The sequence below is a fragment of the Mycobacterium asiaticum DSM 44297 genome (genome assembly GCF_000613245.1).
In the GTDB taxonomy this organism is placed as follows: Bacteria; Actinomycetota; Actinomycetes; order Mycobacteriales; family Mycobacteriaceae; genus Mycobacterium; species Mycobacterium asiaticum.
The window spans coordinates 1,093,796-1,150,515 of record NZ_HG964937.1 but is presented as its reverse complement, the minus strand read 5'-3'; the positions used below and the strand labels follow the sequence as shown (position 1 = coordinate 1,150,515).

The window sequence follows — 56,720 nt, the reverse complement described above, 5'->3', positions numbered from 1 at the left end:
ACGAGACGAAGGTGTCCGCGATCCGCGCCATCTCGGCGATGTAGGGCCGCATTTCGGGCGCGCCCAAGGCGCAGTTGAGGCCGACCGCGATCGGCCTGGCGTGCCTGATCGAGTTCCAGAACGCCTCGGTGACCTGACCGGACAACGTCCGGCCGGACGCATCGGTGATGGTGCCGGAGATGATGATCGGCCAGCGGCGCCCACGGTCCTCGAACAGCGTCTCGACGGCGAACACCGCCGCCTTGGCGTTCAGCGAATCGAAGATCGTCTCGATGATGAGCAGGTCGGCACCGCCGTCGACCAGGCCGTTGGCGGCTTCGAGGTAGGCCGCGACCAGTTGGTCGTAGGAGACGTTGCGGGCTCCGGGATCATTGACGTCCGGTGAAATCGACGCGGTGCGCGTCGTCGGGCCGATGGCGCCGGCGACGTAGCGGGGCTTGTCCGGGGTGCTGAACTCATCGGCGGCCTTGCGGGCGAGGGCGGCGCCGGCGTAGTTGAGCTCGTAGGCCAGGTCCGCCATGTCGTAATCGGACAGGGAGATCGCGTTCGCGTTGAACGTGTTGGTCTCCAGGATGTCGGCGCCGGCCTCGAGGTACTCCCGGTGGATCCCCTCAATGATGTGGGGCTGCGTCAGGGTGAGGAGGTCGTTGTTGCCCTGCAGCGCGGTCGGCCACTCGGTGAATCGGTCGCCGCGGTAACCGGCCTCGTCCGGGCGGTCTCGCTGGATCGCCGTGCCCATCGCGCCGTCGATCACCACGATCCGCTCGCGCAGGGCTGCGGTCAGTTCGTCGGTGCAGTCGGGGCGGATGTTCGGCGCGAAGTCGGAAGACTCAGAGGCGTTCACGTACGTTCCTTCCATAGCGGAAGGCGTCCTTGACTCTGCCGAGCGTGGCGGCTACCGGCCTGGGCCGGATAACCGTTGCAACGCCTCTCGACCAGAAAAGTCTACGTCGTCATCCGACGTGTGGACGCCCAGCTCGACCCGACCCGCTCGCGGATCTCGTCGGCCATGTCGCAGTTAAGTCGTAGTTAACAAGGGTAACCAATTTGCGGCCGAGCGTATTTCGCCTGGCCTGCGGTGGGACCGAGGCCGCGGCTGGCAGCTGGATCCCCCTGTCGGCCACCCAATAAGGATAGTCGACCTATGCATATGCATCAGGCGTTATCGGATTCCGGTCGGGTGACCCCAGCTGCGCATCGGACCGGGCCGGCACGCCGTAGGCTGGCTGGGTGACTTTGCCGGACGGCGGGCCAGGCAACGACGACACGTGGCCCCAGCTGCAGAACACGGTGGTGGTGGCTGCGTTTGAAGGCTGGAACGACGCCGGTGACGCGGCCAGCGACGCGGTGACCCACCTGGCCGCCATCTGGGACGCCCTGCCGATCGTGGAGATCGACGACGAGGCGTACTACGACTACCAGGTCAACCGCCCGGTCATCCGTCAAGTGGACGGCGTCACCCGCGAGCTGGAATGGCCGGCCATGCGGATCTCGCACTGCCGGCCGCCGGACAGCGACCGCGACGTGGTGTTGATGCACGGCGTCGAGCCGAACATGCGCTGGCGCACGTTCTGCGACGAACTGCTGGCCGTCATCGACAAGCTCAATGTGGACACCGTGGTGATCCTGGGCGCGTTGCTGGCCGATACCCCCCATACCCGACCGGTGCCCGTGTCGGGCGCGGCCTACTCGTCGGAGTCGGCGCGGTTGTTCGGCCTCGAGGAAACCCGCTACGAGGGCCCGACCGGCATCGCGGGCGTCTTCCAATACGCGTGCGTGGCGGCCGGGATCCCTGCGGTGACCTTCTGGGCTGCGGTGCCGCACTATGTGTCGCACCCGCCCAACCCGAAGGCGACCGTGGCGTTGCTGCGCCGTGTCGAAGAGGTGCTCGATGTCGAGGTGCCGCTGGGCGAGCTGCCCACTCAGGCCGAGGCGTGGGAGCGGGAGATCTCCGAGATGGCCGCCGACGACGAGGAGCTGGCCGAGTACGTGCAGTCACTCGAGCAGCACGGTGACGCGGCGATCGACGTCAGCGAGGCGATGGGCAACATCGACGGCGATGCGCTGGCCGCGGAGTTCGAGCGCTACCTCAAACGCCGCCGCCCGGGCTTCGGGATCTAGTCACTGGTTTCCGGGGTGCCTCGGCGCAGCATCGCGACCACCGTGTTCGGCTCACCGCCCAGGGTTGTCGTGACGAACCGCTTGACCAGAGGGCGCCAGGTAAATCGCAACGAGACGGGACGCGACCGCCCAGGCAGCGTCCAGCACCCGATGTCGCGACTAATTTGCTGTTTCTCCTCGACCACCCACCGCCACAGCTTCTCGTAGAAGTCCAGCGCCCGCTCGACCGACGAAGTGGTGCGGAACTGTTCGGCCAGGACGTAAGCGCCTGCCACCGCGAGCGAAGCCGAGTGAGCGGCAAAGGGCGAAACCGCGGCGCCGGCGTCTCCGACCAGCACCACCCGGTCGCTGCTCCAGCGAGGCATGACGACCTGCGCGACCGCCTCGTAGTAGATGTCCTCGGACGGTGGGCATCGGTGCAGTATTTCGGGCACCAGCCAGCCCATGTCGGCGAACCGATCGCGGATTTCGGCACGAGGGTCCGCGGGGAGCTCGGCGTCGGGTACGCCGAACATTGCGAATACCGCGGCCCGACCATCCGGCAGAAAGAACACGTCGAGGTGTCGATCGATGGTGTCGGTCACGGCGAACTGCTCGATTTCGGATTCGCGAGCAATGTCGGAAGCGTCGACCACAAATGCGGCGCAGTGGAATCCGAGGTAGCGAAGATCCGCCGTCTCGGTTCCGAACACGAGTTTCCGGACGACCGACCGGATGCCGTCGGCCCCTACCAGCAGGTCAGCTTCGACGGTCTCGCCGCCGTCCAGGGTCACCGTCACCCCGTCCGCACGGCTGTCGACGCCGGTCACAGTGGCGCTGAACCGCAGCTCGACCTCCTCGGGCAGGTTGGCCCGCAAGGTCTTTTCCAGGTCGGGGCGCATGAGACTGCACATCCGGCCGTCGAGGGCCTTGGCGATCTGGTCGTACGGTAGGTCGCCGCGTCGGCGACCCTGTTCGTCCACCAGAGTCGCCTCGTCGATCCGATAGGACGCGTCTTTGAGGGCCGGCAAGGCGCCAATCGCTTCGGCGGCTTCGTAACCGGCGCCGTAGAAGTCGATCAGGTGGCCGCGCGGGTCGGGTGCCGGTGCGCGTTCGAGCACCACCACCTGGGCCCCGAGGGCCGCCATGCGTTCGGCCACGGCTAGCCCGGCGATCCCGGCGCCGCACACGGCGACCTTCAGCGTCACGAAGGCGGCGGCTTCTCGAGGCCGTGTGAGTAGGCGCTCATGTACCGCCCGAGCTCGGCGACCTGGGCGTCCATCTTCGGCACCGCTTCGGCTGCGGCCTTGGCGACCACTCGCTCGGCGATCCGGCTGGCCAGCACCGGCTTGAGCCAGCGGAACAGCACCACCCAGTCCGGGCAGTACACCTGCGACTTGCGGCCCTCGATGCCCTTGACCAGCGCGGTCGCACACTTGGTTACCGAGGTGGTCTTGCTCAACGGCCAGGGCAGCTTGGCAAGCAGTTCGCCGAAGGCGGGCAGGTCGCCCTTGGTGTCGCGGACCAGTGCCGTGTCGATCCAGGACATGTGCGCCGAGCCGACGCTGACGCCCAGATGAGCAACCTCCAGCCGCAGTGCGTTGGCCAGATGTTCGTTGCCCGCCTTGGTCATGTCGTAGGCGGCCATGCCCGGAGCCGCGGCGAAGGCCGCCAGCGAGGAGACGACGAGCACGTAGCCGCGGCGCTCGATGATCGAGGGCAAGGCGGCCCGCACGGTGTGGAAGACGCCGAGCAGATTCACTTCGAGGACACGCTTGAAGGCCTTGGGGTCGACGTTGAGCACCGACCCGTAGCTGGCGATCCCGGCGTTGGCCACCACGACGTCGATGCCGCCGAACTTCTCGATGGCGAGGTCGGCGGCGGCCTGCATGGCGGCCAGATCGCAGACGTCGGCCACAGCGGTCAGCACCCGGTGGTCGCCGCCGAGTTCGGCGGCGATCGTCTTCAGCTCGCCGTCACCCACATCGGTGAGCACCAGCTTGGCGCCGCGGTTGTGCAGCCGGCGCGCGACCTCCGCACCGATTCCTCGCCCTGCACCCGTGATCAGAACGACTTTGCCTTGCACCGACGTCATGGCCGAAACGTACCATCGCGCGCTAAAGCGCGATGCCCAGCAGCGCATCGACAGCGGTGGCGACCAGCCGGGGCGCTGCATCGTCGTGGCCGCCGTACTCGATCGCGTCGGTGGTCCAACCGTCAAGGGCGGCAATCGCTTTGGGTGTGTCAAGATCGTCGGCCAGGTAGCGGCGAACCCGGCCGATGACATCGGCCGCGTCCGGCCCGGCGGGCAGGGTGGTCGCGGTGCGCCAACGCTGCAGGCGCCGCTGGGCTTCGTCGAGCACCTGTTGGCTCCAGAACCGGTCGGCACGGTAATGCCCGGCGAGCAGGCCCAGCCGCACCGCCGCCGGATCGATGCCCTCGCCACGCAGTTTCGACACCAGCACCAGGTTGCCGCGGCTCTTGGACATCTTGTGCCCGTCCCAGCCGATCATGCCGGCGTGCACGTAGTGGCGGGCGAATCTGCGTTCGCCACTGACACACTCAGCATGCGCCGCGGTGAACTCGTGGTGCGGGAAGATCAGGTCGCTGCCCCCGCCCTGGATGTCGAGGTTAGTGCCGATGCGGCTGAGCGCGATCGCCGCACACTCGACATGCCAGCCGGGCCGGCCGGGCCCGAACGGGGACGGCCAACTCGGCTCGCCAGGCCTGTTGACCCGCCACAGCAGCGCGTCGAGTTCATCGGTTTTGCCGGGCCGGCGTGGGTCCCCGCCGCGCTCTTCGAACAACTGCAGCATGGTGTCGCGGTCGTAGCCGGACTCGTAGCCGAACTGCAGGGTGGCGTCGGCGCGGTAGTACACGTCGGGATATTCACCGACCTCCGGGTCGACCACATAAGCGGCGCCGGAGGCGACCATCTTCTCGACCAGCTCGATCATTTCGGCGACGGCCTCGGTGGCCCCGACGTATTCCTGCGGCGGCAGCACCCGCAGCGCGGTCATGTCCTGACGGAACAGCTCGGTCTGATCGTCGGCGAGATCGCGCCAGTCAACGCCGTCGCGGTCCGCGCGCTCGAACAGCGGATCGTCGACGTCGGTGACGTTCTGTACGTAGTGCACCTCATGGCCGAGGTCCAGCCACAGCCGGTGAATCAGGTCAAACGTGAGGTAGGTGGCGGCGTGACCGAGATGCGTTGCGTCATAGGGTGTGATGCCGCAGACGTACATAGTGGCCTTGCTGCCGGGTGCGGTGGCGGCGGCGACCGGGCGCACCTGCCGGTCGGCGGTGTCGTAGAGCCGCAATTGCGGGCCGCGTCCGGGTAACGCCGGGACCGGCGGAGAAGACCACGACCGCATGCGTCGACTTTAGGCGATCAGCTTTTGCCGCTGTCAGTACCAGGACCGCCGGATGGCGTCCAACAGGATCGGCGCGACGTCGGTCCGGCACATCACGAAGTCGGGCAGGTAGGGGTCCAGCTGGTTGTAGAGCAGCGGCGAGCCGTCCAGCCGCGAGGCGTGCATGCCGGCGGCCAGCACCACTCCGGCCGGCGCGGCCGAGTCCCACTCCCACTGTCCGCCGGCGTGCAGGTACGCGTCGGCGACGCCGTCGATCACCGCCATGGCTTTGGCCCCGGCGGACCCGATCCGCACCAGTTCCATATCCACGAATTGCCGCATCCGGTACAGGATCGCCGGCGGCCGGGTGGCGCTGACGGCGATCCGGATGACTTCGGGGACGCCGACGCGCGCGTTGTCGGCGGTGACGGTGTCGCTGCGGTAGACGATGTTGCCGCGGGCCGGCAGGGACACCGCGGCGTCGGTGATCTGCGGTCTGCCGTTGGCCGACCGCTGCCACAGCGCGATGTGCACCGCCCAGTCGTCGCGGCCGGCTATGGAGAACTCCCGGGTTCCGTCCAGGGGGTCGACGATCCAGACCCGGTCGGAGCGCAGCCGGACCAGGTCGTCGTGGGCTTCCTCGCTGAGCACCGCGTCGCCCGGCCGTTCGGCCCGCAAGCGGCGCAGGATCAGCGAGTTCGCCCGCCGGTCACCGGCATCGCCGAGCTCCCACGGATAGTCAAAACCGATCTCCTCGCGCACCGCGAGCAACAACTCTCCCGCGTCGGCTGCGAGCTCGGCGGCCAGCGCGGCGTCCGTCAGGTCACGCACCGCCGGATTCACCGACCCAGTATCGCCGACGAGCTGGGGTCACTTAGAACGCCGGCCACGGGATGGGACGGTGCCGATTCGGGCTGGGCATCACCGGATCGTCCAGCAACGCGTGCGCGCGCCGGCTCAGCGCCGCGATTTCGGCGCTGGTGATGCAGCCCTTGAGGTCCTCGGCCAGTGGACCTCGCAACGCGTCGATCAACCTCTCCACTGCCTGCAAAGTCTTGCGGTCGATCGGATCACCGGCCCAGCCCCACAGCACGGTGCGCAGCTTGTCCTGCACGTGCAGGCTCACCCCGTGATCGACGCCGTAGACGTTGCCGTCGAGGTCCACCAGAATGTGGCCGCCCTTGCGGTCGGCGTTGTTGACCAGCACGTCGAACACCGCCATCCGCCACAACCGGATGTCGTCGGCATGCATCAGCAAAACCTCGTCACCGGCGTAGTCATAGGCGTGCAGCACCGGCAGGTAGCCGGGCTGCGGCTTGCGGGCGGGAAACAGGTCGACCAGGTCCGGACCTTCGCGCGGATCGGAGTCGACCGCGTCGCCGGGCTGCTGCACCCATAGCTGCAGCATTCCGGGTCCGGCTGGACCGTTGCGAATGATGGTGTACGGCACGATGTTCCAGCCCAGATACGTCGACACCAGGTAGGCGCCCAGCTCCCGACCGGCCAGCGTCCCGTCGGGGAAATCCCACAACGGCTGCTCCCCGGAGACCGGCTTGTAGACGCAGTGCACACTCGTCGAGCCCAGCGATGCCTCGCATAGGAAGGTGGCGTTGCTCGCCGAGCGGATCCGTCCCAGGACCGTCAGCTCGCCGTCGCGCAACACCTCACGTTCGTCATTCCTCGGCGTCATCGCTAGACCCGAAGAGCGCGTCACGCCGGTAGCCGTTAGTGCGTGCGCAAATGTGGCCTTCCGGGTCCAGCGGCTCGTCGCACAACGGGCACGGCGGCCGGCCGGCCGAGATGACCCGGTTGGACCGGGTGGCGAATTGGCGCGCCGATTCCGGGGTCAGAAACACCCGTACTGCGTCGGGCCCTTCGTCGGTGTCGTCGAGCACGACGGAGGCATCGAACTCCGCGTCGGTGACGGCAAGCAGCTCCACGACGACGGTCTGCGCCTCGGAATCCCAGCCCAAACCCATCGTGCCGACGCGGAATTCGGCGTCCACCGGCATGATCAGCGGATTGAGGTCGTCGACCTCCGTGGGCTCGGGCGGTACCGGGGTCCCGAACCGGCGGTTGACCTCGAGCAGCAACGCGCCGATCCGCTCGGCCAGCACGGCTACCTGCTGCTTTTCCAGAACGACTGAGACCACCCGGGAGTCGTGCACCGCCTGGATGTAGAACGTCCGATTTCCAGGCTGACCGACGGTCCCGGCCACGAAGCGGTCGGGTGTGCGGAATACGTGGATAGCGCGGGCCATGGCAATTCCAAAATACCGTGCAGACGCCGGCGCTGTGCGACTCGCACTCCCCCGAATGCCGCCCGAGGGTGCGCAGTTGCGCGCCAACTCCGGCGTGTCGCCGTACCGGAGTGCACATTCGCGGGCAGCGGTCAGTCGGTCGAACCGCCGACCACCGCGTCGCCGGCGGGCACCTCTCCGTCCGGCGAATCCGCCTGCTTGGACTCAGGCTTGGGCTCTTGCTTGGGATCGGCAGGCGGCGGCGCGGCCCGCAGCCCCGCGGACAACCGCGCCCCGGTGTGGTTGACGTGCAACACGAATGGCCGCAGCGGGGTGTAACGAATCACACTCACCGACGCCGGGTCGGCGTTGACGCGCTGGAAGCTGTCCAGGTGCATGCCGTACGCGTCGGCGATCAGCGCCTTGATCACGTCGCCGTGCGTGCAGGCCACCCACAGCACGTCCGCGCCGTGCTCGTCGGACAGGCGCCGGTCGTGCTCGCGCACCGCGGCGACGGCGCGCGCCTGCACCTGCGCTAGCCCCTCGCCGCCGGGAAACACCGCCGCGCTCGGGTGCGCCTGCACCACCCGCCACAGCGGTTCGTTGGCCAGTTCGCTGAGCTTGCGACCGGTCCATTCGCCGTAGTCGACCTCGGCGAGGCGATCCTCGATCTGCGGCGTCAAGCACAGCGCCTCGGCCAGCGGTTCGACGGTACGGCGGCAGCGCAAAAGCGGCGAGGACACCACCGCCCGGATCGACAGGTCACCAATGCGGTCGATCAGCCCCGCGGCCTGCTCCCGGCCCTTGTCGTCGAGATCGACGCCCTCGGAGCGGCCGGCCAGCACCCCAGCCGTGTTCGACGTGGAGCGGCCGTGGCGCAGCAGCAGGACCGTCATGTCGCGGCCACCGTCCCGGTCGCCAGCAGGACCAGGACCGCGCAACCGACGGCCACCCGGTAACCCACGAACCAATACATGTTGTGGCGCACCAGGAAACGCAGGAACCAGGCCACCGCGGCCAGGCCGATGACGAAGGCGATCACGGTCGATGCCAGGAGCTGCGGGCCGGTGGCGCTCATGCCCTCGGTGACCGGGTGGAAGGCGTCGGGCAGCGAGAACAGACCAGAAGCGAACACCGCCGGTATCGCCAGCAGGAAACCGAAGCGGGCGGCCAGTTCGCGTTCCAGCCCGAGGAACAGCCCCGCGCTGATGGTTGAACCCGAGCGCGACACACCCGGCACCAGCGCCAGGCACTGCGCCGCACCCACGGCGACCGCGTCGCGCCAGTTCAACTGCTCGACGTCCCGGCTCTGCCGGCCCAAGTACTCGGCCAATGCGATCACCGCCGAGAACACCACCAGTGCCGTCGCCACCACCCACAGGTTGCGGACACCAGAGCGGATCGCGTCCTTGAACAGCAGCCCCAGCACACAGATCGGGATGGTCCCGATGATGACGAACCAGCCCAGCCGGTAGTCGGCGTCGCGCTGCGACTTCACCACCAGGCCGCTGAACCAGGACCGCAGGATGCGCACGATGTCGCGGGCGAAGTAGACCAGCACCGCCGCTTCGGTGCCTAGCTGGCTGACCGCCGTGAAGGACGCGCCGGCGTCACCGCTGAAGAAGACCCGCGACACGATGGCCAGGTGGCCCGACGACGAGACCGGCAGGAACTCGGTCAGGCCCTGGACCACGGACAGAACGACGACCTGGCCCCAGGACATCGGCACAACCGCAGACACGACGACGACCGTACCTGGTGCGGGTGGCCGCTCGGCGGATTCGACAGGTCAGCGGGCAACGGGTACCGCGTGGGCGACGGAGTCGCGCACGGCAGCGGCTACGCTGCGCTCATCGGTGAGGTCGATGTCGCGGATGCCGCGGACGGCACGGGCGACGACGTCTTCGGCCTGGGGAACCGGGCCCGCCAAGCGCGGCCGGTAAATTTCGACGACGAGCGAGCGGTGCTCTACGTGAAAGGAAAAACTCCGCCCATCTCCGACTTGGCCGTATCCACTGGCATAGATCCCCGCAGTCATGTCTTCCACAGCAAACTCGTGGTCTGCGGTATGCCGGTCAGCGGTGACGGTCATGTCGTGAGAATACCTCCGCCGCACGGGTTTACACGTCCAAGACGGGAGAATTGGGCGCGTTAACGTTCCTTAGAATTTGCTATGCGTCGTTTGCAGTCGGGAGATGACGGTTGCTGTTTGCGGTTAGAAAGGCAGTCCATCAGGGGATTGTCGTTTCAGTGGTTTTGCTGACCGCGGTCACGGGCTGTTCGTCGAATCCGCTCGATTCCAGCCCCCGCACCATCGAACCCGCTCAACCGGCGCTCTCGCCGCCCGCGGCGAATCCCGCCGGCGCGGTACGACCACTCGGTGGGCACCCGCTGGCCGCCCTGTTCGACGGCGGCTCGCACCACCTGGCGGTCCTGTCCCCCGGCGCCGACCCGGCCGGTCCGGCCAGCATCGCCGTGTGGGCGGCCGGCCAGGCAGACCCGACCCGGGTCGTCGACCTACCGGGACCGGCGAACGCCATGGCCGACGACGGGCGCGGCACCGTCTATCTGGCCGGACGCGGGGCCTACCTGACGGTGGACCTGAACACCGGCCGGACCACCACATCGGCCGTTGCCGACGCCCAGGGCGCCGACTTCACCGCGATCGCGTTAGGCGCCGACGGCAAATTGGTGCTGGGCAGCGCCGATGGCGCCGTCTACACGCTGGGCGGCGACGGCTCGGTGACCAACCGCCTCAAGATGTTCGCCCGGGTCGATGCGCTTGCGACGCAGGGAAGCACCACCGTCGTGCTAGACCGGGGCCAGACGTCGGTGACCGCGATCGGCGCCGACGGGCATGCCGCGCAGGCGCTGCGCGCCGGTGAGGGCGCGACCACGCTGGCGGCCGATCCGCAGGGCCGGGTGCTGGTCGCCGACACCCGCGGCGGTCAGCTGCTGGTTTACGGGGTGGACCCGCTGATCCTGCGGCAGGCCTTCCCGGTGCGCCACGCCCCCTATGGCCTGGTGGGGTCGCGCGAGCTGGCCTGGGTGTCCCAGACGGCATCCAACACCGTCATTGGTTACGATCTCAGCACCGGAATACCCGTCGAGAAGGTGCGTTACCCAACCGTGCAGCAACCCAACTCGCTGGCCTATGACGAGTCGGCAGACACCTTGTACGTCGTGTCGGGGTCGGGCGCCGGGGTGCAGATCATCGAGCACGCGGCGGGCAGGCCGTGAGCGCCGCGCCGGCCCCGCGGTGGAGTCGGCTGCCCGCGGGCTGGGAGGCGGACATGTCCGACGAGTACGAGTGGGCGCCGTTGCGGCTCCCACCGGACGTCACCCGGCTCAGCGCGTCCACCCGGTTGTCCATCGAGGCCGAGTATCGCGGCTGGGAGTTGACCCGGGTGCGCCTTTACACCGACGGTAGCAGGCGAGTGTTGTTGCGTCGCAAGAAATCTCGATTCGACAACCGGTTGTCCGACCAGCCGGAACCGTGACGGTGACCGAAGCGGGGCATCGCCTGTACGGGTTGTTGCGGGGCCTGCTGTTCACGGTGCCCGCCGAACGTGTGCACACGCTGGTGTTCGCCACGCTGCGCGGTGCCACCGCCGGTGCGCCGGTGCGCCGGGCGTTGCGCCGCCGGCTGGCGCCGACGGACCCGGTGCTGGCCAGCACCGTGTTCGGGGCGCGCTTCCCCGGGCCGCTTGGCCTGGCGGCCGGGTTCGACAAGGACGGTCTCGGGCTATCCACCTGGGGCGCTTTGGGTTTCGGACACGCCGAGATCGGCACCGTCACCGCGCACGCCCAGCCGGGCAACCCGCAGCCGCGGTTGTTCCGGCTGCCTGACGACCGGGCCCTGCTCAACCGGATGGGGTTCAACAATCACGGCGCCGGTGCGCTCGCGGCGCGGTTGGCGCAGCACATCCCCGACATTCCGCTCGGCATCAACATCGGCAAGACCAAGAAGACTCCCGCCGACGCCGCCGTCGAGGATTACCGGGCCAGTGCCCGGCTGCTGGCGCCCCTGGCTTCCTATCTCGTGGTCAACGTCAGCTCGCCGAACACCCCCGGGCTGCGCGATCTGCAGGCGGTGGAGTCGCTGCGCCCCATCCTGGTGGCGGTATTGGCCGAGGCCGCGACGACCCCGGTGCTGGTGAAGATCGCGCCGGACCTGGCCGACCCCGAGATCGACGACATCGCGGACCTGGCCGTGGAATTGGGGCTGGCCGGCATCGTGGCGACCAACACGACGATTTCGCGGGAAGGGCTGCGCACCCCCGGGGTGGCGGCGCTGGGCGTCGGCGGCATCTCCGGTCCTCCGGTGGCGCGGCGCGCCGTCGAGGTGCTGCGGCGGCTCTACCATCGGGTCGGCGATCGGCTGGTTCTGATCAGCGTGGGCGGAATCGAGACTCCCGATCAGGCATGGGAGCGCATCACCGCGGGCGCCTCGCTGCTGCAGGGCTATACCGGCTTCATCTACGGCGGCGGATTGTGGGCCAAGGAGATTCACGACGGCATCGCGCAGCGGTTGCACGCGGGCGGGTTCACCTCGCTGGCCGAAGCCGTCGGCTCGGCAGCGGCCCGTCCGGAGCGTCCGCCCGGTTAGGTCCTCATCCGGCCCTCATGCGAGGCACGAATCTGGGATGATCACGTTCTCGGGTGGAGCTGGGTAGCTCTTAGGGGAACTGCAGGGGGTTTGCTGCCATGTCGTTTGTGCGTACTGCGCCGGAACTGGTGAGCGGCGCCGCCGGAAACCTGTCCGGCATCGGATCGACACTGACCCAGGCCACCGCGGCCGCGGCGGGACCGACCACCGCTCTGGCTACCGCCGCGGCCGATGAGGTCTCGGTGGCGATCGCGAAGCTGTTCGGGGGGTTCGGTCAGGATTTCCAGGAGGTCAGCACCCGGGCGGCCGCTTTCCACGCCGAATTTCTCCGGCTGATCGACGGCGGCGCCGCCGCCTACGTCGCCGCCGAGGTCGCCAACGCGCAACAGACGGTGACCGGGCTGAGCGCGACCGGCGTCCCCGCACCGGCCGCCCCGCTGGATCCAATCCTGGGCGGCCTGGGCCCGATCATCATCGGCAACAGCGGCAGCGGCGGCGGCTTGTTCGGCTCGCTGCAGAGCGGGCTGACGTCGGTCATCAGCGGTAGCCCGCTGGGGCCGATCTTCGCCGGCGCCGGCCAGCAACTCGGCAACGTGTTGTCCGGGTTCGCCGCCGGCGATCCGCTGGGTGCCCTGCAACGCCTGCTGCTTCCCGCCGGCCAGTCGGCTCCCCCGGCCGGTAATGCCTACCAACAGCTGTTCGCACACACCAACGCGAACCTGGCGACGATTGTCGGCGATATGGCCGAGCGGCCGTTTCCGGCGCTGACGCAATTCATCGCCAACCAGCAGCGGTACGCCAACATCATCGCCACCGATGTCACGCTCGTCCTCCAGGACTTCCCGAACGGGCTCGCCCACCAGGCCTCGCTGGGCTTTCAGACCGTGACCACCGCCGACTACCAGGGCGCCCTGCAAGATTTCTTGGACAAGCAGGCCTACCGCAGCCAGATCACCAACCCAGCGCTGCAGAACTTCGCCACCCACGTTATCGAGCGGCTGCCGGTCTTCGCCAACGACCTCGGCAGCATCGGCCATTCGGTTAGCGTCGGCGACTACCACGGCGCGGTGGACGCCATCCCGCGGTCGGTGGTACGGCTGTTGCTCGACGGGGTCAATATCGACAACCTGTCCACCGTCAACGTCCACGGCCCGGCGGGCGACCTGCTGCCACTGCTATCGGCGCCAGGATCGCTGCAGCAGGACCTGGTGGACCTGTTGCCGCCGGGCACCATTCCACGGGCGATCGGCCAGCACTTCGTCAACGCAACCGGCGTCGCACTGATGCCGGTGGGGTCGGCGCTCATCGGTTGGCCGATCGCGACGCTGGACGGGCTGGCAACCGGCGCGACGGCTTTCGGGTCTGCGCTGCAGGCCGGCAATGCCGTGGGTGCCCTCGGGGCGCTGATCGATATGCCGGCCTACGTTCTGGACGGCTTCCTCAACGGCAACGTGGTCGTGGACATCCCGGTGCCCTTGACGGCGACAGTCACGATCCCGGTGGGGTTACCTGGCCTCCCACCGATCCTGACTCCAATCCCGATCGGCATCGGCGCACCGGTCGTGCTGCACGTGCCGTTCACCGGGATTCTGACGTCCGCCCAACCGATTTCAGCGACGCTCCAAGTGCCCATCCCGGCCACCGGCGCAAACGTGCCGCTGACGATCACCGTCCCGGGCTTGACCCTCGGCGGTGCCGTTCCGGCGCTGCTGGTGGACCTGCCGCGAGCGGTCGCCGGCGCCATCTCATCGGAGTAGATCCACGGTTTCCGCGACGAAATCCGCGGTGCGACGGTGCCATTGGCGCCATTGCCGGACCATGTGGTGGCCGACGCCCTCGATGCCCACCCACTGCGCATCCACCCCGCGCTGGCGGGCCCGCCCGGCTTGGATCCGGGAAACCTCTGGGTCGGTGCGGGTGTCGGCGGTGCCGTGCAGCACCAGCAGGCGCGTACCCACCGGGATGAGGTCGGCCTTGTCGCCGTACCACCACGGTGCCAGCGCTACCACTGCCGCGATGCCGCCCTCGGATGCGAGCTGCGCCGCAACCCGCCCGCCCATCGAATGACCCACCAGGACAACGTCTTTCGGACCGTACCGGGCACGCATTTGTTGCAGTGCGTCGGCGGCGTCCCGGACCGGGTCCTGCCGCGGGCTGTTCCAACCGCGCAACCGGTACTGCACCCGGACCACCTTGACGTCGCGACCCAGCCGGCGTCGTAATGCGCTGGCTAGCAACACCATTCGCAGGTTAGCCGGTTGCCACCAGCGCGACGGCTCGGCGCTGCGCATCTTGCCGCCCGGCAGGACAAGCACACCGGCGCGCAACGCGCGCTTATGTCTGTTCGTAGGTCGCGTGGATGACGGCGCGGGCGATGGCGTGCTGGAACAGGTTGAAGCCCAGGTAGGCCGGGGTGGCGTCCGCCGGCAGGTCCAGCTTGTCGACGTCGACCGCATGCACGGCGACGTAGTAGCGGTGCGGACCGTGGCCGGGCGGCGGCGCGGCACCGATGTAGCGGCGCTGTCCGGCGTCGTTGGCCAGCGTCAGGGCGCCACCAGGTAGGTCGCTGCCATCGCCGGCGCCGGCCGGTAACTCGGTGACATCGGCGGGCAGGTTGGCCACCGCCCAGTGCCAGAACCCGGATGCCGTCGGGGCGTCGGGGTCGTAGACGGTGACCGCGAAGCTGCGGGTCCCCTCCGGGAAGCCCGACCAGCTGAGTTGCGGGCTGACGTCCTCTCCGCCCGCGCCCATGATTCCGCTGACCTGCGCGTTGTCCAGCGGCTGTCCGTCGGTGATCGACTCCGAGGTCAGGGTGAACGACGGCAGATCCGGCAGCGCGTCGTAGGGATTGGGCACGCTCATAGTCAGTCCTCTCGTGTGATCAGCAGTGGGTGAGGAAGTGCGCCAGCACCTGGGTGCCGAACTTCAGCGCGTCGATGGGTACCCGCTCATCGACGCCATGGAACAGCGACGAGAAATCCAGGTCCGGCGGCAGCCGCAGCGGGCTGAAGCCGAAACAGCGAATTCCCAAGCGCATGAACGACTTTGCGTCGGTACCGCCGGAAAGCATATACGGCACGGTCCGGCCGTCCGGGTCGACCGCCAACACTGCGGCGTTCATCGCGTCGACCAGTTCACCGTCGAATGACGTTTCGTAGGGAGTCAGGTTCCTGATCCATTCCCGGGTGACGTCGGGACCCAGCAGCGCGTCCACCTCGGCCTCGAACGCCGCGAGCCGCCCGGGTAGCACGCGGCAGTCGATCACCGCCTCCGCCGTCGCCGGCACCACATTGGCCTTGTAGCCAGCCTTGAGCATGGTCGGGTTCGCGGTGTCGTGCAGCACCGCCTTGAGCATCCGGGCCATCGGGCCGAGTTTTTCGATCACGCCGTCCAGGTCGGGCGAGGTGACGTCGAATGTGAGGCCGGTTTCCTCGCTGACGGCGGCCAGGAATTCGGCCACCGTGTCGGTTACCACCAAGGGAAATTGATGACGGCCCAGGCGCGCGACGGCTTCGGCGAGGGCAACGACAGCGTTGTTGTCGTGCACCATCGACCCGTGTCCCGCCCGGCCCCGGGCCGTAAGCCGCATCCACTGGATGCCCTTCTCGGCCGTCTCCACCAGATAGAGGCGGCGCTCACCGCCGTCGCGGCGCGGCACCGTCAGGGAGAATCCGCCGACCTCACCGATCGCCTCGGTGACGCCTTCGAACAGGTCGGGCCGGTTGTTGACCAACCATTGCGCCCCGTAGGTGCCGCCGTGTTCTTCGTCTGCCAGGAACGCGAAGACCAGGTCGCGGGGCGGGACGATACCGGCACGCTTGAAGTGCCGGGCCAGCACCAGCGTCATGCCGACCATGTCCTTCATGTCGACGGCGCCGCGGCCCCAGACGTAGCCGTTCTCGATTGCCCCGGAGAACGGGTGCACGCTCCAATCGGCGGGCTCGGCCGGCACCACGTCGAGATGTCCGTGGACCAGCAGGGCGCCGCGCGAGGGGTCAGCGCCGGGCAGCCGGGCGAACACGTTGCCCCGGCCCGGGGCGCCTGATTCGACGTACTCGGTCTGGTAGCCGACCTCGGCGAGCTGTTCGGCGATCCACCGGGCGCACTCGGCTTCGCCCTTTGTCGTCTCGAGGTCGCCGGTGTTGGTGGTGTCGAATTGGATCAACCGGCTGACGACCCCGGCGACTTCGTCTCGCGGATCGGTCGAGTCGCTCGGGTCGCCGGGCGCCGCGCTCGCCCCAATCTCACGGGTCACAGTCACCCTTACTACCACTGGTCTGCAGCTGGTGTCGTCGAGGCCGATTGGGCCGGTGTGATTCGATCCGATAACCTTAGCTGCCAACTCAGTTGGTCTGGTCCGAGTGGCGGAATGGCAGACGCGCTAGCTTGAGGTGCTAGTGCCCTACTAATGGGCGTGGGGGTTCAAGTCCCCCCTCGGACACCCGCATGGGGCCCATCTTGGTACCCACTTTGGTACCCGCGAGCGCCCCCTTGCAGTCGTAGGCTGGGTGGTGCCAGCAGCCGAAAGTATGACCATGAACCCACCAAGTCACTTCCTGCGGCGCACTGCCACCCGAAGGTTTCGGGATCGCCGGGAGGCAGGTCGCGTACTAGCCGACGCCCTGACGCCCTATCGCGCCAACCCGGGGGTGCTGGTGCTGGGGCTGGCTCGCGGTGGTGTGCCCGTCGCGTGGGAAGTGGCCGCAGCTCTGGGCGCCGACCTCGATGTGTTCCTGGTGCGCAAGCTCGGGGTGCCGCACTGGCCGGAGCTGGCGATGGGTGCGCTGGCCAGTGGCGGCCGAGTGGTGATGAATGACGACGTGGTGTCCAGCCTGGGCATCGGCGAGCAGCAGATCCGCGCGGTCATCGACAGCGAGACCGCGGAACTGGAACGACGGGAGCAAGCGTATCGGGGCGGGCGCCCGGTGGCCGACCCGTCCGATCGTGTGGTGATCCTCGTCGACGACGGCATCGCTACTGGGGCAAGCATGCTGGCCGCGGTGCACGCGGTGCGGGCCGGCAAACCGCGGCAGGTGGTCGTCGCCGTCCCGGTCGGGCCGCTGTCGGCCTGCCGGCAACTCTCCGCGGAGGCCGACGACGTGGTGTGCGCGACCATGCCGGCCGCGTTCGATGCTGTCGGGCAGGTCTACGCGGATTTCCACCAGGTCAGCGATGACGAGGTGCGCGAGCTGCTGGCCGCCCCGACCGGCGGCACCCCGGCCGGCTGATTACTTGGCGCCCTCGTCGCGCGCTGTCGCGGATTCGGAGTCTGTTTCGGAGCCGTCGGCCTCATCGGGGTAGTCGACGGCCTCAGACTCGGCTTGCTCGGTTGCCTCGCCGGCGCCGTCACCGTTCTCGTCGTCTTCCTCGTCGTGTCCTTCGGCGTCGCGGTGCTGGCGTTCCCGCACCGCGTCGACGATCAACAGGATCACGCCGAGCACGCTGGCACCGATACAGACCCATGCGACCAGCTCGTTGCTGGTCACGACCGCGAATACCAGGGCGACGAGCCCGATGAGGGCGAGTACGAGAGCAATGATCAGCATTGGTCACCCTCCGGCCGGTGTCGGTCGATGGCGGCGGGGGGTCAGGCCCGCCGCACGCCCACGCGGCTCCCGGCTAGTTGTTTCCTCGGTTGAATTGGTCGAACCCACCGGCATCGGCGCTGGAATCCACCGGAGCCGCCGACCCGCGCTGGCCGAGCTCTTCCAGCTGAGATTCGAGGTAGGTCTTGAGCCGCGTGCGGTACTCCCGCTCGAAGGTCCGCAACTGTTCGAGGCGACCTTCCAGCACGGTGCGCTGCTGGTTGATGGTTCCCATGATCTCGGAATGCTTGCGTTCGGCGTCGGCCTGCAGGGCGTCGGCTTTCTCTTGCGCCTGACGCAGCTGTGTCTCGGAGCGGGACTGGGCGTCGGCGAGCATGGCGTCCGCACGCTGGCGCGCCTCGGCGACAGTGGTCTCGGCGGTGTGCCGGGCCTCGCTGAGGATCTGGTCGGCGTTCGCGCGGGCATCGGCGAGCATCTTGTCCGACTCGGCCTTTGCGGTGCTGGTCAGGCGGTCCGCCGTGTCCTGGGCCAGGCTGAGCACGCGCGCGGCCTTGAGCGCCTGTTCCTCGTTGCTGCTGCTGGGCTGGGCCGGGGCTGCAACCGGCGCCGGCTTGACCGGCTCTGGCTCGGGCTCGTAGGACGGGATCGGCTGAGCGACCGTCGGAGCCGCGGCGCCACCCCCGCCGCCAGCGGCCAACTCCTGGTCCAGCTCGGCGATCCGCTGACGCAGATCCGAGTTCTCCTCGATGAGCCGGGTCAGCTCGTTCTCAACCAGGTCAAGGAAGGCGTCGACCTCATCTTCGTTGTACCCGCGCTTGCCGATAGGCGGCTTACTGAACGCCACATTGTGGACGTCGGCAGGTGTAAGCGGCATTCTTTGTCCCCTCAAGTCCCTGGACGGTCGAACGATCTGGAAAGTCTAGAACGTAACGGTAGCCGTCGTGCAACTGCCGCCCATCCTGTCACACCAGACTCGGCGGTTGCCGATTGGAGTAATAAATAAGGAGCAATTTCAATCTCTAAGCCAATAAATCACGATTCTTAGATTCGAAAATCACGCGCATCAAACTTGTCTCCGAATCGTGGCCGAACCGTCTCTTTTCTAGAGCTTGGGAAGGCTCGGGAAAGTCGGCCGGAACTCAGGCGGCGGCGCTGAACGCCAGCTGCATGCCGATGAACGCGACGAGCAACAGCACCAGGATGGACAGGTCGAGTCGAACGGCGCCGATGGTGATCTGTGGGATGAGCCGACGGAGCAACTTCACCGGCGGATCGGTGATCGACATGATGATCTCGAGGATCACGACCGTGACGCCGGTGGGACGCCAGTCACGACTGAACGAACGGATCCACTCAATGACGACCCGGGCGATGAGCAGCAACCAGAAGGTGAACAGCACAAACCCGAGGATTTGAAAGAACAGCACCAACGAGAGCCCGACCTTATCGATGAGGATGACGAAACGCGTATCGCCGCCAACTATGCCGGCGACCGCCAGCCTACCGACCGCGCGCCGGCGCACACATCCGATGAGCGGGACCGGCAAACGCAAGGCCCGGTCGGCCAACGTGTGCTACCGGGCCGAGCGGCTGACAGTGGGGTTATTGGTAAGCGTAGAAACCGGTTTCGGCGATCCGCCGGCGCTCCTCCGGGGACACGTCGACGTCCGCGGGCGAGAGCAGGAACACCTTGGTCGCGACCTTGTCGAATGAGCCGCGCAGCGCGAAAGCCAGGCCGGCCGCGAAGTCGACCAGCCGCTTGGCGTCGGCGTTGTCCATCGACACCAGGTCCATGATCACCGGGGTGCCGTCGCGGAATCGCTCGCCGATGGTGCGCGCCTCGCTGTAGTCCTTGGGCCGCAGCGTGGTGATCTTCGACAGCGGATGCCCTTCCTCGAACATCATCGCCATCCGGCGCGGGTCCATCGCCAGCGCGCCGCGGGTCGAGTTGCGCAACCACGAGCCCAGGCGCGGGCGGCCCATGTCGGGACGGTCGAACTCGCGGGGCTGGAAGCGCGGCTCGTCGGCGTAGCCGCCGCGGTAGCTGCTGGGCGGCGGGTAGTCGGCGGGCTCAGGTCGCAGGTCACCGCGCGGGTCGCGACGCGGGTCGTCGTAATCGCGGTCGCGTCCTTCATAACGGCCGTATTCGTCGTCGAATCGGGGCCGCGGATATCCGCGTGACGGGGTGCGGTCGTCGTAATACTCGTCGTCGTAGTCCTCCATCGGCGCCATCCCGAAGTAGGCCTTGACCTTGTGCAGTGTGCTCATCGTTGCCCCTTAGTAGCCTGGGATATTTGTTGTCTGTGATGAAGGTGTGACTACAGTGACTATTCACGGTGACGGTAGCCGCCGTTGACCCAATAGCGCGGTACCGACACGCACACACGTCGAACCGTGTTTGACGGCGATTTCTAAGTCATTCGACATGCCGGCGGACAGGCCGACGGCTTGCGGGAATTCCCGACAAACCCGACTGTGTTCCGATTGCAGCTGGTCAAAGGCCCGTTCGGGCTCCCAGTCCAGCGGCGGGATGCCCATCAGACCGATCAATTCCAGGCTCTGAGCGCCGTCCACCTGCGCGCAGATTTCATCCACTGCGCCGGGTACGGCGATGTCGACCCCACCCCGCGAGACGTCCCCGTCCAGGCTGACTTGAACGTAGATCCGAAGTGGCTTGCTGCGGCGGTGTTCGGCCAGCGCACCGGTGACCGCACGGTCCAGCGCGGTCACCAGCTGGGGGCTGTCGACCGAATGCGCCGTGTGCGCCCAGCGGGCCAGCGCGCGGGCCTTCTTACGCTGAATCTGGCCGACCATGTGCCACTGCATTTCCCGCGAGTCGCTGCGCTGTGACCCCGCCAACAAGCGCGTGAGTTCGGTCACCTTGGCCGCGGCTTCCTGTTCTCGGGATTCGCCAACGGCCCGACATCCCAATCGGGACAAAATCGCAACATCGGTTGCTGGGAAGAATTTCGTAATCGGCAGAAGTTCTATTTCGGCAACATTGCGGCCAGCCGACTCGGCGGCGCGCGCCAGCCGTGATCGCACCGCCGCCAACGCGCGCGTCAATTCCGATTGGCGCTCCGTTTGCGCTGAGTCTTCCACCGCCATCGCGGTCATTCCATCCACACCAGCGACGCCAGCCGGCCCGTCGGCGCCGCGCGCCGGTGGCTGAACAGCGTCGGGTCGGCCACCGTGCAGCGTGGGTCGACCTCGATGGATGTCACACCCAAATCACGTAGCTGAGCGGCGATTCCGGCACGCAAGTCCAGTCCGGGGGTGCCCTTCGCGGTGGTGGTGCGGCTACCCGGTAGCGCCGCCTCCACCTCGACGGCCATCGCCGCAGGCACTTCGTAGTTGGCGCCGCTGACCGCCGGCCCGAGCAGGGCGGAGATGTCGCCGGTCTGCGCACCCAACCCCAGCATCACCTCGACCGCCCGGGCCACCACGCCGTGCTGTGCTCCGACGCGCCCGGCGTGAACTGCCCCGATCACTCCGGCCCGTGCATCGGCCAGCAGCACCGGCACACAATCGGCCGTCACCACGGCCAGGGCCAACCGGGGCGTTGCGGTGACCACGCCGTCGGTGTCGGGCAGGGGGTCACCCGGCGGTCCGTCGACCACCTCGATGCGCGTGCCGTGCACCTGGTTCATCCACACCACCCGGTCGGCGGGCAGGCCGGTCGCCGCGATCAGCCGGGCTCGGTTGGCCCGCACGGCTTCCGGGTCGTCACCGACGTGGTCGCCGAGGTTGAAGGTGTCGAACGGCGGTTTCGACACACCGCCCGCCCGGGTCGTGGTCACCCGACGGATACGAACGCTCACGTGCCCAGTATCCGGAACCCGTTGCCCGCCAAGTTGCATCGACGTCAAGCCGCGCTCGGTTTGTCGCGTACTGGCAAGCAAAACGAGACCTCAGCGGCGCATGAAGGGCGGCACGTCGACATCGTCGTCGTCACCGCCGATGCTCAGCGTCGCGCCGTTTGTGTGAATCGGGACGCTGACGGCGTCGACCGGCTCGAACAACGTGGACGTGAGCTTGCCGGCCTTGGCCGACTCGATGCGGTGCGCCCCGCCGGTCTCGGTGCCGGTGACCGGCTTGCGGCCCGGTCCCGCGTCGAAGCCCGCCGCAATCACCGTGACACGCACCTCGTCGCCGAGCGAGTCGTCGATGACCGTGCCGAAGATGATGTTGGCGTCCTGGTGGGCGGCGTCCTGCACCAACGAGGCCGCCTCATTGATCTCGAACAGACCGAGGTCGCTGCCGCCGGCGATGGACATCAGCACGCCCTGGGCACCTTCCATCGAGGCTTCCAGCAGCGGCGAGTTGATGGCGATTTCGGCGGCCTTGAGCGACCGGCCCTCGCCGCGCGCCGAGCCGATACCCATCAGGGCGGTGCCGGCGCCGGACATGATCCCCTTGACGTCGGCGAAGTCGACGTTGATCAGACCCGGCGTGGTGATCAGGTCGGTGATGCCCTGAACGCCGTTGAGCAGCACCTCGTCGGCGCTGCGGAAGGCATCCATCAACGACACCGCCGCGTCACCCATCTGCAGCAGCCGGTCGTTGGGGATGACGATCAAGGTGTCGCAGCTTTCCCGCAGCGCCGCGATGCCGTTCTCGGCCTGGTTGCTGCGCCGCTTGCCCTCGAAGGAGAACGGCCGGGTTACCACGCCGACGGTCAACGCCCCGAGTTTGCGGGCGATGCTGGCGACGACGGGCGCGCCGCCGGTGCCGGTGCCGCCACCCTCGCCCGCGGTGACGAACACCATGTCGGCCCCGCGCAGCAGCTCCTCGATCTCCTCCTTGGCGTCCTCGGCGGCCTTCTTGCCGACCTCGGGGTCGGCGCCGGCGCCCAGCCCGCGCGTGGAGTCGCGGCCGACGTCCAGCTTGACGTCGGCGTCGCTCATCAACAAGGCCTGCGCGTCGGTGTTGATCGCGATGAACTCGACGCCCTTCAGGCCTTGCTCGATCATCCGGTTGACGGCATTGACGCCGCCACCACCAATGCCCACGACCTTGATGACGGCCAGATAGTTATGTGGGGGGGTCATCATTCGTCTTCCTCCCTGATGGGCTTAATTCCGTAGTCCGCTGCGGTGTGTCTGCTTGCAAAACCCTCAACCTCAACCATAGAGTTAGAGTTATGTCAAGTAGTTCCGCGTAACCAGAACCGTATGGGTACGACGGGCACTAGCCGCGCAGGCGCGCCGACGCGCCACGCGTAATTTTTCGTTGCGTTGCTTGCGCGAGCAGACGCGAAAGCCCCTCATTTCGGCACGAAATGGGGCTTTCGCGTCTGCTTGCGCTACTTAACTGTGGGCAGGTCGGGGCTGGACACGTCATAGGTGCGGCCCGGCTGCGTCAGCAACGCCGCCAGCTTCTCCGCTTTCTCGTCGGCCCGGTCGGTCGTCCCCCAGATCACCACCCGCCCGTCGGACAGCGTGAGAGTGATCGACGACACCGACGGGGCCGCAATCCGGCCCACCTGACCCGCGACCTCCGGCCGCAGCGCCATCAGCACCTTCAACGCCGCCAGGGTGGCGGGATCGGTGGGACCGGGGTTTTCGACCTCGATATAGGGCAAGGCCGGTGGCGGCGGATCGGTCGCAAAGTCGACACCGTCGCGGTCGAACAGGTGCGGGCCGTCCGGAAAGTCCTTCACCACCACCGGGACCCGCTCGACGATGGTGATCCGCAGCGCCGACGGGTACTGCCGCTGCACCCGCGCGCTGGCCACCCGCCGGATGGCCGCCACCCGGTCGGCGACGTCGTTGGTGTTGATCTGCAGCAGCGGCGTGCCGATCCGCACCTGCGCCGCGTCCAGCACGTCCTCGCGGGTCACCACGCCGGTCCCGGTGACGACGATGGTGCGGGCCGACATCGCCGGCGTGAAGTAGAGGATCAGCGCCAGTCCGACGCCGACCACCAGCAGCAGGATCGTCGCCAGCAGCATCTTCAACCCCCGAACCACCCCGCGCGCAACGGGTTTGGGCTCGGTGTGGACGTGGCCGCGGGCGCGGCGCTTGGCCTCGCGGCGGGCATGTTCGATCGCCATGGCGCGGGCCTGAGCAGCGCGGCGTTCGGCGCGCTCGCGGCGGGCACGCCGGCGCGGACCCTCGAAGTCCTCTTCTGTGGCGGGTTCTTCACCGGTTTCCGGCTCGGCCTGGTCCTGGGTCTGCGCGGTGGCGATCGGTTCGGTGGCCGACTCGTCGGCGGCGTTCGCCTCGGCGGCCTCCCCCGCCGGTTTGGCGGCCGGCTCGGCGGCCGGGCCGTTCGCCACCAGGTCGGTCGGTTGACCGTCGGGAGGCTCGGTCACTGCAGAACCCCCGGGCGGCCGGGCGCGCCGCGGTTGGCCCGCAGCCGCAGCTCGGTCACGATCTCAGGGCCCAGCAGGGTCACGTCGCCCGCGCCCATGGTCACGACGACATCGCCGGCACCGGCGGCGGCGGCCACCCGCCGCGCCACCGTTGAGAAGTCCGGCAGGTAGTGGACGGGCACGCTGACGTGTTCAGCGACGCTGGCGCCGCTGATGCCGGCCAACGGTTGCTCGCGCGCGCCGTACACGTCGAGCACGAACACCTCGTCGGCGCCGTTCAGCGCCGCACCGAACTCTGGAGCGAAAGCCTTTGTGCGCGAATACAAGTGGGGCTGGAACACCACCATGGACCGGCCGCCGCCGCCCTGCTGGACCAACGCCCGCACCGCGGCCAGGGTGGCGGCGATCTCGGTCGGGTGGTGGGCGTAGTCGTCGAACACCCGCACCCCGTGCGCGGTGCCGACCAGTTCGAAGCGGCGGCGCACACCTTCGAAGGTGGCCAATCCGTCCAGCACGTCGTCGACCGGCGCGCCGATTTCGACGGCGGCCAGCAGCGCGGCCAGCGCGTTTAGGGCCATGTGGCGGCCGGGCACCGACAACCGCATCACCCGCTGTTGCGCCTCGCCGGCAAGCTGGATGTGCGCGACCGCCTCGGTGCCGCGCTGCTCCCAAGACACCAGGGTCGCGGCCTGCGGCTCGGCCACCGACGCGTCGGACACCGACCCGTAGCGCAGCACCCGGATCCCCAGCTCGGCGGTGCGCCGGGCCAGGGCCGCCGAACCCGGGTCGTCGGTGCACACCACCAAGGCGCCCCCGGGGGCGAGCCGCTCCACGAACGAGTCGAACACCCCGACGTAGGCGTCGGTGCTGCCGTAGAAGTCCAGGTGGTCGGACTCGATGTTGGTGACAACGGCGACGTTCGGGGTGTATTCCAGCAGTGTGCCGTCGCTCTCGTCGGCCTCCGCGACGAAGTAGTCGCCGCTGCCATGGTGGGCGTTGGTGCCGGCCTCCCCCAGCTCGCCGCCGACCGCGAACGACGGATCGCGCCCGCAGTGCTGCAGCGCGACAACCAGCATCGAGGTCGTGGTCGTCTTGCCGTGCGTGCCGGTGACCATCAGGGTGGTCCGTCCGGCCATCAACTTGGCCAGCACCGCCGGGCGCAACACCACCGGGATGCCGCGACGACGGGCCTCGACCAGCTCCGGGTTGGTCTTGGGAATCGCGGCGTGGGTGGTGATGACCGCGGTCACGCCGCCGGGCAGCAGATCCAGCGACGACGCGTCATGACCGATGCGGATCAGCGCGCCGCGCGCCCGCAGCGCGTGGATACCCCGGGACTCCTTGGCATCCGACCCCGAGACCAGCCCGCCCCGGTCCAGCAGGATGCGGGCGACTCCCGACATGCCGGCTCCGCCGATGCCGACCATGTGCACCCGCTGCAGCTCGGCTGGCAACTGCTCGGCGGTCACGGCCGGCCCCCGGGTGCCCGGGCCGACCGGACCCGGTGGGCCAGGTCCAGTGCCGCCTGAGCCACCTGCTGGGCCGCGTCGCGGTGTCCGACCTGCGCCGCGGCCGCGGTCATCGCCGCCAGCCGGGGCGCGTCGGTGAGCAGACCAGCCACCTCCCGCGCCACGAGGTCCGGCGTCAGGTCGGCGTCGGCGACCAGCATGCCGCCGCCGGCGTTGACCACCGGCAGCGCGTTGAGGCGCTGCTCACCGTTGCCGATCGGCAGCGGCACGTAGATGGCCGGCAGCCCGACCGCTGAAACCTCGGCCACCGTCATCGCCCCGGACCGGCAGATGGCCAGGTCGGCGGCGGAGTACGCCAGGTCCATCCGGTCCAGGTAGGGCACCGCGACGTAGGGCGGGTCACCGGGTTCGGGGGCGCGCAACTCGAGGGTGTTTTTCGGGCCGTGCGCGTGCAGCACGGACACACCCGCCGCGGCCAGGTCGGCGGCGGCCGCCGACACCGCCCGGTTCAGCGACACCGCCCCCTGCGACCCGCCGAACACCAGCAACACCCGGGCGTCGTCGGCGAAGCCGAAGTGAGCGCGGGCCTCGGCACGCAACGCGGTCCGATCCAGGGCCGTGATCGTCGCCCGCACCGGCACCCCGACCACCTCGGCACGCCGCAGACCCGAATCGGGCACCGCGGAAAGAATGCGGTCGGCGGTACGCGCGCCGACGCGGTTGGCGATCCCGGCCCGCGCGTTGGCTTCGTGGATCACCACTGGGATGCGGCGGCGCCGACCCCCGGGCAATCCGCGGGCGGCCAGGTAGGCCGGCAGCGCCACGTAGCCGCCGAACCCGACGACGACGTCGGCCTGCACGTTGTCCAGCACCGCACGGGTCTCCCGTACCGCGCGCCAGACCCGCGGCGGCAGCCGGGCCAGGTCGCCGCTGGGCTTGCGCGGCAACGGCACTGGGGTGATCAGCTCGAGGTGGTAGCCGCGCTCGGGCACCAGGCGCGTCTCCAGCCCGCGGGCGGTGCCCAGGGCGGTAATCCGGACCCGCGGATCCAGCGCGGTCAGAGCGTCGGCGACGGCCATCGCGGGCTCCACGTGTCCGGCGGTGCCGCCGCCGGCAAGGACCACCGATAACGCGCCACCGGCGGGCAGGGGATGAGCCCCTAGCCCGCCGGCCGATTGCCTGACCTGGTCATTCACCCGTAACGCTGACCTTCCAATGCGCGCACGCGCCGGCTGCGGCGCGCGCCGGCGTACTGCTGACCCGCTCCATTTTGCCTGTCCCGCAAATGAGCGGTACCCCCAGATCGACGGTTGGACCGTTCCGCCGATCGCGACAGCGCCGGCTGCGGCCGCCCGCCCGCCCGCCGTGGCGCCTCCCGGGGTCCTCGGCGGGCCGGCTGCGGAGCCGGCTTGGGGTGCGGGCGCTTGCGGTCGCGGAACGCCTCGAGACGAGTCGGCGAGTACGGCTCGGGCAGCGGCAACCGCAGCAACCGATTCACCTTGTCGTCGCGCCCGGCCCGCAGCGCCGCCACCGCCTCCGGTTCGTGCCGGGCGGCACTGGCGATGATGCCGATCTGGGTCAGGGTTGCGGCCGTGGACGTGCCGCCCGCGGAAATCAACGGCAACTGCAGGCCGGTGACCGGCAGCAGCCCGATCACATAGCCGATGTTGATGAACGCCTGGCCCAGCACCCACAGCGTGGTCGTCGCGGTCAACAGGCGCAGGAACGGGTCGGCCGAGCGCCGCGCGATGCGCATGCCGGTATAGGCGAACAGCCCGAACAGGCCGAGCAGACCCACAGCCCCGATCAGCCCCAGCTCCTCGCCGATGATCGCGAAGATGAAGTCGTTGTGCGCGTTGGGCAGATAGTTCCATTTGGCCACGCCCTGGCCCAGCCCGTCACCGAAGATGCCGCCGTGGGCCAGCGCGTACTTGGCCTGGCGGGCCTGGTAGCCGGAGTCCATCGGGTCGTCTTCGGGGTTGAGCCAGGACCGCACCCGGTCGGACCGGTATCCAGCCGACACGGCCAGGATTCCGCCGGCGACGAAGACCAGCGCCAACGAGGCGAGGAACACCTTCAGCGGGAATCCGGCGTACCACAGCAAACCGAGCAGGATGATGCCGAGCGAGACCGTCTGGCCCAGGTCGGGCTGCAGCACGATCAACGTCAGCGCCACGATCGCGGCGGGGACCAGCGGGATCAGCATCTCGCGCAGCGAGGCCCGCTCCATGCGCCGGGCGGCCAGTAGGTGCGCGCCCCAGATCGCGAACGCCATCTTGGTCAGCTCGGAGGGCTGCATGGAGAATCCGGCGATCACGAACCACCCGCGGGAGCCATTGGCTTCCTTGCCGATTCCGGGGACGAGCACCAGGACCAGCAACACGATGGTGAACGCGAAGCTGGTGAACGCGATGCGCCGCATGAACCGCACCGACATCCGCAGCGCGACGTAGCAGCCAATCAGGCCAACGACCGTCCACATCACCTGTTTGCCGAAGATCACCCACGCCGACCCGTCGTCGTCGTAGGAGCGCACCCCGGAGGCGGACAGCACCATGATCAGGCCGAGCGTGGTCAGCAGGGCGGCGACGGCGATGATCAAGTGGAACGACGTCATGGGCCGGCCCAGCCAGGCGCCGAAGCGGGTGCGCGGCCCGACGCGTTCGGGCTTCGGTGTTTTGTCGGACGCCTTCTCGGCGGGCGCCTCGGGGGCCGTTTCGGGTGCCTCCTCGGGGGCCGGTTCGGGGGCCGCCGCTTCGGCCTGCGCCGCGTCGACCGACGCGTCGGCCTCGGGCGCCGCGCCCACCTGGTCTGCCTTGTCCCGGCGACGCAGCCGGGAGAATGCCTTAGCCACCCCGCCTACCGGGCCGCGGCGCGTACGGCGGCCGCGAAGGCGTCGCCGCGTGCGGCGTATCCGCTGAACTGGTCGAACGACGCGCCAGCGGGTGCCAGCAACACCGTGTCGCCGGGCTTGGCCAGCTCTCGGGCCGCAGCCACCGCGGAGGTCATCACGCGAGTACCGATGGTCTCAGCACCGTCATTCACTTGTGTCACATCTGTAACAAGAGCCTCAGCAGTCGCATGCATCCCAACATCCTCGCCTGTAACAACCTGTACGACGGGGACATCGGGGGCGTGTCGTGATAACGCCTCGGCAACCTGCGCGCGATCGCGGCCGATCAGCACCGCTCCGACCAGCCTCGACGCGACGCGGGAGACCTCCGCGTCCACGGATGCGCCCTTGAGCAGGCCGCCGGCCAGCCACACGACCCGGGGGTAGGCCAGCACGGATGCCTCGGCGGCGTGCGGGTTGGTGGCCTTGGAATCGTCGACGTAGGTGACGCCGTCGAGGACGGCCACCACTTCGGAACGATGCCGGCCCAGTTTAAAGGCGACCAGCGCCTCAGCTATCGCCTCGGCGGGCACCCCGACGCTGCGCGCCAGCGCGGCCGCCGCCAGGGCGTCGAGCACGCCGACCGGCCCCGGCACGGGCAGCGAGGCAACCGGAAGCAACGGCAGCTGGTCGGCGAACGCCCGGTCGACGAGCTGCCCGCCGCGGACGCCCAGCTCCCCCTCGCCCGGTTCGCCGAGCCGGAAGCCGACGCGTATCGGGGCTGGAGCGGTGTCGCGCAGCGCGGCCGCCCGGGCGTCGTCCAGCCCGACGACGGCGACCCGGCCGGTCAGCGCCCGTGCCTTGGCGGCGGTGTAGTCGGCCATGGTGTGGTGCCAGTCCAGGTGGTCTTCGGCGATATTGAGCACCACGCCTGCCTCGGGCCGCAGCGACGGTGCCCAGAACAACTGAAAGCTGGACAGTTCCACGGCCAGCACATCGGCGGGCTGGTCCAGCACGTCGAGCACCGGGTCGCCGATGTTCCCGCACAGCAGGCTGCGTAATCCGCCGGCCACCAGCATGTCGTGCAGCATCGAGGTGGTGGTGGTTTTGCCGTTGGTGCCGGTGACCACCAGCCAGCGCCGTGGCGGCCCGAAGTGGCCGGCCGCGTCCAGTCGCCAGGCCAGCTCGACGTCGCCCCAGATGGGCACGCCCGCCGCGGCCGCGGCGGCCAGCACGGGCGTGGTCGGCTGGAAGCCGGGGCTGGTCACCACCAGCGCGAATTCGGCGATCCGGTCGGCCGCGGCCGCGGGGTCCAGCGTTGCCACGCCGTTGTCGGCGTGCGGGGCCAGCATCGCGGGATCCTCGTCGCACAGCGTCGGCACGGCACCGAACCGGGTCAGGGCGGCCAGCACCGCGCGGCCGGTCACCCGCGCCCCGGCGATCAGCACCGGCGCGCCGGGCGCCAAGGGGTTGAGCACGTCAGGCGCCGATCGTGGAAAGCCACTCACCGTAGAACAGGGCGACCCCCAGCCCGCAGGTGATCGCGGTGAGCAACCAGAACCGGATGATCACCGTGGTTTCGGCCCAGCCGACCAGCTCGAAATGGTGGTGGAACGGGGCCATCCGGAATACCCGGCGGCCGGTGGTACGGAAGGCCAGGATCTGCACCACCACCGAGGTGACCTCGGCAACGAACAGCGAACCCAGCACGACGGCGAGCATCTCGGTGCGGCTGGTCACCGACAGCCCGGCGATGATGCCGCCCAGCGCCAGCGACCCGGTGTCACCCATGAAGATCTTGGCCGGCGCGGCGTTCCACCACAGAAAGCCGATGCAGGCCCCGGCGGTGGCGGCGGCGATCAGGGCCAGGTCCAGCGGGTCGCGCACGTTGTAGCAGGCCAAGCCCGGCGCGGTGACGCAGGCGTTGCGGTACTGCCAGAAGGTGATCAGCACGTAGGCGCCGGTGACCATGGCCATGCAGCCCGCGGCCAGTCCGTCCAGCCCGTCGGTGAAGTTCACCGCGTTCGACCAGGCGCTGACCACGATGACGCAGAACAGGACGAACACCGCCGGCGCGAACGTCACGGTGGCGATCTCGCGCACATAGGACAGGTCCGCGCTGGCCGGGGTCAGCCCGGCGTTATTGGGAAACTGCAACACCAGCACCGCGAACAGGACGGCGGCGCTGATCTGCCCGATGGTCTTGGCCGTCTTGTTCAGGCCCAGGTTGCGCGACCGGCGGATCTTGATCAGGTCGTCGATGAATCCGACACCGCCCAGCGCGGTCGCCAACAGCAGAACCAGCAGCCCGGAGGCGGAGACGCCCTCACCGTCGAACGCCAGCCCGGCGAGGTGGGCGCCCAGGTAGCCCGCCCAGATGCCGGCCAGGATCGCCACCCCGCCCATCGATGGGGTGCCGCGCTTGCTGTGGTGGGTCGGGGGGCCGTCCTCACGGATCTGGTGGCCGAAGCCCTGCCTGGTGAACAGCCGGATCAGCGCCGGGGTGAGCAGGATGGACACGGTCACCGCGATGGCGACGGCGATCAGGATCTGTCTCACTGGCCTGCCGCCTCCTGGTCGGCGCCCGCCGCGACGAGCGCGTCGGCCAGCGCCCCAAGACCGGCGGAGTTGGACGCCTTGACCAGCACCACGTCCCCGGGCCGCAGCTCGGCGCGCAGCAGCGCCAAGGCGGCGTCGCGGTCCGGCACGCTGACGGCCTCACTCCCCCAGGAGCCCTCCATCACAGCTCCCTGGTGCATGGCGCTCATCGGCCTCCCGGTTCCCACGACAACGAGTCGAGACACATCTAATCGCACCGCGAGCCGGCCGACGCGATCGTGCTCGGATATCGCGTCGTCCCCGAGCTCGGCCATCTCGCCCAGCACCGCCCAGCTGCGGCGGCCCGCCGCGGCGGGGTCCGAGCCGCCGCGCGCAATCCATGCCAGCGCCTGCAATCCGGCCCGCATGGAGTCGGGGTTGGCGTTGTAGGCGTCGTCGATCACGGTCACCCCGTCGGCGCGGGTGGTGACCTGCATCCGGTGTCGCGACACCGGTCCCGCCGCGGCGAGCGCGTCCGCCACCTGATCGATGCCGGCGCCGCATTCCAGCGCGACCGCGGCGGCGCACATTGCGTTGCTGACCTGGTGGTCGCCGTATACCCCGAGCCGGATGTCGGCCTGCTGGTCACCGGCGTGCAGGGTGAACTGCGGCCGGGCCAGCTCGTCCAGCGTCACCGGCCCGGCCCAGACGTCACCCTGGGCGCTGCGGCTGACCCGGACCACCCGGGCCGCGGTCACCTGCGCCATCGCCGCCACGGCCGGGTCATCGGCGTTGAGGATGACCACCCCGGACGACGGAACAGCCTGCGGCAGTTCGGATTTGGTGCGAGCGATGGCTTCGCGGGAGCCGAACTCGCCCAGGTGTGCGGTGCCGACGTTGAGGACTACGCCGATGGACGGCGGTGCGATCTCGGCCAGCGCGGCGATATTGCCGGGGTGCCGCGCCGACATCTCCAGAATCAGGTAGTCGGTGTCGCGGGTGGCCCGCAACACCGTCCAGGGGTGACCCAGCTCGTTGTTGAACGATCCGGGGGGTGCCACCACCTCGCCCAGCGGGGCCAGCACCGCGGCCACCAGGTCCTTGGTCGACGTCTTGCCCGACGAGCCGGTGATCCCGATGATCGTCAAGCCGCCGGCCACCAGTTCGACGGCGACCGCCCGGGCCAGCCTGCCCAGCGCGGCCAGCACCGCCGCGCCCGATCCGTCGGCGTCGTGCTCGAGCACGCCGGCCCGGTCGTCGGCTGCGGCACGCGGGGCGACCACGATGGCGGGCACCCCGACCGGGCGGGCGGCCAGCACCGCGACGGCACCCGCCGCCACCGCCGAGGCCGCGTGGTCATGTCCATCGGCGCGGGCGCCGGGCAGCGCCAGGAACAGCCCGCCCGGACCAACGGCGCGCGAGTCGAACTCGACGGTGCCGGTGACGCGGGTGGCCGCGGCAAGGTCCGGGGAGATGTCGGACAGGATGCCGCCGACGATGTCGGCGATCTGGGCGATGGTCAGGTCGATCATCGGCGGCCCTGTAGGGCCTGTAGCGCCTGCGCGAGCTCTACCCGGTCGTCGAACGGGCGGGTCTGGTCGCCGACGCGCTGACCGGTCTCGTGGCCCTTGCCGGCGATCAGCACTACATCGCCGGGCCCGGCCCAGGCGACCGCGTGCCGGATGGCCTCGCGGCGGTCGCCGATCTCGACCACCGACGGCGCACCGGCGGCGCCGGCCAGGATCTCGCGGCGGATGGCGGCGGGATCCTCGCTGCGCGGGTTGTCGTCGGTGACGACGACCAGGTCGGCGAGTTCGGCGGCCACCGCGCCCATCGGTGCCCGTTTGCCCGGGTCGCGGTCGCCGCCGGCACCGAACACCACGGCCAGCCGGCGGCCCGGCCGGGCCAGGGTGGTCAGCACGGCGCGTAGCGCCCCCGGTTTGTGGGCGTAGTCGACCAGGGCCAGGAAATCCTGACCACGGTCCACCTGTTCGAGGCGCCCCGGAACCCGGGTCTGACGCAGACCCGGCGCCGCCTGCTCCGGGGATACCCCGACGGCATCCAGAATCGCCAGCGCCACAAGCGAATTGGCAATGTTGTAGTGCCCGGGCAGGTTGATCGCCACGCGGTGGTGTGCACCGGCGGGGTCGATGGCGGTGAACTCCTGCCCGGCGGCACCGCTGGGTGCGACGTCGACGGCGCGCCAGTGCGCGGGCTGATCGGTGACACTCACGGTGATCGCGTCACCGGCCCGGGCAGCCATGGCCCGCCCGGCGTCGTCGTCGACGCACACCACGACGGTGCGCGCCCGCAACGCGGAGGCGGGATCGAACAGCGCCGCCTTGGCCTCGAAGTAGGCCTCCATGCTCGGGTGGAAATCGAGGTGGTCGCGCGACAGGTTGGTGAAGGCGCCGACGGAGAATTCGGTGCCGTCCACCCGCCCGAGGGTCAGCGCGTGACTGGACACCTCCATTACCACGGTGTCCACCCCGCGTTCGGCCATCGCCGCGAACATGGCATGCAGCGCGGGGGCCTCCGGGGTGGTCAGCGCGCTGGGGATGTCGGCGCCGTCGATGCGGATGCCGATGGTGCCGACCAACCCGGCGACCCGGCCGGCGGCCCGCAGACCCGCTTCGACCAGATATGTCGTGGTGGTCTTGCCGGAGGTGCCGGTGATCCCGATGACCCGGACCCGGTCGGACGGGCGGCCGTAGACCGTGGCAGCCAGACCGCCCAGCACGCCGCGCGGTGCGGGGTGCACAAGGACCGGCACGGTGTCGGCGTGCGGACCCATCTCGAGGACTCCCTCGGCGTCGGTCAAGACCGCGACGGCGCCGCGTTCGATCGCCGCGCCGGCATGGCGGGCACCGTGGGTGACCGACCCGGGCAGGGCGGCGAACAGGTCACCGGGCCGCACATCCTGGCCCCGCAACGTCACGCCGGTGACGGGCACATCGGTGACGGTGCCGCTGTGCGCGGACACGGCGCCGACCTGCGCGGCCAGGGCGGCCAGCGACACGCCCGCGCCGGCGCTGGGACGCAGATCCGTGGGCACGGCTGCCACTGCGTCATCACCTCCCGTCCGACGCTGAGCGAAACGCCATTATCGGCTTGGATCAGCTTTGACACCCTACCCAGCCACCATCGGGCCGGTGTTTTCCCGCGCCTGCGGGACCGCGCCTGCGCTACATCGCCTGCAGGGTCAGCGGCGGTCCCGGGTCAGGTGAGAGCGGCACGTTCTCGCGCTGCATCAGCCAGCCCGCGATGTTGTGGAACAGCGGCGCCGCCGAGTGTCCCGGCGTGCCGTCGGCGTTGCGCTGCGGATTGTCCATCATGATGCCGATGACGTAGCGGGGATTGTCGACGGTGGCCATGCCGGCGAAGGTGATCCAGTAGACGTCGTCGAAGTAGCACCCGCAGCCGGGGTTGATCTGCTGCGCGGTGCCGGTCTTGCCGGCCATCTGGTAGCCGGGGACCGCGGCGGCCGGGCCGGTGCCCTGCTGGTAGCCCATCGGGTCCTGCTGCACGACCGCGCGCAGCATCTGCCGGACCGTCTGGGCGGTCTGGGTGGAGACCACCCGCACGCCTTCGGGCCGGGCTTCCTCGGTGCGCGTGCCGTCGGCGGCGATGGTGGCCTTAAGGATCCGCGGCGGGATGCGGACCCCGTCGTTGGCGATGGCCTGGTACATGCCCGCCATCTGCAGCAGTGTCATCGAAACACCTTGGCCAATAGGAAGATTGGAGAAGGTGCTGCCCGACCACTGGTCGATCGGCGGCACCAGGCCCGCGCTCTCGCCGGGGAGGCCGACGCCGGTGCGCTGACCGAGCCCGAACTTGCGGACCATGTCGTAGAAGCGTTCGGGTCCCACCCGCTGCGCCAGCATCAGCGTGCCGACGTTGGACGACTTACCGAACACACCGGTCGTGGTGTAGGGCATCACGCCGTGTTCCCATGCGTCGTGCACGGTGACGCCGCCCATCGAGATGGTGCCCGGCACCTGCAGCACCTCGTCGGGGTTGCTCAGCCCGTATTCGATCACCGACGACGCGGTGATGATCTTGTTCACCGAACCCGGCTCGAACGGGGAGGACACCGGCAGATTGCCCAGTTGCCGGTCGCCCTGGCGCCCGATGTCCTGCGACGGGTCGAAGGTGTTGTCGTTGGCCATCGCCAGTACCTCACCGGTCTTGGCGTCCAGCACGACCGCCGACACGGTGTGGGCACCCGAGACATTCCTGGCCTGCTGCACCTGCTGCTGGACGTAGAACTGGATGTCGTCGTCGAGGGTGAGCTGGACGGTGGAGCCGTGCACGGCCTTGTGCCGGTTGCGGTAGCTGCCGGGGATGACCACCCCGTCGGACCCGCGGTCGTAAGTGACCGATCCGTCGGTACCGGCCAGCACCGCGTCCAGTGAGTCCTCCAGGCCGAGCAGGCCGTGCCCGTCCCAGTCGATGCCCCCGACGATGTTGGCCGCCAGCGACCCGCCGGGGTACTGACGCAGGTCCTGACGCTCAGAGCCGACCTCGGGGAACTTGGCCGAGATCGCGTGTGCGATGGCGGGATCGACGTTGCGGGCCAGGTAGACAAAGGTCTCGTTGCTCTGCAATTTCTTGAGCAGCGCCGCGGCGTCCGGCTTGTTGTTCAGCTTGCCCGCGACTTCCTTGGCGATGTCCTTGAGGCGCTCCTGCGGGTCCGGCGCGTGCGGCGACTTCTTCCTGGCCTCGTCCAGCTGCTGGCGAATTCGCTTGGGCTGGAAGGTCAAGGCGCGCGCTTCGATGGTGAAGGCCAACCGGTCGTTGTGGCGGTCGACGATCGCGCCGCGGATCGCGCGTTCGACGTCGGTGACCTTGAGCTGGCCCGCGGCTTGGGCGTTGAGCTGCGGCGCGTTGGACACTTGCAGGTAGAACAATTGGCTGACGGCCACGACCATCAACACGGCGATGACCGCGTTGCCGGCCCGATGCCGGAAGACGAACGACGCGCCCCGGCTCGCCACCTCCACCGCCTGACGAGTGCGCCGCTCCCGGGCCGAGTGAGCCGTGCCGGAGGCTCGAATCGATTTGTCCTGCTTCGGTTTACGGGATGGCTTGGCCCGCCCGGGGTCCTGGGCGGCACGCGGTTTACGGGCGCGGCGCTCCGGAGCCGCCCGGCGGGGGTCGCGGCTCATCGCGGGATCCCGGGCACCGCGGGTGCCGCCGGCGCAACGGGGACGACCTGTTCGCCGGTGGCTGGCAGCGGGACTACCCCGTGTACATCGGGAATGCTCGGGCCGGTGGGCAATCCGGGTGTCGGCGCGGCTACCGGCGGTACTGCCTGAATCGGGACCTGGGCCGGGACCGGGGGCAGTTGGACCGGGGGCAGTTGCACCGGAACCCCGTGCAGCGGGTCCAGCACCACCGGTGCCTGGGCGGGCAGGCCAGGCACCTGAGCGGGCAGGCCGGGCGCCTGGGCGGGCAGTTGCGTACCGCCCAGCGTCGAGGATCCGTCGGGTCCGCGCAGCAGCACCTGCGGGCCGGTACGGGCGGGCGGTGCTGGGTCACCGGGAGCCGGCATCACCCGGACCGCCACCTCCGGCGGCGTCACCGGCGGCTTGGGCGGTGGGGGCGGCCCCTCATCGGGCAGCTTGGTGTTCAGCGGCGGCGGCGGCACGCCGTCGGCCGGCTTGGGTGTGCCCACCACCACCCAGTTGCCGTCGGGCGCCTGAACCAGGTGGGCGGTGTCGCGGGTCGGGATCATGCCCTGCTTGCGGGCCGCTTCGGCCAGCGCCGGTGCGGACTCCGCCTCGCGCACGTCGCGCTCGAGCGCCTCTTTCTGCTGTTGCAGCATGCGGGTGCGCTCGCGGGCGTGGCTGAGCTGGTAGGAACGTTCGGCGGCGTCGGTGGACAGCCACAGCGTCAGGCCCAGACCGATGCCCAGCGACCCGATCACCAGCACGACGAACGGAACCCGGCTCAGCAACGTGCGCGGCCGCAGGTCGATCTGTGCCAGCCGGATGGCCAGCCGTTCGGACAGCTTGGCGCGAACGACCTTGGGCGCCTTTGCTTTACGCGCCTTGGCGCGGGCCTTGGCCTGGCTGGCGTTCTTGGGCCGGGCCGGCCGGTCGACGGGCCGGGCCATCGGACTGGTCTGCGGAGCCGACCTCGGCGCCCGGGCCTCGCGTGCCGGCGCGGTGGACTTGCGGGCGTGGGCGCGGCCCCGCCGAGACGACGGATCGGCGGCGGTACGCACGCCGGCGCGACGAGCGCGCCGTTCGCTCTCGCGGCGCTTCGTCGCCTCGCGCTTTGTGCTCATGCTTTCGCCTTCCCGTTTTCCCGCTCGACTCGTTGCAGCGCGCGCAGCCGCACCGGGGCGCTGCGCGGATTGCGTTCCGTCTCGGCCGCGTCAGCCCGCTCCGCTCCACGCGTCAACGAGGTGAATCGCGGCCCATGGCCGGGAAGTTCGACCGGCAGACCGGGCGGGGTGCGGGAGGCCGTCGCGTCGGCGAACACCCGCTTGACGATCCGGTCCTCGAGCGACTGGTAGGACAGCACCACGATGCGCCCCCCCACTGCCAGCGCGTCCAGCGCGGCGGGAACGGCGCCCCGCAACGACTCCAGCTCGTCGTTGACCGCGACGCGCAGCGCCTGGAAGGTGCGTTTGGCCGGGTGTCCGCCGGTGCGCCGGGCCGGCGCCGGGATCGCCTCGTAGAGCAGCGCCACCAGCTCGGCGGTCGAGGTGAACGGCGCGCGAGCGCGGCGGCGGACGATCTGCGCGGCGATCCGGCGGGCGAACCGCTCCTCGCCGTATCGATGCAGGATGTCGGCCAGCTCGGCCTCGGGGTAGGTGTTGACGATGTCGGCGGCGGTCAGCGGTGCCGACGGGTCCATCCGCATGTCCAGCGGCGCATCCTTGGCGTAGGCGAACCCCCGCTCGGCGCGGTCCAGCTGCATCGAGGACACCCCGAGATCGAACAGCACGGCGTCGACTGATTCGGTTGTGGGAAAACCGGATTCGGCGATCGCCGTGGAGATGCCGTCGTAGCGGGTATGCACCAGGGTGACCCGATCACCGAAGGGAGCCAACCGGTTTCGGCTGATGGCCAGGGCGCTCGGGTCGCGGTCGAGTCCGATCAATTGCAGCCCGGGTAACTCGGTGAGGAATCTCTCGGCGTGCCCGCCGGCGCCGAGGGTTGCGTCGACGAGTACCGCCCCGGCGCCATCGGGACTGTGCCGGGTCAGCGCTGGCGCCAGCAAATCAACGCATCGCTGCGCCAACACCGGCACGTGACCGAAATCGCCTGCGCCGGAACGCGGATTGTCGGGGTTAGGCATCCTGACCCCTCCCCGGCCGGTACGGCCTAGCTGGCGGCTCGCCCGTGCACCGAGGCCCCTGTCCGAGACGCACCTGGCGTTGGGGAAGTACGCCAGGGTCGGTTCGGGCAGAGACCACGGTGCACAGGCATGCACCTCAGAAGATGTCGCCGAGTGCTTCATCGCTGGCCGCGGAGAAGTTCTCTTCATGGAGTTGCTGATAGTCGTTCCAGGCCTGGGCATCCCAGATTTCGAGATAGTCGACCGCACCGATGACCACGCAATCCTTGGACAGGCCGGCATAGCGCCGGTGGTCGGCCGACAGCGTGATGCGCCCCTGCCCGTCGGGGTGCTGCTCGTCGGTGCCGGCGGCGAGGTTTCGCAAAAATGCCCGCGCCTCCGGGTTGCTGCGCGGCGCCTTGCTGGCTCGCCTCGCCAACTGCTCAAACTCCGCGCGCGGGTAGACGGCGAGGCTGTGATCTTGGCTCTTGGTGACCATCAACCCCCCTGCCAATGCGTCGCGAAATTTGGCCGGCAGCGTTAGCCGCCCCTTGTCGTCGAGCTTGGGCGTGTAGGTGCCGAGAAACACTGCGGCACCTCCGACTTGCTTGTCACCCAAACACTTCGGCCACCATACCCCACAGTCCCCCACTTCGCCCCATAACTACCCCCTCCGCGCGTCTCAGAGTGCCGTTCCCCCACGACACGTCGCGGGTCGACCCATTCAGGCTGGAGCGGCGCTTCCCCGGGTGCACACAAAAGCGCACTTCAGAGGCACATTTCGGGCCCTGTGGTCGGAGTGGGGCGCGGTGGGGGGCGATGGACACAAGTGCGCTACGAATGCGCCACGAGTTGGCTAAGCGTGGCCCGGCGCGCGTGTCAGGCGGGCCGAGCCTGCAACGCTGGCATCGGCGCGCAATCGACGGGGAGGACTCGCAAAGCAAAACGGGGCAGCCGTTGGGCTGCCCCGCTATTCGGTACCGGAAAGGTTATTCGTCGAAGCGCCGACGGAACCGGTCTTCCATGCGACTGGTGAACGTTCCACCCGAACCCTTGGACCGGCGCGGGCGCGACGGGCCCGCGGTGGTTCCGGTGTCCGGGCGGCCGGACAGCCGGCGACCGGTGACGGCGTACACGACGCCGCCGAACATCACGACGAAACCGAGCACACTGAGGATCGGAAAGGTTCCGATCATCGTGGCTTTGAAGGCCACCCCGGAGACAAGCATCGCCAGGCCGACGACGAACAACGCGGTGCCCTGCAGTCGGCGTCGCGCGGTGGGCGCGCGGAAACCTCCGCCACGTACGCTCGAGGCGAACTTCGGATCCTCGGCATAGAGAGCGCTCTCGATCTGATCGAGCATTCGCTGCTCATGATCGGAGAGTGGCATTCGTCCCTCCTTGCCGAAACACTGTCCCGTAGCCACTGATAGCACGCGGATGCCCGTTGTAGAGCAATTAATACCAATGATACGAGGTCCATCTGCGCCGTACCACTGATTCGCAGGCGATTCTATCGCGGCTGGATCGGCGTGCAGTGCCACGGGCCAGGACACGACCGCCCGTCGCAGCGCGACGGCTTCGTCAGATACTGGGTCCGATACTAAGAACTTGCCCAAGCCCGACCGGGCGCCATTTGCCTACCCGAGGAGGACAACGCGATTGGCGACCTTCCTCATCGATTTTCCGGCGAACGAGATGCAGCGCCGGCTCGGTGAAGCGCTGGGCGTGTACGTCGACGCTATGCGCTATCCCAAGGGCACGGAGAATCAGCGCGCCAGCATGTGGCTCGAGCACACCCGCCGGCCCGGCTGGCAGGCGGTTGCCGCGGTCGAAGTGGCGGGCGACGATGCCGCCCAGCCGCCGTCGGCCACGGAGTTGGGCAAGGCCCCGCTCGTCGGCATCGCCTACGGCTACCCGGGCGCACCCGGCCAGTGGTGGCAGCAGCAGGTGGTGCTGGGCCTGCAGCGCAGCGGTTTCCCGCAGCACGCGATCGACCGGTTGATGACCAGCTACTTCGAACTCACCGAGCTGCACATCCACCCGCGGGCGCAGGGCCGTGGGCTGGGCGAGGGCCTGGCCAGGCGCCTGCTGGCCGGCCGCCGGGAAGACAATGTGCTGCTGTCCACCCCGGAGAACAACGGCGAAGCCAACCGGGCGTGGCGGCTGTACCGCCGGCTTGGCTTCACCGACGTGATCCGCGGCTACTATTTCGCCGGCGACCCGCGGGCTTTCGCGATTCTGGGCCGCGCGTTGCCGCTGTGACCGGACGGCTCACGCGATCCGCGCTTCGGGTCTGGCACGATGACCTGGTGCGCGCCAGCTCTCCCACGCAATCAGCCCGGACGGTTTCCGCGCGACGGAGCCGCCGGGTCCTGGCGATCCTGATGCTGTTGATGCTCGTTCCGCTGGCCAGCGGTTGCCTGCGGGTGCGGGCCTCGCTGACCATCTCTCCCGACGACCTGGTGTCCGGTGAGATCATCGCGGCGGCAAAGCCCAAGAGCAATCGCGACACCGGGCCGCAGCTCGACACGAACCTGCCGTTCAGCCAGAAGGTCGCGGTGTCGAATTACGACAGCGACGGTTATGTGGGCTCGCAGGCGGTCTTCTCCGATCTGACCTTTGCCGAACTGCCGCAGCTCGCGCACATGAACCCCGATGCGTCAGGGGTCAATCTGTCACTGCGCCGCAACGGCAACATGGTGATCCTGGAAGGCCGCGCCGACCTGACCTCGCTCACCGACTCCGAAGCCGAGATCGAACTGACCATCGCGTTCCCAGGCACGGTCACCTCCACCAACGGGGACCGGATCGAGCCCGAAGTCGTGCAGTGGAAGCTGAAGCCAGGCGTGGTGAGCACCATGACCGCCCAGGCTCGCTACACCGATCCCAACACCCGGTCGTTCACCGGGGCGGGCATCTGGCTGGGCATCGCGTCGTTCGCCGCCGCGGGCGTGGTGGCGATGCTGGCCTGGGCGAGCCGGGACCGTTCGCCCCGGTTCACCGCGCCAACCGACCAGTCGTCGGGCTAGGCCTGCTGGTCGGGCGCCCAGTAGGCGAGCATCTCGGCGAAAGTCTCGAACGCCGGTGCGGAGACGCCGTACGTCGCCTCGAAATGAATGCTCAACGGGAATCCGAGCTCGGCCACGCCGTCCACCACGCGCTGGTACAGGTCGACCAGCATCCGCCGCTTCTCGGGGGGCTCGCTGGCGGCCAGCTTCTTGACGAACTCCTGTTCCTCGGCGACCACCGCATTGCCCGGGTCCTGGATCAGCCAGTTGATCAGTCCGACGCGGGCCTCCATCTTCGGGACGAACCCGAACGAGAGCAGGATCTCGGGCCGGTGATCCGTGTTTTTGGCGAAGTCGGCGAGGAAGCCCACGATGGCGTCGGAGTACAGCAGCTGCGTCATGCCGTAGGTAGCGCCCTGATTGCACTTGAAGTCGAACCGGCCCTGTTCGCCCTCCCGGGTCGGGATGAGGATCACGCCGCGGTTGGCCACCGCATCGCGGTAGATGGACAACGCGTCGGTGGGTGCGACACCGGAGCCTTCGCCGTCGTTCATGGTGCGCGGCACCCCGACGAATACCACGCCCTCCATCCCGGCGGCGGACAGTTTGGCCAACCGCTCGGCCAGGGCGGCCTCGTCCATGAAGGCGGTGACCTGGGTGCACAGGCCGTTGATCCCAGGTAGTTGCGGACGGATGATCGACCAGAAGTCCAGCACATCCAGCTTGGGCTGCATCGTTATCGGGCGATCGTCGTCCTCGGCGATCATGCCCGGGATCATCACGTGCCGAATGCGCCCGGCCAGGCCGAACTCCGCCGAGTACCGCACCACTTTGGCCGCGTCGTCCGACGCCTTCTCGAAACCCCCGGCCACGTTCGGCGGCACCAGCTCCAGCGCGATGGTGTTGAGCGTCACCGGTTCCTCTTCCCTGCCGTCCTGCATTCTGACGCGCCACGCCGCGCAAATCCCCCCGGACTGAGCCCGCCGACCGTCATCGCGAGCCACCACGACAGCATAGGGGCGACCGGTCAGGGCTCGGCATACACTGTCGGGCCAGAGACCTGCCCAGGCAGAAAGGGGCGCCGCGCTGAGCCTGCAAGCATCGGCAGCATCGACCGACGAGGTGGCCGGCGCCATCACCGATCAACTGCGACGGTACCTGCGCGACCGCCGCGGCGAGTCGGCATATCTGGGCGCTGAATACCAGGCGCTGACCGCCTGGCTGGAGGATTTCGTGCTCAGCGGCGGCAAGCGGCTGCGGCCGGTTTTCGCCTACTGGGGGTGGGACGCCGTCGCCACGCAGGCGCCGGAGCCCGATTCGCTGCTGCTGTTCGGCGCGCTGGAACTGCTGCACGCTTTCGCCCTGGTGCACGACGATGTCATCGACGCTTCGGCGACCCGTCGCGGCCGGCCGACCGCGCATGTCCACTTCGCGGCCCTGCACGCCGAACGCGGTTGGCGCGGTGCCTCGGACCAGTTCGGCATGTCGGCGGCGATCCTGCTCGGCGACATCGCGCACGCCTGGGCCAACGACATCATCGCCCGCGTCCGGATGTCCGCCGATGCCCGCGCGCGGGTGGAGCCGGTGTGGTCGGACATCCGCACCGAGGTGCTCGGCGGTCAGTATCTGGACATCCTGGCCGAGGTCTCGGTGCCTGCCTCGGCCGTCGAGTCGGTCGCGTCGGCAATGACCGTCGCCACCTACAAGACCGCCTGCTACACGGTGTTGCGGCCGCTGCAGCTGGGGGTCGCCGCCGCGGCCGACCGGCCCGACGTGTTGTCGATCTTCGGACAGTTCGGGACCGATCTCGGGGTGGCGTTCCAGCTGCGCGACGACGTCCTGGGTGTGTTCGGGGACCCGGCGGTCACGGGCAAGCCGTCCGGTGACGACCTGCGGTCGGGCAAGCGCACCGTGCTGCTGGCCGAGGCGATCCAGCTGGCCGAACAGTCAGATCCGTTGGCCGCCAACCTGTTACGGACCTCGGTCGGGACCGATCTGACCGAGGAGCAGGTGCGGGAACTGCGGGACGTGATCGAAGGAGTGGGTGCGCTGGCGGCGGCGGAGAACCGGATCACCGAACTCACCGAGCGGGCGCTGGCCACGCTGGCATCCGCACCGGTCAGCGCGACCGCCAAGACCGGCCTGTCGGGCCTGGCCCGGCTGGCCACCGACCGATCCGCCTGAACCGATGACGACCCTTCTGACGCAAGGCGTTTCGCGGCTGCGGACGTTCATCACCACGCCCGAGGCGGCACCGGCGCGGCAGGGTTTCCTGGGTTCGGTGCTGATCACCGCCGGCGGCCTGGGTGCGGGCAGCACCCGCCTGCACGACCCGCTGCTGGAGTCGATCCACATGTCCTGGCTGCGCTTCGGCCACGGCCTGGTGTTGTCGTCGATCCTGCTGTGGCTCGGCGTGATCCTGGTGATCGTTGCGTGGCTGCGACTGGGCCGGCGCGCGCTGGCGGGACAGACCACCGAATTCACCATGCGGGCCACCACCGCGTTCTGGCTGGCGCCGTTGCTGCTGTCGGTGCCGGTGTTCAGCCGCGACACCTATTCCTATCTCGCCCAGGGAGCGCTGCTGCGGGACGGCCTGGACCCCTACGCGGTGGGGCCGGTCGGTAACCCGAATCCGTTGCTGGACGATGTCAGCCCGATCTGGACGATCACCACCGCACCGTACGGGCCGGCGTTCATCCTGGTGGCCAAGCTGGTGACGATGCTGGTCGGCAACAACGTCGTAGCGGGGACCATGCTGTTGCGCCTGTGCATGCTGCCGGGGCTGGTGCTGCTGATCTGGGCCGCTCCGCGACTGGCGCACCACGTTGGCAGCGACGGCGCCAAGGCGCTGTGGATCTGCGTGCTCAACCCGCTGGTGCTGATCCACCTGATGGGTGGGGTGCACAACGAGATGCTGATGGTCGGTCTGATGGCCGCCGGCATCGCGCTGACCCTGCAACGCCGCCATGTCCTCGGCATCACGTTGCTCACCGTCGGCATCGCGGTCAAAGCCACCGCCGGGCTGGCGTTGCCGTTCATGTTCTGGGTGTGGATGCGTCACCTGCGCGAGGACCGCAACTGGCATCCGGTGCGGGCATTCCTGGTGGCCGCGCTGTCGTCGCTGGCGATCTGTGTCGCGGGCTTCGCGGTGCTGTCCCTGATCGCCGGTGTGGGCCTGGGCTGGATGACCGCGCTGGCGGGCTCGGTCAAGATCATCAATTGGCTGACCGTGCCGACGGCGGTGGCGAACCTGGTGCACTTCTTCGGCAGTGGATTGTTCGCCGTCCAGTTCTACGCCGTGCTGCGGATCGCCCGGCTGATCGGGATTCTGCTCATCGCGGTAGCGCTGCCGGTGTTGTGGTGGCGCTTCCGCCGCGACGACCGGGAGGCGCTGACCGGCATCGCCGGCGTGATGCTGATCGTGGTGCTGTTCGTGCCCGCGGCGCTGCCCTGGTACTACTCGTGGCCGTTGGCCGTCCTCGCCCCGCTGGCGCAGTCACGCCGGGCGATGGCCGCGATCGCCGGAATCTCGACCTGGATCATGGTGATTTTCAAGCCCGACGGGTCGCACGGGATGTATTCCTGGCTGCACGTCGGATTGGCGACCGCGTTCGCCGTGCTGGCGTGGTATTCGCTGTACCGCCAGGACGAGCCCGTGACGCGGGCCGAGGAGCAGCCCGCTAGTACGCCATAGCCTGGGCGCGCCGCACCACCTCGCGAGCCTGGTGGGCGTGCAGGGCATCGACCGGGCGCGCGTTGCTCAGGGCGTCACGGGAGCCGTCGCGGGTGACGGTGAGCGACGGATCCGGGGTGAACAGCCAGCGCACGATCTCGGTGTCGTGGTAGCCGCCGTCGTGCAGGATCGTCAACAGCCCGGGCAGGCTCTTCACGACCTGGCCGGTGTTGGTGAAAAAGACCTGCGGCACCACCACACCGCCGTTGCGGCGTACCGCGACCAGGTGGCCTTCGCGCAACTGCTGCTGCACCTTGCTCACCGGTATGCCGAGCAGTTCGGCGACCCGGGTCAGGTCGTAGGTTGGCTCGTCGGGATCCAGAACATCGTCGCCGGCCGGAATGCTGCCCACGGCGTTCAGTCTAGAACTTGCCGGGCGGCCAAGTCTGCGCGTTTAGGCGACGTTTCCCCATGAAATTGCGGCGCACACCTACGATGGCCTCCGTGGTTGAGACGGGAGACCTGCGCGCCAGCACGCTGCTGGACGGCCGCTATCTCGTCCAGGCCAAGATCGCCAGCGGCGGCACCTCGACCGTCTACCGCGGGGTCGACACCCGACTGGACCGCCCGGTCGCCCTGAAGGTGATGGACGCCCGGTATGCGGGTGACCAACAGTTCCTGACCCGGTTTCAGCTCGAGGCGCGCGCGGTGGCGCGGCTGAAGAATCCGAATGTGGTGGCGGTGTACGACCAGGGCCACGACGGCAGACACCCGTTTCTGGTAATGGAGCTCGTCGAGGGCGGCACCCTGCGTGAGTTGCTGGTGGAGCGGGGTCCGATGCCGCCGCACGCGGTGGCCGCGGTGTTGCGGCCGGTGCTGGGCGGGCTGGCGGAGGCGCATCGCGCCGGGTTGGTGCACCGCGACATCAAACCGGAGAACGTCCTGATCTCCGACGGCGCCGAGGTCAAGATCGCCGACTTCGGGTTGGTCCGGGCGGTCGCCGGCGCCGGAATCACTTCCGCCAGTGTCATTTTGGGCACCGCCGCCTATCTTTCGCCCGAGCAGGTTCGCGACGGCAACGCCGGGCCGCGCAGCGACGTGTACTCGGCGGGGATATTGACCTACGAGCTACTGACCGGCGAAACCCCGTTCACCGGTGACTCGGCCTTGTCGATCGCCTACCAGCGGCTGGATAACGATGTGCCCCCACCCAGCGCGGTAATCGACGGGGTACCAGCGCAATTCGACGATTTCGTGGCTTGCGCGACCGCGCGGGATCCCGCCGAACGCTATGCGGACGCGATCGAGATGGCCGCCGACGTGGCGGCGATCGTCGAGGAGCTGGGACTGCCCGACTTCCGGGTTCCGGCGCCACGCAACTCGGCCCAGCACCGGTCCGCGGCGCTGCAGCGCAGCCGCGCGGCCGACCCGCCGAGCCCCGGCCCGCCGCCGGTCCATCGCCCGACCCGGCAGTTCACCCGCGAACCGGGCGACTGGGCGCAACAGACGGCGCCGGCCGAGCCCGAATACGATTCGGACTACGAAACTGACTCTGAATTCGACTCTGCCGCAGACGGATACGTCGGGGAATCAGGAGAGTTCGCGGGCATCCCGATCGAGGATTTCGTCTGGGAGCGACAGCACAACCGGCGAATGGTGCTGGTATGGATGGCGGTGGTGCTGACCCTGACCGGACTCGTCGCAACAGCCGGCTGGACCGTGGGCGTGCACCTGAGCACCCTGTTGCGTTAGCTTGCGCGAGCAGTCCCCCGCAAGCGGGAGGTACCCTCAGCCGCCACTCTTCAGTCGCGCAGCATCTCCGCGACCAGGAAGGCCAGCTCCAGCGACTGCTGGGTGTTCAGCCGCGGGTCGCAGGCCGTCTCGTACCGGCCGGACAGGTCCGTGTCGGAGATGTCCTGCGCCCCGCCGAGGCACTCCGTGACGTTCTCTCCGGTGATCTCGACGTGGATCCCGCCCGGGTGGGTGCCCAGGGCGCGGTGCACCTCGAAGAAGCCCTGCACCTCGTCGACAATCCGGTCGAAGTGTCGCGTCTTGTAACCCGTCGAGGACTCGTGGGTGTTGCCGTGCATCGGGTCGCACTGCCAGATCACCTGGTGACCGGCGGCCTGAACCTTCTCGATGATCGGCGGCAGCACGTCGCGCACCTTGTTGTTGCCCAGCCTGCTCACCAGGGTCAGCCGGCCCGGCTTGTTGTGCGGGTCGAGCCGCTCGACGTACTCCACGGCCAGTTCTGGGGTCATCGTCGGCCCGATCTTGACGCCGATCGGGTTGGCGATCACCTCGGCGAACGCAACATGCGCGCCGTCGAGTTGGCGGGTGCGCTCGCCGATCCACACGGTGTGCGCCGACAGGTCATAGAGCTGCGGCTCCCCGTTCTCGACCTCGGACAACCGGAGCATCGCCCGCTCGTAGTCCAGCACCAAAGCTTCGTGACTGGCGTAGATCTCGGCAGTCTGCAGATTGCGGTCGGCCACCCCGCAGGCGCTCATGAAACGCAGCGCGCGGTCGATCTCGGAAGCCAGCGCCTCATAACGGGCTCCGGCGGGCGAGGTGCGGACGAACTCGCGGTTCCAGTCGTGCGCCAGGTGCAGCGACGAGAAGCCCGACGAGGTGAGCGCGCGCACCAGGTTCATTGCCGCGCTGGCATTGGCGTAAGCGCGTACCAGTCGCGACGGGTCATGTTCCCGCACCGCCGCGTCCGGGGCGAAGCCGTTGATCATGTCGCCGCGGTAGGACTTCAGCCCGAGCGCGTCGATGTCCGACGACCGGGGCTTGGCGTACTGGCCCGCGATGCGGGCCACCTTCACCACCGGCATGCTGGCGCCATAGGTGAGCACCACTGCCATCTGCAGCAGGGTGCGGATGTTGCCCCGGATGTGCGGCTCGGTGTTGTCGGTGAAGGTCTCGGCGCAGTCGCCGCCCTGCAGCAGGAAAGCCTCGCCGCGCGCGACCTCGGCCAGCTGTTCCTGCAGCCGGACGATCTCGGAGGGCACGGTCACCGGCGGCACACTTTCCAGCACGGTGCGCATCGCCGTCGCCTGGTCTTCGGGCCAGCTGGGCTGCTGGACAGCCGGCTTGGCCAGCGCGGCGTCCAGTCGTGCGCGCAGATCAGCCGGCAACGGCGGCAGCGGCGGCAGCTGGTCGATCGGGATGTCGACGGTCCAGTTCATCGGTCCATGGTAACCGGGCTGGATCGTCGGCTGATCAGGGAGAACGGGGTGCGGACCCGTCTTGGCCGGTGATGATCCGAAAGCGGTTGAGCTGATCGCGCGCATCGACGAGCGCGTCGTGCACATCCCGCGACCGGGGCGGCAGGCGCGGGGATCCCCGGTCCTCCCACAACTGCCGCAGCTCCCTGGTGAACCGGGGTATCGCGCGCGGCAGGTCAGGCATGGTTCCCCACAGTTGGCATAACGCCACGTGGTCATAGGCCCCGACCCAGGCCCACAACTCGATGGGCTCGGCGCCCGTTACGCCCAGGAACTCTTCCAGATCGTCGCGGATGCGACGCCGGGATCGCCAGAGTTGGGAGGCCGGCGGCGGCAGCTTGGGCAACACGTTGGCGCGTACCCAGCTCCCGGCCCGCTCGGGGTCGAATTCGGTGGACACGGCGTAATACTCGCGACCGTCCTCGGCGACCACGCCGATGGAGATGAGCTCGATCGTGCGGCCGTCCTCGATGAACTCGGTGTCGTAGAAAAACCGCATCGCCGCAGCCTAATGCGGGCTAGCTAGTGAGGCCGGGTGCGGCTGCTCACCCAACAATCGGAATCGGCTCGGTGCCCTCGGGCGGCGGCGCCGGATGCACATCGAGGTCCAGCTGGGCAGCGACCGCGCGCTCGTCAGGCAGCCCGGGCGTTCCGGCGATTGCGCCCTGCAACCACAGCTTCGCCTGCACCACCGGGCGCCGCCATCGGCGTTCACGCTGCAAGGCCCGCCGCATCTTGGCCGGCCGGGTCGTGTAGCGCCAGCGCGCCCACGGTGCGTGCGGGCGGGATAGCCGGATCGCCCCGATCACCAGCAGCACCACGATGAACATGCCCAGCAGACCCGTCCAGACCTTCCCCTTGAGCAGCACCACCACGGCCAACGGCAGGGTCAGCACCAGCGCGCCGGCCAGCGTGCTCTGCAACGTCACCCAGTTGCCGTCGTGGCGGATCGGCAGGATGAACATCAGCGGATGCAACCCGAGCATCAACAAGCCGGCCACGGCCACCGCGGCGAACACCGCGTCCACCGAGCTGCGGCCGTCCTCCTCCCAATAAACGTCGGACAGGTGCAGAATGAGGGCGTACTCGTCCAGCACAAGGGCCGCACCAATCCCGAAAAGGGTTGCCGCGACGGTCAACTCGGGCCCATCGCCGTTCACGGCCAAGGTGACCATGGTCAACCCGGACACCATCACCAGCAGCACGCCGAATGTCACGTGGTGAATGTGCACGGTCCCGATGTGAATGTTGCGGGGTTGCCACCACCTCGCCGGCCTGCCCCGGTCGCCCCGATGGCGAATGAACCGCACACAGGACCGGGTGACGAAGAAGGTCAGGATGAAGGCGATCAGGCAGCACAGCAGCGGCAGCCTGCCGCGGTCGACGATGTCATGCTCCAGCCAATGGCGCACCACAAAAAAACTACGCCCGCCGACGCGCCCGCGCCGGAAGCCGCGCTGCGCGGGCAAGACTACGCAAGATAACGATTAGGCTGTCTGCGACATGAGTAGATGGCAGTCGCCCGTGGTGGGCAGTCGATCCGGGCGGGTGTGGTTGTGGTGCCTGCTCTGGCTGCTGGCCGCGCTGGCGCTGGCCAACACGTGCTGGCAGCTCTTCGGGCATATTCCGTACCGCATCGACATCGACGTCTATCAGATGGGCGGCCGCGCCTGGCTGGACGGGCGGCCGTTGTACAGCGGCAACGTGATGTTCCACACACCGATCGTGGACCTGCCGTTCACCTATCCGCCGTTGGCGGCGGTGGTGTTCAGCCCGTTCGCCTGGATGGGGATGCCGGTCGCCAGTGTCGCGATCACAGCGTTGACGCTCGCGGTGCTGTTGGTGTCGACGGCGATCGTGCTGACCCGCCTTGATGTGTGGGCCGACTCCGATCTGCTGCCCGGCCCGGCCTGGCTGCGCCGCTGGTGGTTGGCCGTGGTCATCGTCGCGCCGGCGTCGATCTGGCTGGAACCGATCAGCTCGAACTTCGCCTTCGGCCAGATCAACGCCGTGCTGATGACGCTGGTGCTCGCCGACTGCCTCCCCCGTCGCACACCATGGCCGCGAGGAGTGCTGCTCGGCTTGGGCATCGCGCTCAAGCTCACCCCGGCGGTGTTCCTGCTGTACTTCCTGCTCCGGCGCGACACCCGCGCCACGATCACCTCGATGGTGACCTTTGTGGCCGCGACGCTGGTTGGTTTCGCGCTGGCCTGGCGTGATTCCTGGGAGTACTGGACCCGCACGCTGCACCACACCGACCGCATCGGCGAGGCGGCGCTGAACACCGACCAGAACATTGCGGGCGCCCTGGCCCGGTTGGGGCTCGAGCAGCAGCAGAGGTTCCCCTGGTGGGTGCTGGCCTGTCTGCTGGTGCTGGGCGCGACCATCTGGGCGATGCGCCGGGTGCTGCGGGCCGACGAGGCACCCCTGGCCGTCATCTGTGTGGCCCTGTTCGGGTTGGTGGTTTCGCCGGTGTCGTGGTCGCACCACTGGGTGTGGATGCTGCCGGCCGTGCTGGTAACCGGAGTGCTGGCCTGGCGACGCCGCAACGTCGCGATGGGCGTCGTCACCCTGCTGGGCGTGGCGTTGATGCGGTGGACGCCCATCGACCTGCTGCCCAAGCACCACGAGACGACGGCGGCCTGGTGGCGGCAGCTGCTCGGGATGTCCTATGTGTGGTGGGCGCTGGCGGTGATCGTGGTCGCCGGTGTGACCGTCACCGCGCAGGTGGCGCCGACACGGTTGGCCGCGCGGGAACGCACCCCGGTAGCGGCCGCGGGCTGATCAGGCCCGCGCGGTCCACTCACGGCCTGGGTGGTCAACCGGCCTGCGTTTCCGGAATCCGGTCGGCGGTGGCGGAATCCGGTTTGGACCCGTCCGCGTCGCCGTCCCCGGCGCTGCCGTCTTTCACGCTGGCGGCGTAGATGTCGACGTATTCCTGACCGGACAGACCCATCAGCTCGTACATCACCTCGTCGATGACGGCGCGCTCGATGAAGTGATTGCCGGCCAGCCCGTCGAACCGGGAGAAGTCCATCGGCTTGCCGAACCGAACGGTGACGCGGCCGAACCGCAGCATCGACGTGCCGGGCGGGTTGACCTTGTTGGTGCCGATCATCGCCACCGGGATCACCGGAACGCCCGTCTGCAACGCCAGTCGTGCCAGCCCAGTCTTTCCCTTGTACAGGCGCCCGTCCGGCGAACGGGTGCCCTCGGGATACATCCCCAGCAGCTTGCCCTGGGCCAGTACTTGCTTGGCGGTCTCCAGCGCGGCCTGGGCGGCTTCGGAGTCGGTGCGGTCGATCGGCACCTGCCCGACCGCGGTGTAGAACCAGCGGTTGAACCAACCCTTCACTCCGGTGCCGGTGAAGTATTCGCTCTTGGCCAGGAAGGTGATGCGCCTGCGCACCACCAGCGGCAGGAAGAAACTGTCCATGACCGCCAGGTGGTTACTTGCCAGAATTACCGGGCCGGAACTCGGAACATGGTGCAGCCCTTCGACTTTCGGGCGACCCAGCAAGGACAGGAGCGGGCCGAGGAGAACGTACTTGAACAGGTAGTACCACATAACTCCCTCTCGGCTGCACCGGATGGTGTCTGCGCCAACTGTACCGATCCCTGCAGGCTCGGACCACCTCGCGAGCTAGGGCCGCTCGCCCTCGCCTACTCCTGCACGGTAACCGGGATGGCCTGGTAACCGGTCCTAGCAGCGCCGTTGCCGTTGGTGCTCGGCGGGGCGGGGTCGGTGGCTAGACCGCCGCCCGGAGGGTCATCTTCGGGTGCGGGATCGGCCGCGTCGTGCATGTCGTCGACGATGGATTGGATGACTTCCAACAACGCCACACTGTGGTTGGCGATAACCGTCACCAACGGGTGCTGCTCACCGTTGACCACCGCCGCCAGCGCGCACACCGGGCACCACACCTGCTGGCACTTGCCGGTCCCACCGCTGGCCGCCAGGGTCGCCGCGGCGCGCACGGCGGGATCGATCCCGTCCACGATCGCCTGCGCCAATTTGCGCAACTCCGGACCGATATCGGTATGACCCGTACTCACTTTGGCCATACCTCCGGATCCGGTTGAAATCGAACGGTCAGCTCCCCGCCGCGCAACTGTGCGTCCAGCACGGTACACCGCCGTAATACCGAGGCTAACCGAATTCGCCGGCGCACCCCGCCCGCACTGATTATCAGATCGTCGTCCGAGCGGCCCAGCGCCAGCGTTGCGGGGTCGAGCTGCGGCAACGCCAACCGCAGCCGGTACACCGAATCGAGGCCGGAGCCGGACTCCAGGTCGACGATGGGGCGCACCGGGGCCGGCGGCTCGGAGCCGCGGCGGCGCCGGGCGCTGTCCAGCAACTCGGCCAGCGCCTTGGTCCCGATCGGTTCTCCGGCCTGGTGGGCGATGAGGATCAGCGCGACGTCGCCGATCGTGGCGTCGAGTTCTTCCAGCACGGCGCGCTGCTCAGAGATGCGTTCGGCATACCAGTAGAACGCGGGATGGTCGGGCAGACTGCGGTATTCGTAGGTCTCGTCCCGCACCAGCACCTGATTGACGAGCAGTTCTTCGACCCGAACACCCATCAACGACAGCGACCCCAGAGTGCGAGCCGCCTCGGCGGCCACCACCCGCTCGGGTGTGAGGACCAGGTGCGCGCCGACCAGGTCTCCGTCGGTCAGCAGCGAACTCAACCGTTCCACGCCGGCGCTGGTCCGTTCCAGCAATTCGACCACTGCTGCCGAGCGGCTGTCGTCGCTGCCGATGCTGAGTCGGCGATGCCGCGGCCAGGCCCGTTCGACGTACAGCCCGAAGGTGGCGGGCAAAGTCAGCATGCGCAGCGCGTCCGCGGTCGAAGCGCAATCCACCACGATGCGATCCCAACGGCCCGACTTCGCCAGCTCGCCGACGGCATGCAGGCCGAGCACTTCCTGGATGCCAGGCAGCGCCGAAAGTTCTTCGGGCGCAATGCGACTGATGTCGGATTCCGGAAATTGCGCGTCGAGGGCGTCGACGACGTCGCGCCACCGGTCTTCGAGCAGCGCCAGGGTGTCCAGCGCCAGCGCGTCGAGAAAGCCGCCGCCGGTCTCGGCGTCGTCGGCAAGCACTCGGATCGCGTCGCCCCGGCCGGTCGGCGGCACCGGGACACCTAACACGTCACCCAGCGAGTGGGCCTGATCGGTGGACACCACCAGCACGCGCTGACCATCGCCGGCGTCGCGAACGGCGGTCGCACACGCCAGGGTGGATTTTCCTACCCCACCCTTACCTACAAACAGACTGATCCGGGCCGGGGCGGGCGCCGCGGAATCACTCAGCCCTCGACTCGTTTCTTCAGATCTTTCAATGCGCCGTCGATCAGCCGCCGTTCGGCCTTGCGCTTGAGCATCCCGATCATCGGAACCGCCAGGTCGACCGCCAGCTCGTAGGTGACCTCGGTCCCAGAACCCTTGGGCGCCAGGATGTACGTACCCTCCAGGGACTTGAGCAGCGAGCTGGATTCCAGGGTCCAACTCAGCGATTTGCGGTCAGCGGGCCACTGGTAATTCATGATCAGGGTGTCTTTGAAGATGGTCGCGTCCATCAACATGCGCGCCTTTTTGGGGTAGCCCTCGTCGTCGGCCTCGAGAACTTCGACTTCCTTGTACTCGTTGATCCAGTCCGGATAGGACTCGATGTCGGCGATCGCCCGCATCACCTCGGCGGGATCGGCGTCGATATAGATCGTCTGAGTCGTCTTGTCCGCCACTTGGCTGCTTCCCTTTCCCGGTTCGGATCCGGTCAGTTGTGGGAGCGCCCCCGTCTCCCTGCAGGAACGCTACTCTTTTGCAGCGCTCCTGACGCCTATCTTGACCCGGTTAAATTACCGGAGAAACGCCGACGGGACGTGCCGCTTCCAAAGTCGTTTTCACCTCGAACGCCATTTTTTTGCCCGCCACCCGTCGGCGGTGTGTCAGCTTTGCCAGGTTGAGCTTCGCCAGGTCCGATCCGGACACTCCGGTCGGTTCCGCGTGCAGGAAGTAGTGCAGCACCACGCCGTCCATCGACGGTTCCAGCCAGATTTCCATGGTGCCGGTCAGGGCCCCGGCGACCGTCCACCTGATGCCCTTTTCGGCGCGATCCTCGGTCACCGTCAGCCGGAGATCGGGCCACCAGCGGCGCCACTTGGACTCGTCGGCGATCGCGGCCCCGACCAACGCGCCGTCGGCAGCGATATATGTTTCGTCGGCGATCTGGATGCTGTTCATTGCCCCAGCTTCACATATCGGCCCTTTCAACCATCCCGGCGAGGCCCGGACCGGGGGTCTCCATGCTGCGGGAATGACCGGATTAGGCTGGTGAGGGCAAACCCGGCGAGAAGCGCCACCCTAGGTCAAGCGAGGTAACTCAAGTGCGTCAGTACAGTGTCCCCGCCCGCTTTACCGTCGACGAGCACGACAACGTCGCGGCGGTCGTGTACCAGCACGAACGCGACGACCCGGAATATGTGATCTACAAGCGGCGGGTCGACGGCGCTTGGACCGACGTGACGTGCGCACAGGCGGCCGAGCAGATCCGGTCCGCCGCCCTGGGTTTGATCGGCCTGGGGGTCGAGGCGGGCGATCGGGTCTCGATTTTCTCGGCGACCTGCTACGAATGGGCGATCCTCGACCTGGCGATTCTGTCGATCGGCGCGGTGACCGTGCCGATCTACGAGACATCGTCGGCGGAGCAGGTGCGCTGGGTGTTGCAGGACTCAGAAGCGGTGGTCGCGTTCGCCGAGACCGACGCTCATGCCGCGATGGTCACCGAGTTGACCGGCGAACTGCCCGCCCTGCGCCGGGTGCTGCACATCAACGGCTCGGGGCCCAAGGCGTTGGACCAGTTGGCAGAAGCCGGCGCATCGGTCGACGCGGCCGAACTCACGGCGCGCCAGGAGGGACTGCGCGCCGAGCACGCGGCGACCCTGATCTACACCTCGGGCACCACCGGCCGGCCCAAAGGGTGCCAGCTGACCCACTCGAACCTGTTGCACGAGATCCGGGGCGTGCAGGAATGCCTACCGACGCTCTTGCACGAGGGCGAGCGGCTACTGGTCTTTTTGCCGCTGGCGCATGTGCTGGCCAGGGCGCTGACCTTGTCGGCGTTCACCAGCAAGGTCACCGTGGGCTTCACCAGTGACATCAAGAATCTGCTGCCGCTGTTCGCGGAATTCAAACCCACTGTGGTGGTCTCGGTTCCGCGTGTATTCGAGAAGGTGTACAACACCGCCGAGCAGAACGCGTCTAATGACGGCAAAGGACCGATCTTCAAGGCGGCCGCGGATACCGCGGTGGCCTGGAGCCGAGCCCACGACGACGGGAAACCGGGATTGGTGCTGCGCGCCAAGCACGCGGTATTCGACCGGCTGGTCTATCACAAGCTGCGCGCGGCCCTCGGTGGCGAGTGCCATGCCGCGGTGTCCGGTGGCGCGCCGCTCGGCGCCCGGCTCGGCCACTTCTACCGCGGTGTCGGGTTGACGATCTACGAGGGCTACGGCCTGACCGAGACCAGCGCGGCCATCACCGTCAACCAGATCAACGGCCTCAAGATCGGGACCGTCGGCAAGCTGGTGCCGGGCAACAGCCTCAAGATCGCCGAGGACAAAGAGCTGTTGGTCCGGGGCGGGGTGGTGTTCGGCGGCTACTGGCGCAACGAGCAGGCCACCGAAGACGCGTTCGCCGACGGGTGGTTCCGCACCGGCGACCTCGGCTCGATTGACGAGGACGGCTTCCTGACCATCACCGGGCGCAAGAAGGAGCTGATCGTCACCGCGGGCGGCAAGAACGTGGCGCCGGCGGTGCTCGAAGACCAGCTGCGGTCGCATCCGCTGATCAGCCAGGCGATGGTGGTCGGCGACAACAAGCCCTTCATCGGCGCGTTGATCACCATCGACCCGGAGTCGTTCGACGGCTGGAAACAGCGCAACAGCAAGGCTGAGGGCGCCTCGGTCGGTGATCTGGCCACCGACCCCGACCTGGTCGCCGAGGTGGACACCGCCGTCAAGAAGGCCAACCAGCAGGTGTCCAACGCCGAGTCGATCCGCAAGTTCCGCATTCTGCCGGTCGACTTCACCGAGGACACCGGCGAGCTGACCCCGACGATGAAGGTCAAGCGCAATGTGGTCGCGGAGAAGTTCGCCTCCGACATCGAGGCGATCTACGAAAAGGACTGATGCGCGCCGGTCGCCCTGACCCCGCGAGCACCCTTAACCGAGCAGATCCGCGAGCCGGGCGGCCAGAGTGTCCCAACGCCATTCCTTGCGCACCCAGTCGCGGCCCGCGGCGCCCATCGCGGCCGCCCGGTCCCGGTCGGCCAGCAACCCGCTGACCGCGTCGGCGATCTGGTCCACCGAGTTGCCGTCGACGACCAGGCCGGTCTTGTCGTGCTGCACCGCTTCCGGCGCCCCGCCCGAGCGGCCAGCCACCACCGGCACCCCGGCCGCGGACGCTTCCAGGAACACGATGCCCAGGCCCTCGACGTCCAACCCGGCCCC

Annotated in this window: 57 protein-coding genes and 1 tRNA gene (1 of these 58 cut by a window edge); 14 read left to right on the top strand and 44 right to left on the bottom strand. The window is 68.7% G+C overall.

Annotated elements, in window-relative coordinates; genetic code table 11:
- The coding region annotated (metH, locus tag BN972_RS15740; protein WP_235192474.1) for a methionine synthase crosses the window boundary (this coding region is incomplete at its 3' end): on the bottom strand, positions 1-844 show 844 of its 3,634 nt. 2,790 nt of the annotated region lie to the left of the window's left edge.
- Positions 845-1,236: 392 nt separating this feature from the next.
- On the opposite strand from metH, the gene BN972_RS15735 reads away from it, so the two are divergent.
- Complete coding sequence (locus tag BN972_RS15735) at positions 1,237-2,121, top strand: PAC2 family protein (RefSeq protein ID WP_099051146.1); 885 nt, start codon at positions 1,237-1,239, stop codon at positions 2,119-2,121.
- Here BN972_RS15735 and BN972_RS15730 read toward each other — a convergent pair.
- The 9 genes from BN972_RS15730 to BN972_RS15690 all read right to left on the bottom strand — a co-directional run bounded on the left by BN972_RS15730 (position 2,118) and on the right by BN972_RS15690 (position 9,785).
- Positions 2,118-3,308, bottom strand: coding sequence for an FAD-dependent monooxygenase (locus BN972_RS15730; protein ID WP_235192473.1), 1,191 nt, complete (start codon positions 3,306-3,308; stop codon positions 2,118-2,120). The two genes, BN972_RS15735 and BN972_RS15730, sit on opposite strands and share 4 nt — an antisense overlap.
- Positions 3,305-4,195, bottom strand: coding sequence for an SDR family oxidoreductase (locus BN972_RS15725; RefSeq protein WP_036359541.1), 891 nt, complete (start codon positions 4,193-4,195; stop codon positions 3,305-3,307). The genes BN972_RS15730 and BN972_RS15725 overlap by 4 nt, the downstream gene beginning before the upstream one ends.
- A 22-nt stretch (positions 4,196-4,217) precedes the next feature.
- Positions 4,218-5,474, bottom strand: coding sequence for a cysteine--1-D-myo-inosityl 2-amino-2-deoxy-alpha-D-glucopyranoside ligase (mshC, locus tag BN972_RS15720; protein ID WP_036359538.1), 1,257 nt, complete (start codon positions 5,472-5,474; stop codon positions 4,218-4,220).
- 33 nt (positions 5,475-5,507) lie between these two features.
- Positions 5,508-6,296, bottom strand: a complete 789-nt coding sequence (locus tag BN972_RS15715; protein ID WP_036359536.1) for a 3'(2'),5'-bisphosphate nucleotidase CysQ — start codon at positions 6,294-6,296, stop codon at positions 5,508-5,510.
- Positions 6,297-6,327: 31 nt separating this feature from the next.
- The gene (locus BN972_RS15710; RefSeq protein ID WP_080696860.1) at positions 6,328-7,143 is read right to left on the bottom strand and encodes an SCO1664 family protein; all 816 of its coding nucleotides are present in this window, start codon (positions 7,141-7,143) and stop codon (positions 6,328-6,330) included.
- Complete coding sequence (locus BN972_RS15705) at positions 7,127-7,714, bottom strand: DUF3090 domain-containing protein (RefSeq protein ID WP_036359530.1); 588 nt, start codon at positions 7,712-7,714, stop codon at positions 7,127-7,129. Before BN972_RS15705 ends, BN972_RS15710 begins: the two co-directional genes overlap by 17 nt.
- Before the next feature lie 131 nt (positions 7,715-7,845).
- Positions 7,846-8,589: a histidine phosphatase family protein gene (locus tag BN972_RS15700; RefSeq protein WP_036359527.1), complete on the bottom strand. Its 744-nt coding sequence runs from the start codon at positions 8,587-8,589 to the stop codon at positions 7,846-7,848.
- Positions 8,586-9,416 (bottom strand): undecaprenyl-diphosphate phosphatase, encoded by an 831-nt coding sequence (locus BN972_RS15695; protein ID WP_036359524.1) that lies wholly within the window; start codon positions 9,414-9,416, stop codon positions 8,586-8,588. The genes BN972_RS15700 and BN972_RS15695 overlap by 4 nt, the downstream gene beginning before the upstream one ends.
- 66 nt (positions 9,417-9,482) lie before the next feature.
- Complete coding sequence (locus BN972_RS15690) at positions 9,483-9,785, bottom strand: hypothetical protein (protein WP_036359521.1); 303 nt, start codon at positions 9,783-9,785, stop codon at positions 9,483-9,485.
- Between the two features lie 110 nt (positions 9,786-9,895).
- Between BN972_RS15690 and BN972_RS15685 the strand changes: the two genes are divergently transcribed.
- The 4 genes from BN972_RS15685 to BN972_RS15670 all read left to right on the top strand — a co-directional run bounded on the left by BN972_RS15685 (position 9,896) and on the right by BN972_RS15670 (position 14,059).
- Positions 9,896-10,933, top strand: coding sequence for a YncE family protein (locus tag BN972_RS15685; RefSeq protein ID WP_080696858.1), 1,038 nt, complete (start codon positions 9,896-9,898; stop codon positions 10,931-10,933).
- 53 nt (positions 10,934-10,986) lie between these two features.
- The gene (locus tag BN972_RS15680) at positions 10,987-11,193 is read left to right on the top strand and encodes a DUF5703 family protein (RefSeq protein ID WP_051545655.1); all 207 of its coding nucleotides are present in this window, start codon (positions 10,987-10,989) and stop codon (positions 11,191-11,193) included.
- Positions 11,194-11,216: 23 nt separating this feature from the next.
- Entirely contained in the window at positions 11,217-12,302 is a 1,086-nt protein-coding gene (locus tag BN972_RS15675) for a quinone-dependent dihydroorotate dehydrogenase (RefSeq protein ID WP_167659586.1), read from the top strand.
- A 98-nt stretch (positions 12,303-12,400) separates the two neighbouring features.
- On the top strand, positions 12,401-14,059 hold the full coding sequence (locus tag BN972_RS15670) for a PE family protein (RefSeq protein WP_036359515.1): 1,659 nt from the start codon (positions 12,401-12,403) through the stop codon (positions 14,057-14,059).
- On the opposite strand, the gene BN972_RS15665 is transcribed toward BN972_RS15670, so the two are convergent.
- From BN972_RS15665 to BN972_RS15655, 3 genes are read right to left on the bottom strand one after another with little or no spacing between them, the layout of a single operon-like run.
- Positions 14,048-14,617 carry an alpha/beta hydrolase family protein gene (locus tag BN972_RS15665; RefSeq protein WP_169717427.1) on the bottom strand — a complete coding sequence of 190 codons (570 nt, stop codon included), beginning with the start codon at positions 14,615-14,617 and terminating at the stop codon, positions 14,048-14,050. The genes BN972_RS15670 and BN972_RS15665 overlap by 12 nt on opposite strands.
- 19 nt (positions 14,618-14,636) lie before the next feature.
- The gene (locus BN972_RS15660; protein ID WP_036359509.1) at positions 14,637-15,164 is read right to left on the bottom strand and encodes a YbhB/YbcL family Raf kinase inhibitor-like protein; all 528 of its coding nucleotides are present in this window, start codon (positions 15,162-15,164) and stop codon (positions 14,637-14,639) included.
- A gap of 19 nt (positions 15,165-15,183) precedes the next feature.
- Complete coding sequence (locus BN972_RS15655; protein WP_099051145.1) at positions 15,184-16,545, bottom strand: M20/M25/M40 family metallo-hydrolase; 1,362 nt, start codon at positions 16,543-16,545, stop codon at positions 15,184-15,186.
- A gap of 112 nt (positions 16,546-16,657) precedes the next feature.
- On the opposite strand from BN972_RS15655, the gene BN972_RS15650 reads away from it, so the two are divergent.
- A tRNA-Leu gene (locus BN972_RS15650) sits at positions 16,658-16,743 on the top strand.
- Between the two features lie 94 nt (positions 16,744-16,837).
- A complete protein-coding gene (locus tag BN972_RS15645; RefSeq protein WP_036361003.1) occupies positions 16,838-17,530 on the top strand; it encodes a phosphoribosyltransferase in 693 nt (230 codons plus the stop codon).
- Here the strand turns inward: BN972_RS15645 and BN972_RS15640 are convergent, their stop codons facing one another.
- From BN972_RS15640 to BN972_RS15545, 20 genes are all read right to left on the bottom strand, one after another.
- Positions 17,531-17,848: an SUR7/PalI family protein gene (locus BN972_RS15640; RefSeq protein WP_036359506.1), complete on the bottom strand. Its 318-nt coding sequence runs from the start codon at positions 17,846-17,848 to the stop codon at positions 17,531-17,533.
- Between the two features lie 73 nt (positions 17,849-17,921).
- Complete coding sequence (gene wag31 / locus BN972_RS15635; protein WP_036359503.1) at positions 17,922-18,722, bottom strand: DivIVA-like cell division protein Wag31; 801 nt, start codon at positions 18,720-18,722, stop codon at positions 17,922-17,924.
- 265 nt (positions 18,723-18,987) lie between these two features.
- Positions 18,988-19,278 (bottom strand): YggT family protein, encoded by a 291-nt coding sequence (locus BN972_RS15630; protein WP_036361001.1) that lies wholly within the window; start codon positions 19,276-19,278, stop codon positions 18,988-18,990.
- A 172-nt stretch (positions 19,279-19,450) separates the two neighbouring features.
- The gene (locus tag BN972_RS15625; RefSeq protein WP_036359500.1) at positions 19,451-20,116 is read right to left on the bottom strand and encodes a cell division protein SepF; all 666 of its coding nucleotides are present in this window, start codon (positions 20,114-20,116) and stop codon (positions 19,451-19,453) included.
- A gap of 63 nt (positions 20,117-20,179) precedes the next feature.
- Positions 20,180-20,956: a YggS family pyridoxal phosphate-dependent enzyme gene (locus BN972_RS15620; protein WP_036360999.1), complete on the bottom strand. Its 777-nt coding sequence runs from the start codon at positions 20,954-20,956 to the stop codon at positions 20,180-20,182.
- Between the two features lie 5 nt (positions 20,957-20,961).
- The gene (pgeF, locus tag BN972_RS15615; protein WP_036359497.1) at positions 20,962-21,669 is read right to left on the bottom strand and encodes a peptidoglycan editing factor PgeF; all 708 of its coding nucleotides are present in this window, start codon (positions 21,667-21,669) and stop codon (positions 20,962-20,964) included.
- Between the two features lie 90 nt (positions 21,670-21,759).
- A complete protein-coding gene (gene ftsZ, locus BN972_RS15610; RefSeq protein WP_036360997.1) occupies positions 21,760-22,899 on the bottom strand; it encodes a cell division protein FtsZ in 1,140 nt (379 codons plus the stop codon).
- A 254-nt stretch (positions 22,900-23,153) separates the two neighbouring features.
- Positions 23,154-24,128, bottom strand: coding sequence for a cell division protein FtsQ/DivIB (locus BN972_RS15605; RefSeq protein WP_036360995.1), 975 nt, complete (start codon positions 24,126-24,128; stop codon positions 23,154-23,156).
- A 32-nt stretch (positions 24,129-24,160) separates the two neighbouring features.
- On the bottom strand, positions 24,161-25,633 hold the full coding sequence (gene murC / locus BN972_RS15600) for a UDP-N-acetylmuramate--L-alanine ligase (protein WP_036359495.1): 1,473 nt from the start codon (positions 25,631-25,633) through the stop codon (positions 24,161-24,163).
- The gene (gene murG / locus BN972_RS15595; RefSeq protein ID WP_036359492.1) at positions 25,630-26,829 is read right to left on the bottom strand and encodes an undecaprenyldiphospho-muramoylpentapeptide beta-N-acetylglucosaminyltransferase; all 1,200 of its coding nucleotides are present in this window, start codon (positions 26,827-26,829) and stop codon (positions 25,630-25,632) included. The genes murC and murG overlap by 4 nt, the downstream gene beginning before the upstream one ends.
- Positions 26,826-28,487: a putative lipid II flippase FtsW gene (ftsW, locus tag BN972_RS15590; protein ID WP_036359490.1), complete on the bottom strand. Its 1,662-nt coding sequence runs from the start codon at positions 28,485-28,487 to the stop codon at positions 26,826-26,828. Before ftsW ends, murG begins: the two co-directional genes overlap by 4 nt.
- 5 nt (positions 28,488-28,492) lie before the next feature.
- On the bottom strand, positions 28,493-29,944 hold the full coding sequence (murD, locus tag BN972_RS15585; protein ID WP_036359488.1) for a UDP-N-acetylmuramoyl-L-alanine--D-glutamate ligase: 1,452 nt from the start codon (positions 29,942-29,944) through the stop codon (positions 28,493-28,495).
- 1 nt (position 29,945) lies between these two features.
- Entirely contained in the window at positions 29,946-31,025 is a 1,080-nt protein-coding gene (gene mraY, locus BN972_RS15580; RefSeq protein ID WP_036359486.1) for a phospho-N-acetylmuramoyl-pentapeptide-transferase, read from the bottom strand.
- Positions 31,022-32,536: a UDP-N-acetylmuramoyl-tripeptide--D-alanyl-D-alanine ligase gene (locus BN972_RS15575; RefSeq protein ID WP_036359484.1), complete on the bottom strand. Its 1,515-nt coding sequence runs from the start codon at positions 32,534-32,536 to the stop codon at positions 31,022-31,024. The genes mraY and BN972_RS15575 overlap by 4 nt, the downstream gene beginning before the upstream one ends.
- Entirely contained in the window at positions 32,533-34,068 is a 1,536-nt protein-coding gene (locus BN972_RS15570; RefSeq protein ID WP_036359481.1) for a UDP-N-acetylmuramoyl-L-alanyl-D-glutamate--2,6-diaminopimelate ligase, read from the bottom strand. The genes BN972_RS15575 and BN972_RS15570 overlap by 4 nt, the downstream gene beginning before the upstream one ends.
- 121 nt (positions 34,069-34,189) lie before the next feature.
- Positions 34,190-36,172 (bottom strand): peptidoglycan D,D-transpeptidase FtsI family protein, encoded by a 1,983-nt coding sequence (locus BN972_RS15565; protein ID WP_080696857.1) that lies wholly within the window; start codon positions 36,170-36,172, stop codon positions 34,190-34,192.
- Positions 36,169-37,296: a hypothetical protein gene (locus tag BN972_RS15560; RefSeq protein ID WP_080696856.1), complete on the bottom strand. Its 1,128-nt coding sequence runs from the start codon at positions 37,294-37,296 to the stop codon at positions 36,169-36,171. Before BN972_RS15560 ends, BN972_RS15565 begins: the two co-directional genes overlap by 4 nt.
- Positions 37,293-38,477 carry a 16S rRNA (cytosine(1402)-N(4))-methyltransferase RsmH gene (rsmH, locus tag BN972_RS15555; RefSeq protein WP_390176221.1) on the bottom strand — a complete coding sequence of 395 codons (1,185 nt, stop codon included), beginning with the start codon at positions 38,475-38,477 and terminating at the stop codon, positions 37,293-37,295. The genes BN972_RS15560 and rsmH overlap by 4 nt, the downstream gene beginning before the upstream one ends.
- Positions 38,452-38,883 (bottom strand): division/cell wall cluster transcriptional repressor MraZ, encoded by a 432-nt coding sequence (gene mraZ, locus BN972_RS15550; RefSeq protein ID WP_036359475.1) that lies wholly within the window; start codon positions 38,881-38,883, stop codon positions 38,452-38,454. The genes rsmH and mraZ overlap by 26 nt, the downstream gene beginning before the upstream one ends.
- 400 nt (positions 38,884-39,283) lie before the next feature.
- The gene (locus BN972_RS15545) at positions 39,284-39,685 is read right to left on the bottom strand and encodes a DUF3040 domain-containing protein (protein WP_036359473.1); all 402 of its coding nucleotides are present in this window, start codon (positions 39,683-39,685) and stop codon (positions 39,284-39,286) included.
- Positions 39,686-39,956: 271 nt separating this feature from the next.
- On the opposite strand from BN972_RS15545, the gene BN972_RS15540 reads away from it, so the two are divergent.
- Both BN972_RS15540 and lppM read left to right on the top strand, forming a co-directional pair.
- Complete coding sequence (locus tag BN972_RS15540; RefSeq protein ID WP_036359471.1) at positions 39,957-40,559, top strand: GNAT family N-acetyltransferase; 603 nt, start codon at positions 39,957-39,959, stop codon at positions 40,557-40,559.
- A 122-nt stretch (positions 40,560-40,681) separates the two neighbouring features.
- A complete protein-coding gene (lppM, locus tag BN972_RS15535; RefSeq protein ID WP_036360991.1) occupies positions 40,682-41,326 on the top strand; it encodes a lipoprotein LppM in 645 nt (214 codons plus the stop codon).
- Here the strand turns inward: lppM and BN972_RS15530 are convergent.
- The gene (locus tag BN972_RS15530) at positions 41,323-42,219 is read right to left on the bottom strand and encodes a mycobacterial-type methylenetetrahydrofolate reductase (RefSeq protein ID WP_036360989.1); all 897 of its coding nucleotides are present in this window, start codon (positions 42,217-42,219) and stop codon (positions 41,323-41,325) included. The two genes, lppM and BN972_RS15530, sit on opposite strands and share 4 nt — an antisense overlap.
- Positions 42,220-42,427: 208 nt before the next feature.
- On the opposite strand from BN972_RS15530, the gene idsA2 reads away from it, so the two are divergent.
- Positions 42,428-43,489 carry a bifunctional (2E,6E)-farnesyl/geranyl diphosphate synthase gene (idsA2, locus tag BN972_RS15525; protein ID WP_036359469.1) on the top strand — a complete coding sequence of 354 codons (1,062 nt, stop codon included), beginning with the start codon at positions 42,428-42,430 and terminating at the stop codon, positions 43,487-43,489.
- A gap of 4 nt (positions 43,490-43,493) precedes the next feature.
- On the top strand, positions 43,494-44,999 hold the full coding sequence (locus BN972_RS15520; protein ID WP_051545500.1) for an alpha-(1->6)-mannopyranosyltransferase A: 1,506 nt from the start codon (positions 43,494-43,496) through the stop codon (positions 44,997-44,999).
- Here the strand turns inward: BN972_RS15520 and BN972_RS15515 are convergent.
- A complete protein-coding gene (locus BN972_RS15515; RefSeq protein ID WP_036359467.1) occupies positions 44,986-45,390 on the bottom strand; it encodes an Rv2175c family DNA-binding protein in 405 nt (134 codons plus the stop codon). The genes BN972_RS15520 and BN972_RS15515 overlap by 14 nt on opposite strands.
- Before the next feature lie 92 nt (positions 45,391-45,482).
- Here BN972_RS15515 and BN972_RS15510 point away from each other — a divergent pair, with 92 nt between their 5' ends.
- Entirely contained in the window at positions 45,483-46,730 is a 1,248-nt protein-coding gene (locus BN972_RS15510; RefSeq protein WP_235192471.1) for a protein kinase domain-containing protein, read from the top strand.
- 50 nt (positions 46,731-46,780) lie between these two features.
- On the opposite strand, the gene BN972_RS15505 is transcribed toward BN972_RS15510, so the two are convergent.
- The 3 genes from BN972_RS15505 to BN972_RS15495 are packed head-to-tail and all read right to left on the bottom strand — an operon-like array spanning position 46,781 to position 49,620.
- Entirely contained in the window at positions 46,781-48,169 is a 1,389-nt protein-coding gene (locus BN972_RS15505) for a class II 3-deoxy-7-phosphoheptulonate synthase (RefSeq protein ID WP_036359465.1), read from the bottom strand.
- A 34-nt stretch (positions 48,170-48,203) separates the two neighbouring features.
- Complete coding sequence (locus tag BN972_RS15500; protein ID WP_036359464.1) at positions 48,204-48,707, bottom strand: polyadenylate-specific 3'-exoribonuclease AS; 504 nt, start codon at positions 48,705-48,707, stop codon at positions 48,204-48,206.
- Positions 48,708-48,753: 46 nt separating this feature from the next.
- The gene (locus tag BN972_RS15495; protein WP_036360983.1) at positions 48,754-49,620 is read right to left on the bottom strand and encodes a hypothetical protein; all 867 of its coding nucleotides are present in this window, start codon (positions 49,618-49,620) and stop codon (positions 48,754-48,756) included.
- Positions 49,621-49,711: 91 nt separating this feature from the next.
- Between BN972_RS15495 and BN972_RS15490 the strand changes: the two genes are divergently transcribed.
- Entirely contained in the window at positions 49,712-50,992 is a 1,281-nt protein-coding gene (locus BN972_RS15490; protein WP_051545496.1) for a glycosyltransferase 87 family protein, read from the top strand.
- A gap of 34 nt (positions 50,993-51,026) precedes the next feature.
- Here the strand turns inward: BN972_RS15490 and BN972_RS15485 are convergent, their stop codons facing one another.
- The 5 genes from BN972_RS15485 to BN972_RS15465 form a co-directional block, all read right to left on the bottom strand.
- On the bottom strand, positions 51,027-51,776 hold the full coding sequence (locus BN972_RS15485; RefSeq protein WP_036359462.1) for a lysophospholipid acyltransferase family protein: 750 nt from the start codon (positions 51,774-51,776) through the stop codon (positions 51,027-51,029).
- Positions 51,777-51,871: 95 nt separating this feature from the next.
- The gene (locus tag BN972_RS15480; RefSeq protein WP_235192470.1) at positions 51,872-52,273 is read right to left on the bottom strand and encodes a hypothetical protein; all 402 of its coding nucleotides are present in this window, start codon (positions 52,271-52,273) and stop codon (positions 51,872-51,874) included.
- Positions 52,261-53,523 carry an ArsA family ATPase gene (locus BN972_RS15475; protein ID WP_080696966.1) on the bottom strand — a complete coding sequence of 421 codons (1,263 nt, stop codon included), beginning with the start codon at positions 53,521-53,523 and terminating at the stop codon, positions 52,261-52,263. The genes BN972_RS15480 and BN972_RS15475 overlap by 13 nt, the downstream gene beginning before the upstream one ends.
- The gene (locus BN972_RS15470) at positions 53,520-53,954 is read right to left on the bottom strand and encodes an SRPBCC family protein (protein ID WP_036359453.1); all 435 of its coding nucleotides are present in this window, start codon (positions 53,952-53,954) and stop codon (positions 53,520-53,522) included. Before BN972_RS15470 ends, BN972_RS15475 begins: the two co-directional genes overlap by 4 nt.
- A 109-nt stretch (positions 53,955-54,063) precedes the next feature.
- Positions 54,064-54,453 carry a hypothetical protein gene (locus BN972_RS15465; RefSeq protein ID WP_036359448.1) on the bottom strand — a complete coding sequence of 130 codons (390 nt, stop codon included), beginning with the start codon at positions 54,451-54,453 and terminating at the stop codon, positions 54,064-54,066.
- A gap of 143 nt (positions 54,454-54,596) precedes the next feature.
- Here BN972_RS15465 and BN972_RS15460 point away from each other — a divergent pair, with 143 nt between their 5' ends.
- Positions 54,597-56,399, top strand: coding sequence for an AMP-dependent synthetase/ligase (locus BN972_RS15460; protein ID WP_036359445.1), 1,803 nt, complete (start codon positions 54,597-54,599; stop codon positions 56,397-56,399).
- A 33-nt stretch (positions 56,400-56,432) separates the two neighbouring features.
- Here the strand turns inward: BN972_RS15460 and BN972_RS28315 are convergent.
- A partial coding sequence (locus BN972_RS28315) for a glycosyltransferase (protein ID WP_148305404.1) occupies positions 56,433-56,720 on the bottom strand: 288 nt, incomplete at its 5' end.

Excerpts from the sequence above, each read along its gene's own strand:
- BN972_RS15725 (WP_036359541.1), bottom strand. The coding sequence starts at position 4,195 with ATGACGTCGGTGCAAGGCAAAGTCGTTCTGATCACGGGTGCAGGGCGA.
- mshC (WP_036359538.1), bottom strand. The coding sequence starts at position 5,474 with ATGCGGTCGTGGTCTTCTCCGCCGGTCCCGGCGTTACCCGGACGCGGC.
- BN972_RS15710 (WP_080696860.1), bottom strand. The coding sequence starts at position 7,143 with ATGACGCCGAGGAATGACGAACGTGAGGTGTTGCGCGACGGCGAGCTG.
- BN972_RS15705 (WP_036359530.1), bottom strand. The coding sequence starts at position 7,714 with ATGGCCCGCGCTATCCACGTATTCCGCACACCCGACCGCTTCGTGGCC.
- BN972_RS15700 (WP_036359527.1), bottom strand. The coding sequence starts at position 8,589 with ATGACGGTCCTGCTGCTGCGCCACGGCCGCTCCACGTCGAACACGGCT.
- BN972_RS15695 (WP_036359524.1), bottom strand. The coding sequence starts at position 9,416 with ATGTCCTGGGGCCAGGTCGTCGTTCTGTCCGTGGTCCAGGGCCTGACC.
- BN972_RS15690 (WP_036359521.1), bottom strand. The coding sequence starts at position 9,785 with ATGACCGTCACCGCTGACCGGCATACCGCAGACCACGAGTTTGCTGTG.
- BN972_RS15680 (WP_051545655.1), top strand. The coding sequence starts at position 10,987 with ATGTCCGACGAGTACGAGTGGGCGCCGTTGCGGCTCCCACCGGACGTC.
- BN972_RS15670 (WP_036359515.1), top strand. The coding sequence starts at position 12,401 with ATGTCGTTTGTGCGTACTGCGCCGGAACTGGTGAGCGGCGCCGCCGGA.
- BN972_RS15660 (WP_036359509.1), bottom strand. The coding sequence starts at position 15,164 with ATGAGCGTGCCCAATCCCTACGACGCGCTGCCGGATCTGCCGTCGTTC.
- BN972_RS15645 (WP_036361003.1), top strand. The coding sequence starts at position 16,838 with ATGAACCCACCAAGTCACTTCCTGCGGCGCACTGCCACCCGAAGGTTT.
- BN972_RS15640 (WP_036359506.1), bottom strand. The coding sequence starts at position 17,848 with ATGCTGATCATTGCTCTCGTACTCGCCCTCATCGGGCTCGTCGCCCTG.
- wag31 (WP_036359503.1), bottom strand. The coding sequence starts at position 18,722 with ATGCCGCTTACACCTGCCGACGTCCACAATGTGGCGTTCAGTAAGCCG.
- BN972_RS15625 (WP_036359500.1), bottom strand. The coding sequence starts at position 20,116 with ATGAGCACACTGCACAAGGTCAAGGCCTACTTCGGGATGGCGCCGATG.
- BN972_RS15620 (WP_036360999.1), bottom strand. The coding sequence starts at position 20,956 with ATGGCGGTGGAAGACTCAGCGCAAACGGAGCGCCAATCGGAATTGACG.
- ftsZ (WP_036360997.1), bottom strand. The coding sequence starts at position 22,899 with ATGACCCCCCCACATAACTATCTGGCCGTCATCAAGGTCGTGGGCATT.
- BN972_RS15575 (WP_036359484.1), bottom strand. The coding sequence starts at position 32,536 with ATGATCGACCTGACCATCGCCCAGATCGCCGACATCGTCGGCGGCATC.
- BN972_RS15565 (WP_080696857.1), bottom strand. The coding sequence starts at position 36,172 with ATGAGCCGCGACCCCCGCCGGGCGGCTCCGGAGCGCCGCGCCCGTAAA.
- BN972_RS15560 (WP_080696856.1), bottom strand. The coding sequence starts at position 37,296 with ATGAGCACAAAGCGCGAGGCGACGAAGCGCCGCGAGAGCGAACGGCGC.
- rsmH (WP_390176221.1), bottom strand. The coding sequence starts at position 38,477 with ATGAAGCACTCGGCGACATCTTCTGAGGTGCATGCCTGTGCACCGTGG.
- BN972_RS15545 (WP_036359473.1), bottom strand. The coding sequence starts at position 39,685 with ATGCCACTCTCCGATCATGAGCAGCGAATGCTCGATCAGATCGAGAGC.
- lppM (WP_036360991.1), top strand. The coding sequence starts at position 40,682 with ATGCTGTTGATGCTCGTTCCGCTGGCCAGCGGTTGCCTGCGGGTGCGG.
- BN972_RS15520 (WP_051545500.1), top strand. The coding sequence starts at position 43,494 with ATGACGACCCTTCTGACGCAAGGCGTTTCGCGGCTGCGGACGTTCATC.
- BN972_RS15505 (WP_036359465.1), bottom strand. The coding sequence starts at position 48,169 with ATGAACTGGACCGTCGACATCCCGATCGACCAGCTGCCGCCGCTGCCG.
- BN972_RS15500 (WP_036359464.1), bottom strand. The coding sequence starts at position 48,707 with ATGCGGTTTTTCTACGACACCGAGTTCATCGAGGACGGCCGCACGATC.
- BN972_RS15490 (WP_051545496.1), top strand. The coding sequence starts at position 49,712 with ATGAGTAGATGGCAGTCGCCCGTGGTGGGCAGTCGATCCGGGCGGGTG.
- BN972_RS15485 (WP_036359462.1), bottom strand. The coding sequence starts at position 51,776 with ATGTGGTACTACCTGTTCAAGTACGTTCTCCTCGGCCCGCTCCTGTCC.
- BN972_RS15480 (WP_235192470.1), bottom strand. The coding sequence starts at position 52,273 with ATGGCCAAAGTGAGTACGGGTCATACCGATATCGGTCCGGAGTTGCGC.
- BN972_RS15465 (WP_036359448.1), bottom strand. The coding sequence starts at position 54,453 with ATGAACAGCATCCAGATCGCCGACGAAACATATATCGCTGCCGACGGC.